48 protein-coding genes (1 of these 48 cut by a window edge) are annotated in these 57671 nt (G+C 65.9%); 40 read left to right on the top strand and 8 right to left on the bottom strand.

What is annotated here, in order from left to right; genetic code table 11:
• Positions 1-83 precede the first annotated feature (83 nt).
• The 10 genes from BM125_RS06930 (at position 84) to BM125_RS06885 (ending at position 12836) form a co-directional block, all read left to right on the top strand.
• Entirely contained in the window at positions 84-2711 is a 2628-nt protein-coding gene (locus tag BM125_RS06930) for a TonB-dependent receptor domain-containing protein (protein ID WP_175497945.1), read from the top strand.
• A 145-nt stretch (positions 2712-2856) separates the two neighbouring features.
• A complete protein-coding gene (locus tag BM125_RS06925; RefSeq protein WP_092406281.1) occupies positions 2857-4608 on the top strand; it encodes a hypothetical protein in 1752 nt (583 codons plus the stop codon).
• 783 nt (positions 4609-5391) lie between these two features.
• Positions 5392-6018, top strand: coding sequence for a cupredoxin domain-containing protein (locus tag BM125_RS06920; RefSeq protein WP_092406279.1), 627 nt, complete (start codon positions 5392-5394; stop codon positions 6016-6018).
• Between the two features lie 27 nt (positions 6019-6045).
• Positions 6046-7173 (top strand): methyl-accepting chemotaxis protein, encoded by a 1128-nt coding sequence (locus BM125_RS06915; RefSeq protein ID WP_092406277.1) that lies wholly within the window; start codon positions 6046-6048, stop codon positions 7171-7173.
• A gap of 126 nt (positions 7174-7299) precedes the next feature.
• A complete protein-coding gene (locus tag BM125_RS06910) occupies positions 7300-8193 on the top strand; it encodes a DUF3034 family protein (protein WP_175497950.1) in 894 nt (297 codons plus the stop codon).
• Positions 8194-8209: 16 nt separating this feature from the next.
• Positions 8210-8680, top strand: a complete 471-nt coding sequence (locus BM125_RS06905) for a group I truncated hemoglobin (RefSeq protein WP_245778830.1) — start codon at positions 8210-8212, stop codon at positions 8678-8680.
• A gap of 127 nt (positions 8681-8807) precedes the next feature.
• Positions 8808-9308 carry a potassium channel family protein gene (locus tag BM125_RS06900; RefSeq protein ID WP_245778829.1) on the top strand — a complete coding sequence of 167 codons (501 nt, stop codon included), beginning with the start codon at positions 8808-8810 and terminating at the stop codon, positions 9306-9308.
• Between the two features lie 18 nt (positions 9309-9326).
• A complete protein-coding gene (locus BM125_RS06895; RefSeq protein ID WP_245778828.1) occupies positions 9327-10712 on the top strand; it encodes an MFS transporter in 1386 nt (461 codons plus the stop codon).
• Between the two features lie 179 nt (positions 10713-10891).
• Positions 10892-12022: a PilT/PilU family type 4a pilus ATPase gene (locus BM125_RS06890; RefSeq protein ID WP_092406275.1), complete on the top strand. Its 1131-nt coding sequence runs from the start codon at positions 10892-10894 to the stop codon at positions 12020-12022.
• A 31-nt stretch (positions 12023-12053) separates the two neighbouring features.
• Positions 12054-12836 carry a class I SAM-dependent methyltransferase gene (locus tag BM125_RS06885; protein ID WP_092406273.1) on the top strand — a complete coding sequence of 261 codons (783 nt, stop codon included), beginning with the start codon at positions 12054-12056 and terminating at the stop codon, positions 12834-12836.
• On the opposite strand, the gene BM125_RS06880 is transcribed toward BM125_RS06885, so the two are convergent.
• The 5 genes from BM125_RS06880 to gshB all read right to left on the bottom strand — a co-directional run bounded on the left by BM125_RS06880 (position 12837) and on the right by gshB (position 16926).
• A complete protein-coding gene (locus BM125_RS06880; protein WP_092406271.1) occupies positions 12837-13784 on the bottom strand; it encodes an aspartate carbamoyltransferase catalytic subunit in 948 nt (315 codons plus the stop codon).
• Entirely contained in the window at positions 13781-14239 is a 459-nt protein-coding gene (gene ruvX, locus BM125_RS06875; protein ID WP_092406269.1) for a Holliday junction resolvase RuvX, read from the bottom strand. Before ruvX ends, BM125_RS06880 begins: the two co-directional genes overlap by 4 nt.
• A gap of 12 nt (positions 14240-14251) precedes the next feature.
• The gene (locus tag BM125_RS06870; RefSeq protein WP_245778827.1) at positions 14252-14851 is read right to left on the bottom strand and encodes a YqgE/AlgH family protein; all 600 of its coding nucleotides are present in this window, start codon (positions 14849-14851) and stop codon (positions 14252-14254) included.
• Between the two features lie 105 nt (positions 14852-14956).
• The gene (locus tag BM125_RS06865; protein ID WP_245778826.1) at positions 14957-15820 is read right to left on the bottom strand and encodes an energy transducer TonB; all 864 of its coding nucleotides are present in this window, start codon (positions 15818-15820) and stop codon (positions 14957-14959) included.
• Positions 15821-15951: 131 nt separating this feature from the next.
• Positions 15952-16926 carry a glutathione synthase gene (gshB, locus tag BM125_RS06860; RefSeq protein WP_092406267.1) on the bottom strand — a complete coding sequence of 325 codons (975 nt, stop codon included), beginning with the start codon at positions 16924-16926 and terminating at the stop codon, positions 15952-15954.
• A 365-nt stretch (positions 16927-17291) separates the two neighbouring features.
• Between gshB and BM125_RS06855 the strand changes: the two genes are divergently transcribed.
• The 7 genes from BM125_RS06855 to BM125_RS06825 all read left to right on the top strand — a co-directional run bounded on the left by BM125_RS06855 (position 17292) and on the right by BM125_RS06825 (position 29925).
• Positions 17292-17648 (top strand): response regulator, encoded by a 357-nt coding sequence (locus BM125_RS06855; protein WP_092406363.1) that lies wholly within the window; start codon positions 17292-17294, stop codon positions 17646-17648.
• Between the two features lie 39 nt (positions 17649-17687).
• The gene (locus BM125_RS06850) at positions 17688-18053 is read left to right on the top strand and encodes a response regulator (RefSeq protein WP_092406265.1); all 366 of its coding nucleotides are present in this window, start codon (positions 17688-17690) and stop codon (positions 18051-18053) included.
• Between the two features lie 10 nt (positions 18054-18063).
• Entirely contained in the window at positions 18064-18618 is a 555-nt protein-coding gene (locus BM125_RS06845; protein WP_092406263.1) for a chemotaxis protein CheW, read from the top strand.
• 63 nt (positions 18619-18681) lie between these two features.
• The gene (locus BM125_RS06840; protein WP_092406261.1) at positions 18682-20736 is read left to right on the top strand and encodes a methyl-accepting chemotaxis protein; all 2055 of its coding nucleotides are present in this window, start codon (positions 18682-18684) and stop codon (positions 20734-20736) included.
• 253 nt (positions 20737-20989) lie between these two features.
• On the top strand, positions 20990-27544 hold the full coding sequence (locus tag BM125_RS06835) for an Hpt domain-containing protein (RefSeq protein WP_175497944.1): 6555 nt from the start codon (positions 20990-20992) through the stop codon (positions 27542-27544).
• 7 nt (positions 27545-27551) lie between these two features.
• The gene (locus BM125_RS06830; RefSeq protein WP_092406257.1) at positions 27552-29450 is read left to right on the top strand and encodes a chemotaxis protein CheB; all 1899 of its coding nucleotides are present in this window, start codon (positions 27552-27554) and stop codon (positions 29448-29450) included.
• Positions 29451-29460: 10 nt separating this feature from the next.
• On the top strand, positions 29461-29925 hold the full coding sequence (locus BM125_RS06825; protein ID WP_092406255.1) for a chemotaxis protein CheW: 465 nt from the start codon (positions 29461-29463) through the stop codon (positions 29923-29925).
• Positions 29926-29973: 48 nt separating this feature from the next.
• Here BM125_RS06825 and BM125_RS06820 read toward each other — a convergent pair whose 3' ends face one another.
• Together BM125_RS06820 and BM125_RS06815 are read right to left on the bottom strand one after the other, a co-directional pair.
• Entirely contained in the window at positions 29974-30708 is a 735-nt protein-coding gene (locus BM125_RS06820; RefSeq protein ID WP_092406253.1) for a 16S rRNA (uracil(1498)-N(3))-methyltransferase, read from the bottom strand.
• Positions 30709-30717: 9 nt separating this feature from the next.
• Positions 30718-32082: an adenosylmethionine--8-amino-7-oxononanoate transaminase gene (locus BM125_RS06815; protein WP_092406251.1), complete on the bottom strand. Its 1365-nt coding sequence runs from the start codon at positions 32080-32082 to the stop codon at positions 30718-30720.
• A gap of 163 nt (positions 32083-32245) precedes the next feature.
• On the opposite strand from BM125_RS06815, the gene gspG reads away from it, so the two are divergent.
• The 21 genes from gspG (at position 32246) to lpxC (ending at position 53332) form a co-directional block, all read left to right on the top strand.
• Positions 32246-32695, top strand: a complete 450-nt coding sequence (gene gspG, locus BM125_RS06810) for a type II secretion system major pseudopilin GspG (protein ID WP_245778835.1) — start codon at positions 32246-32248, stop codon at positions 32693-32695.
• Positions 32696-32965: 270 nt separating this feature from the next.
• Positions 32966-33463, top strand: coding sequence for a type II secretion system minor pseudopilin GspH (gspH, locus tag BM125_RS06805; RefSeq protein ID WP_175497943.1), 498 nt, complete (start codon positions 32966-32968; stop codon positions 33461-33463).
• The gene (gspI, locus tag BM125_RS06800) at positions 33460-33831 is read left to right on the top strand and encodes a type II secretion system minor pseudopilin GspI (RefSeq protein ID WP_092406245.1); all 372 of its coding nucleotides are present in this window, start codon (positions 33460-33462) and stop codon (positions 33829-33831) included. The genes gspH and gspI overlap by 4 nt, the downstream gene beginning before the upstream one ends.
• On the top strand, positions 33828-34547 hold the full coding sequence (gspJ, locus tag BM125_RS06795) for a type II secretion system minor pseudopilin GspJ (protein ID WP_092406243.1): 720 nt from the start codon (positions 33828-33830) through the stop codon (positions 34545-34547). Before gspI ends, gspJ begins: the two co-directional genes overlap by 4 nt.
• On the top strand, positions 34544-35545 hold the full coding sequence (gspK, locus tag BM125_RS06790) for a type II secretion system minor pseudopilin GspK (protein ID WP_092406241.1): 1002 nt from the start codon (positions 34544-34546) through the stop codon (positions 35543-35545). Before gspJ ends, gspK begins: the two co-directional genes overlap by 4 nt.
• Positions 35542-36207: a class I SAM-dependent methyltransferase gene (locus tag BM125_RS06785; RefSeq protein WP_092406239.1), complete on the top strand. Its 666-nt coding sequence runs from the start codon at positions 35542-35544 to the stop codon at positions 36205-36207. Before gspK ends, BM125_RS06785 begins: the two co-directional genes overlap by 4 nt.
• A 198-nt stretch (positions 36208-36405) precedes the next feature.
• Complete coding sequence (gene mraZ, locus BM125_RS06780; protein WP_092406237.1) at positions 36406-36852, top strand: division/cell wall cluster transcriptional repressor MraZ; 447 nt, start codon at positions 36406-36408, stop codon at positions 36850-36852.
• Positions 36853-37028: 176 nt separating this feature from the next.
• The gene (rsmH, locus tag BM125_RS06775) at positions 37029-37952 is read left to right on the top strand and encodes a 16S rRNA (cytosine(1402)-N(4))-methyltransferase RsmH (RefSeq protein ID WP_092406235.1); all 924 of its coding nucleotides are present in this window, start codon (positions 37029-37031) and stop codon (positions 37950-37952) included.
• Positions 37949-38218 carry a cell division protein FtsL gene (gene ftsL, locus BM125_RS06770; RefSeq protein WP_092406233.1) on the top strand — a complete coding sequence of 90 codons (270 nt, stop codon included), beginning with the start codon at positions 37949-37951 and terminating at the stop codon, positions 38216-38218. Before rsmH ends, ftsL begins: the two co-directional genes overlap by 4 nt.
• A 143-nt stretch (positions 38219-38361) precedes the next feature.
• Positions 38362-40140, top strand: coding sequence for a peptidoglycan D,D-transpeptidase FtsI family protein (locus BM125_RS06765; RefSeq protein WP_092406231.1), 1779 nt, complete (start codon positions 38362-38364; stop codon positions 40138-40140).
• Complete coding sequence (locus BM125_RS06760) at positions 40140-41627, top strand: UDP-N-acetylmuramoyl-L-alanyl-D-glutamate--2,6-diaminopimelate ligase (protein ID WP_092406229.1); 1488 nt, start codon at positions 40140-40142, stop codon at positions 41625-41627. The genes BM125_RS06765 and BM125_RS06760 overlap by 1 nt, the downstream gene beginning before the upstream one ends.
• Positions 41621-42991, top strand: a complete 1371-nt coding sequence (locus BM125_RS06755) for a UDP-N-acetylmuramoyl-tripeptide--D-alanyl-D-alanine ligase (protein WP_092406227.1) — start codon at positions 41621-41623, stop codon at positions 42989-42991. Before BM125_RS06760 ends, BM125_RS06755 begins: the two co-directional genes overlap by 7 nt.
• Complete coding sequence (gene mraY, locus BM125_RS06750) at positions 42981-44063, top strand: phospho-N-acetylmuramoyl-pentapeptide-transferase (RefSeq protein ID WP_092406361.1); 1083 nt, start codon at positions 42981-42983, stop codon at positions 44061-44063. The genes BM125_RS06755 and mraY overlap by 11 nt, the downstream gene beginning before the upstream one ends.
• Positions 44063-45265 carry a putative lipid II flippase FtsW gene (gene ftsW / locus BM125_RS06745; RefSeq protein ID WP_092406225.1) on the top strand — a complete coding sequence of 401 codons (1203 nt, stop codon included), beginning with the start codon at positions 44063-44065 and terminating at the stop codon, positions 45263-45265. The genes mraY and ftsW overlap by 1 nt, the downstream gene beginning before the upstream one ends.
• Complete coding sequence (gene murG, locus BM125_RS06740) at positions 45262-46329, top strand: undecaprenyldiphospho-muramoylpentapeptide beta-N-acetylglucosaminyltransferase (RefSeq protein WP_092406223.1); 1068 nt, start codon at positions 45262-45264, stop codon at positions 46327-46329. Before ftsW ends, murG begins: the two co-directional genes overlap by 4 nt.
• Positions 46326-47762, top strand: a complete 1437-nt coding sequence (murC, locus tag BM125_RS06735; protein WP_092406221.1) for a UDP-N-acetylmuramate--L-alanine ligase — start codon at positions 46326-46328, stop codon at positions 47760-47762. The genes murG and murC overlap by 4 nt, the downstream gene beginning before the upstream one ends.
• The gene (locus BM125_RS06730) at positions 47759-48700 is read left to right on the top strand and encodes a D-alanine--D-alanine ligase (protein WP_092406220.1); all 942 of its coding nucleotides are present in this window, start codon (positions 47759-47761) and stop codon (positions 48698-48700) included. Before murC ends, BM125_RS06730 begins: the two co-directional genes overlap by 4 nt.
• Complete coding sequence (locus tag BM125_RS06725) at positions 48697-49452, top strand: cell division protein FtsQ/DivIB (RefSeq protein ID WP_092406218.1); 756 nt, start codon at positions 48697-48699, stop codon at positions 49450-49452. The genes BM125_RS06730 and BM125_RS06725 overlap by 4 nt, the downstream gene beginning before the upstream one ends.
• A gap of 6 nt (positions 49453-49458) precedes the next feature.
• A complete protein-coding gene (gene ftsA, locus BM125_RS06720) occupies positions 49459-50688 on the top strand; it encodes a cell division protein FtsA (protein WP_092406216.1) in 1230 nt (409 codons plus the stop codon).
• Between the two features lie 180 nt (positions 50689-50868).
• Positions 50869-52059 (top strand): cell division protein FtsZ, encoded by a 1191-nt coding sequence (ftsZ, locus tag BM125_RS06715; protein WP_092406214.1) that lies wholly within the window; start codon positions 50869-50871, stop codon positions 52057-52059.
• Between the two features lie 361 nt (positions 52060-52420).
• On the top strand, positions 52421-53332 hold the full coding sequence (gene lpxC / locus BM125_RS06710) for a UDP-3-O-acyl-N-acetylglucosamine deacetylase (protein WP_092406212.1): 912 nt from the start codon (positions 52421-52423) through the stop codon (positions 53330-53332).
• A 64-nt stretch (positions 53333-53396) separates the two neighbouring features.
• Here the strand turns inward: lpxC and BM125_RS06705 are convergent, their stop codons facing one another.
• Positions 53397-53870 carry a DciA family protein gene (locus BM125_RS06705; protein ID WP_092406210.1) on the bottom strand — a complete coding sequence of 158 codons (474 nt, stop codon included), beginning with the start codon at positions 53868-53870 and terminating at the stop codon, positions 53397-53399.
• Positions 53871-53897: 27 nt separating this feature from the next.
• Here BM125_RS06705 and BM125_RS06700 point away from each other — a divergent pair, with 27 nt between their 5' ends.
• Positions 53898-54839 carry a M23 family metallopeptidase gene (locus tag BM125_RS06700; RefSeq protein ID WP_092406208.1) on the top strand — a complete coding sequence of 314 codons (942 nt, stop codon included), beginning with the start codon at positions 53898-53900 and terminating at the stop codon, positions 54837-54839.
• A gap of 155 nt (positions 54840-54994) precedes the next feature.
• Positions 54995-57671, top strand: the 5' portion of a protein-coding gene (gene secA, locus BM125_RS06695) for a preprotein translocase subunit SecA (protein ID WP_092406206.1). Its footprint extends 56 nt past the window's final position; 2677 of the gene's 2733 nt are visible here — the first part of the coding sequence; it begins with the start codon at positions 54995-54997; the stop codon falls past the right edge of the window.

The following is a 57671-nucleotide window of genomic DNA, read 5'->3' as shown; positions in this document are numbered from 1 at the left end:
AACCCTCCCGCAACATCTCCCGGTTACGGTTTCCCGCTTTGGCCATGGCAGTGCTCTGGCCGCGTCACCGAGCGGAAACCGAAATGAAGCAGATCAGCAACCATCGACCGGCGCGTCGCCTTCTCGCCGCCGCCATCTTCCTCCATCTGGCCCATGCCCAGGCACAAACTCCGGTAGAGGTCCCGGATGGCCCGCAGACTCCCGGCCCCGATGCCGCCGACACGGTGCACCTGAAGGGCGTCGAGGTGAAGGGCCGGGCCGAAAGCGGTAACGAAACCCTGTATCTCGACGAGAAACGGCTCGCCCCCGTGGTCACCGAGGCGCTCAGTTCCGAACAGATCTCGCGCACCGGCGACTCCGATGCGGCGACCACGCTCAAGCGCGTGCCGGGCCTGAGCCTGATCAATGGTCGCTACATCTATGTGCGCGGACTCGGCGAGCGCTATTCGAGCGTCCTGCTCAACGGCGCGCAGATTCCGAGCCCGGACTTCACCCGCCGCGTCGTGCCGCTCGACCTGTTCCCGAACGAGCTGCTCGACGGCATCGTCGTGCAGAAATCCTATTCACCGGACATGCCGGGCGAATTCGGCGGCGGTACGGTGCAGTTGCGCACGCGCGAAGTTCCGCGCGGGCCATTCTTCCGCGTCCAGGGCACGCTCGGCTACAACGACGGCACCGCCTTCGAGGATGGCCTGCGCTACGACGGCGGCGGTCGCGACTGGACCGGCTACGACGACGGTGCCCGCGATCTTCCGGGGTCGCTGGCTGCAGCGATCGCCAATGGCAGCTACCTCAGGCCGCAATCGATCAACAATCCGGACGGGGCGACCCCGGCCGAGCTGCAGACCTATGGTCGTGATCTCGCCCGTTCGGGATTCGGCATCAAGCAGGAGAGAATCGGGCCCGACACGGGCTTTTCGCTGGGCCTTGGCAACGGCTATCAGCTCAATGACGACATCCGTCTCGGTGTCATCGGCGCCGTCCGCTACAGCCAGCAATGGGATACCCGTGACGAGGTCCGCAACATCTACAACAGCAGCGACGCCGGACTGACCCCGGTCGGCTCGCTCGCCGTCGACAGCACCGAGCGGGCGATCGACGCGAGCGCCTTCGTCGGCGTGGGGCTCGACATCGGCAAGTACCACCGACTCGGCCTGACCGTGATGCAGCTGCGCCAGACCGACGATCGCACGCGCACCAGCGACGGCATCGTCGACAGCGTCGATTCGCGCTACTACGAACTGAAATGGGTCGAAAACCAGCTCGCCGCGCAGCAGCTGACCGGCAAGCATCTGTTTCCTGCGCTGCACGATCTCGAGTTCGACTGGCAATACACGCGCGCCAAGGCGACCCGCGACGAACCGAACCGGCGCAGCTATCGCTACGACTACTCCGGCGATCTGCTCGAATATTCGCGGCGTTCCGATGCCAACGCCACGGTCTATGGCGATCTTGCGGACAACCAGGATGACTACGGCTTCAAGGCCACGCTTCCGTTCTTCTTCGACGACGGCTCCTCGCTCTCGCTGATGGCCGGCGCCGGCCGCACGACGCGCGATCGCGATTCATCGATCCGGTCCTTTGCCTACCAGCTCACTTCGGGCTCCCCGCTGAACGCCGAGCCCGGCTTCTTCTCGCAGCCGATCGACGCAATTCTCGACGATGCCAACATCAGCCCTGACGGGTTCGTCCTGCGGGAGGTCACCCGGCCGACCGACAACTACATCGCCGAGCAGACCATCACCAGCGCGTTCTTCAATGCCGACCTGAATCTTGGCGCCTGGCGCTTCATCGCCGGTGCGCGCCGTGAGAAGAACGACCAGTCGGTCACCACCTTCGACATCGGCAACTCGAATTTCGACCCGATCGTATCAAGCGACAAGGCCAGCACCTGGCTACCCGCCGCCGGCATCACCTGGGCCTACAGCGACAACGCCCAGTTGCGCGCCGGCTACAGCCGGACCTTGTCACGCCCCGACTTTCGCGAACTCTCGCCGGCACCGTTCACCGATCCCGAGCTCGACATCGACACGATCGGCGATCCCGATCTGAAGACCACGCGCCTGCGCAATCTGGACCTGCGCTGGGAGTACTACTTCGGGGGCGCCGACAGCGTGTCGGTGGCGCTGTTCCAGAAGAAGTTCGAGAATCCGATCGAGAAGCTCCGCCTGCCGGGCTCGACCGTGCTGCTCAAGCTGGCCAACGCGGCCAGCGCGGACAACCGCGGCATCGAGATCGATGCGCAGAAGGGCCTCGGCTTCATCAGCGAACGCTGGCTGCACGGCGTCGACCTGAGTGCCTGGCACGTCGGCTTCAACTACGCGCGCATCAAGTCCTCGATCGAACTCGACCCGGCGACTTCCGGATTCCAGACCAACCAGTCGCGACCGATGCAGGGCCAGTCGCCCTATGTCGTCAACCTGCAGCTCGGCTTCAGCGGCGAGTTCGATGAGGCCAACCTGCTGCTCAATCGCTTCGGTCGGCGCATCTCCGAAGTCGGCGTGCAGGGCCAGCCCGACGTCTACGAGGAGTCCTACGACAGCCTCGATTTCCTATGGCGTCATCGCTTCGGCGAGGACTGGCGGGTGACCCTGCGCCTGCGCAACCTGCTCGACCCGGACGTCCGCTTCACCCAGGGCGGGCTCGACACGCGCGTGTATTCGCGTGGGCGTGAAGCGCTCGTATCGCTGGAATGGCGGCCGTTGAAATAGTTCCGTCACCGAAGTCCACGTCCTGTAGTCGAATGGTCATTCGACTGTCGGCTCCATGTCATCGATATCTGCGCATCCTTCGGGACCGTAGCCAGCTGCGCAGCCCGCGCTGGCAACGCCGATTTCAATCCGATGGAGATCAAGCATGACACGATTCATCAAGAGCGCTGCGCTGGCAGCATGCGTGGCCACCGGCCTCGTCTCGGTTGCCGCCAACGCGGCCGTCACCATTACCAGCGAGTTCGCAGGCAACTGGGCAGACGATGCTCGTCCGAACAAGGGCTGGGATATCGATGTGCTGACCCGTCCAAATGGCGACAAGGTATTGTTCCTGTATTCGGCGACCTACGATGCCGACGGTAACCCGATGTGGATCACCAGCAACTTCGATTTCAAGGAATTCGAGTTCTCGTTCAGCGGTCAGGCATTCGGAAATTTCACGGGCTCAACGTTTTCCGGATCGGAAACGCCGACCCTTCAGTTGCTGGGAACGATGAATGTCAGCGTCGAGAGCTGTGGCGAAATCAACGTCAGCCTGACCCCGAACGTGGCCAGCGGCCTGCAGCCGGTTTCGCAGCGCCTGATTCCTTCGCAGGTACTTGCCTCCGGAGTCGCCCAACGTGGCGACAAGTGCGTTTACAAGACCAAGTTCAGCGGCTGCCCGGCCGGCACCACGCCAGGCGTCCAGCCCCGCAGCTGCATCCTGCGTGGCCAGATCTCGCACGACATGACCCTGACCAACAACACGACCTGGGTGCTTGATGGCCTGGTCAAGGTTGGTGGCGACAACACGGACCAGACGGTCCTGACGATCGAGCCGGGCACCCTGCTCACCGGCAATGGCGCCACGTCCGACTATCTCTACGTACAACCGGGATCGCGCATCATCGCGGATGGCACGGCGTACGCGCCGATCATCTTCACCAGTCCAGACGACGGTGTCAGCAGCGGCCGCGACCCGGCACCGAAGGACTGGGGCGGCGTTGTACTTTCCGGCAATGCGCCGAACAACAAGTGCCCGGCCGCGCCATTCGACTGCCGCAGCGAGTTCGATCCGAACCTACGCTACGGCGGCGACAAGCCGCATGACAGCTCGGGCATCCTGCGCTACGTGCAGGTGCGCTACAGTGGCTATGTGTTCACCGAGGGTCGTGAAGTCAACGCATTCACCATGCAGTCCGTCGGCGACGGCACCGTGCTTGACTACCTGCAGGCCTATCGGGGTGGCGACGACGGCATCGAATTCTTCGGCGGCACCGCCAACCTGCGCCACCTGGTCGTGACCGAAGGTGGCGATGATTCCATCGACTGGGACGAAGGCTGGAGTGGCAAGGCTCAGTTCGCCTACTCGAAGACCGGCACCGGCTTTGGAGAGGACAACGGTTTCGAATCGTCGAACCAGAACGAGAACCAGGATGCGACGCCGCGCGCGATGCCGACGATTTCCAACTTCACGTTCATCGGTGGTCCGACCGCCGGCGATGGAATCCGCCTGAAGGAAGGCACCGGCGGCCATCTGGTCAATGGCGTCGTCAAAGGCTACGACAAGGATGGCAAGGCCTGCCTGTTCATCACGAATGCGCCGACCTACGCTGCCGCCGGCACGCCCACCGCGTTGTCGGGCAGCACGACGATCGATCACGTGTTTCTGAATTGCGCGACCCAGTTCAAGCAGGACGACGGTGCGCCGTGGACGGCCGAAGCGTTCTTTACGGCGCAGCCTGGCAACTCGGTGGCCGACGCCATGCTGAACGGATATCTGCCGATGGCCACGTCGCCGGTGCTGACCGGTGGTCGCCTGATCGAGGACAGCTTCTTCGAGCCGGCGCCCTATGCCGGTGCGTTCAGCAGCGCCGCGAACGACTGGACCAAGGCCTGGACCTACCAGGTCCAGTAAGCAGCGGACATCATCAAGGCGTGGACGGATCCGCGCCGCTGAAACTTGCCGGAGCGCATCCGGCTTGAGCAAACGGGCCTGCGCCATCCGATCGGTGGTGCAGGCTCTTGCATTTGCGGGTGGCCTCCGACGAGGTGCGTGCCGCGAGCTCGTCGACCCGAAAACCGGGCCACGGCCAGAGCGGGCAGAGGCCGCCGCGAAGATTCGCAACGGGCCGTTCCTCTGTCGAATTTGCCCGCCGATACTGCACGCCCTCGGCAATCGAGGACTTGCCCGTTGGCCCGCAACGAGCCGGGTCGGACCATATCCCCTGCATCCGGATCGCTCCGGTCTGCGTAGATGAGGTTCAGGCGGCCGGGTCCATTCCGCCAACGTGCCGAATCCAGGGGGAACCGCATGCGCACAACCAGATTCTCCACCGTGTCGGTGCTGTTGCTGCTCTGCGCCTGTGCGACTGGCCCGCGGCCGCAGGTTCCGGATCGGCGCGAAGTGGCTGCGACATCGCACCCGCAAGCACCGGCTCGCGAGGTCATGCCAACGCCGGAGGCAGCGCCAGAGGTTCCCGGCGCGTCGCCATCGGCAACGGCCGAATTACCGGAACCCTCGATGGCAGCAGTCCGGGCAGCGGAGGAGGCTTCCAGCGAACCATCGGCGAAAGCGCGGCCGATGCCGAACACCGAAGCCACGACAAATCGTTCCACTGCGATCCAACCGGTGCTGACGTCCGCGAGCGTACCCGTTGCTGCGACGCCCGTGGCCCCACCCGCCACCATGCCATCGGCAATGCCGGCGACTGTCCGCGCTCCAGCGACCGCTTTCGAGGTCGGCACCCTGCGCGGCCAGTTGCAACTGGTCGCGGCTGCCGGCCAGGACATCGGGGCAGGCGAAATGCGGCAAGCGGTCGTCTACTACGTGGCCGACCAGGGCGCTGCGCCCGTGCGTCCGGGACGCTACCGCATCTACACCCACAACAAGCAGTTCGAGCCCGAGTCGATGGTCATTCCACTCGGCAGCACGATCAGCTTCCCGAACCAGGACGAGATCCTGCACAACGTGTTTTCGGTGACACCGAAGTCGAGCTTCGACCTCGGCATCTACGGCGAAGGCAAGTCGGCCGAGTACACCTTCAAGCAAACCGGACTGGTCCTGATCAACTGCAACGTGCATCACGCCATGCAGGCGAACGTCCTCGTCATCGACTCGCCTTACTTCTCCAGTCCGGGCGATGACGGCGGATTCGAGTTGAAGAACCTGCCCGCGGGCACCGGCACGTTGATGGTCTGGCATCCGCGGGCCGCCAGCGAGGCAACCGTGCAACGGATACCGGCAGCGGGTCCGGTCGTGCTCAGGCTGTCCCTGACCAAACCGCGCATTTCCGACCACCTGAACAAGGAACGCAAGCCGTACTGAACGGATGCGCAGGGGAACGCAAACCTCATGAAGATTCAGATGCGGGCGTCGCTGACGATGCTTTTGCTCGTGGTGCTGCTGAGTATCGCCGCTGCAGCCACGGCCTGGTGGCAGGGTCGCGGCATCAGCCGGCTGCTCGATGAACACGCGCTCGAGTCGGTACGCTCGATCCAGCAATTCGCCGAGGGCTCGCGTCGTCGCGAGCTCGCCCTGAAATCCGAGATCCTCGCCACCAATCCCGGATTCGTCGGCTATGTCTCGCAGGCGCTCGCCGCGGGGGCGGAACCCGGTGGCACCGTCGATGCGGCATCGATCCGCGACCTGCTCGAGGAGCGCCGCAGCCAGTACGGTTTCGATGTCGCCGCCGTACTTGATCCGAAAGGGGGTGTCGTCGTCATGCTGGGCGAGGCGCTGCGCACGCGCCAGGACTTCTCCGGCTTGCCGCTGATGCTCAAGCTCCGGGCCGGGGCCCCGGCACAGACGGATCTGCTCCTGCACGATGGCAAGCTCGTGCTGGTCACGCTCTCGCCAATGCTGCGCGGCGCCACCATCGAGGCGCTATTGCTGACCGGCGTCGAGATCGGCGACGCCTTCGTCGCCGAAATCGGCCGCGCGGCCCAGGTGGATGCGGCCCTGGTCGCGCCGACGCGGGACGGCTTCGTCGTCCTCGCCTCCACACTCGACGTCGCCGTCCGCCCGCTGCTCGCCGCGGTCGTGGGCGCGGAACGGCCGATAGCAGCCGGCGCCACGCCGGAGGATTCGGTCAGGGAATTCGACCTGGCACTGGTCACCGGGCAGACGCGCGCATCGGCCATGCCGCTGTTCGGCGCACCGGCAACCGCGTTGCTGGTCGGCATCGTTCCGACGACGCAGCACGCAGTCAGCACGACCGCGATCCGCCGGCCGATGCTGATTGCCGGCGCTGTCCTGCTGACTGTCCTTCTGATCGGCGGGCTGCTGATCCAGCGCGCACTGGTGCGGCCACTTACCCACATCGTCGAGATGTCCGACCGCGTCCTGCGCGGCGACATCCAGGTCGCGGTCCGCAATGCCGGCCGGGGTGACCTCGCGCTGATCGCAGCCGCCTTCAACCAGGCCCTGGCCGGACTGCGCGGCTACAAGGAAGCCATCGAGAAGCGCAACCACAAGGGCTGAAGGTCGGGGCGACGAAGCCGAGAGAGCGATCCTTCTGCCGAGATTCGTTCTTGGCGAACAACAGGGGACACCACATCAATGAATTGCAGCCTCCGTTTTTGCGGCAGCGTGACGATGGCCCTGGCGATGGGCGCGGGAGTCTGTGCGGCTGCGCAGGCGGCTGACCCGGAGTCCGGACCGGCATCACCCGCCGAGTTGGCGCGACCGGACGATACACTGGCCGGCAGCGACAAGTTGCTGCTTACTGGCGGCGTCAGCCAGCTCGAGGGAGCCGCCGGCGGCGGCCTGACTCCATGGGCGGTCATCGGCGGCTATGGCACGCGCGACCAGATCGGTGCCAATGCATTCCTGACCCGGGTCGGCGTGCAGGACTACCACCTCGATGGTGCCGGCGCGTTGATCGGATTTCTCGATCGCATCGAGCTCTCGATCGCCCGCCAGCGCTTCGATACCGAGGATGTCGGTGCGGCCCTGGGACTTGGCCGTGGCTATTCGTTCACCCAGACCATCATCGGTCTCAAGGTCAAGCTGGCCGGTGACGCAGTGCTTGAACAGGACCGTTGGTTGCCGCAGGTTTCGGTAGGCGCGCAGTTCAAGCGCAACGATCGCGGCGACCTGCTGCGCGCGATCGGCGCCAAGGACGACCATGGCGTCGATTTCTATGTCAGTGCGACCAAGCTCTACCTGAGCCAGAGCGTGCTGGCCAACCTGACGCTGCGTTTCACCCGGGCCAACCAGATCGGCCTGCTTGGCTTCGGCGGCGATCGCAACGACAGCTACCGGCCGCAACTCGAGGGCTCCGTGGCCTGGCTGTTGAGCCGCAAGCTTGCGATCGGCGCCGAGTACCGCATGAAGCCCGACAACCTCGGCATCGCCGCTGAAGACGACTGGTTCGATGCCTTCATCGCCTGGGCGCCGAGCAAGCATGTCTCGCTGACCCTGGCCTACGCCGATCTCGGCAATATCGTCATCAAGGACCGGCAGCGCGGGCTCTATGCCTCGCTGCAGGTCGGATTCTGACTCGATGGAGCGCACCATGAACCCAATGCAAGAACTCGCCGCCAGGCTCGCTCTCGCGATCCTGACCCTGCTCGCCAGCGCCAGTCCGGCGCTCGCCGATGAAAACCCGGCGCCTTCCGATCCCTCGCTGCTGCCGGTCTTCGAACAATTCGGCGGCAAGCCGGGCATCGATGCGCTGATGGAGGATTTCATGGTCAAGCTGATCGAGGATCCGCGCACGCGCAACTATTTCGCCGAGGCTGACCAGACCCACATCAAGGCCATGCTCGCCGAACAGTTCTGCGTGATCCTGGGCGGACCCTGCACCTATACCGGAAAGGGCATGCGGGAGGCGCACGCGAAGCTCGTCATCAACCAGGGTGGTTTCAATGCGCTGGTCGAGGATCTGCAGCGGGCCATGGACATGCACGACATTCCGTTTCGTGCGCAAAACAGGCTGCTGGCGGTCCTGGCGCCCATGCATCGTGAAGTGATCACCGAGCCCTGACGACGCGAGAGCGACAAGCGCTGGCCCAATGGCTGCGCATTTCCCCGTCTGCAGCGTTGCGCAACAGCGCCACGGCCTATAATCAGTCGATGACCTTGCCCACGCTCGCGCCGATCGCGGGACCGACATGCCGATGACGCCGGACCTGCTGGTCGTGCCGGAAATGTACCGGAACTGGGGCGCCAACCTCACCGTGGTCGCGGCCACGATTGCTGCCGTGGTGGCCACGGTGCTGGTCCACTACGAGGGCCTCGGCCTGCTTTCGGCCCGGCTTGCGCGGCGCCAGCGCCAGCGTCGACGCAAGGTCCTGGTCGGTATCGCCGGGATCCTCGTCCTGCATGTCGTCGAGATCTGGATCTTCGGAATCGCCTGCTGGTCGCTGATGTTCTGGCCAGCCTGCGGGCATATTGCCGGTTACTCGCCCCTGCATCTGCTCGATGCGGTGTATTTCTCGGCCATCACGTTCTCGACCGTGGGATTCGGCGATCTCGCACCGGTCGGACCGCTGCGTTTCCTGATCGGCACGGAATCGCTGGCCGGACTCGTCCTGATCGCCTGGTCGGCCTCGTTCACCTATCTCGAGATGGAACAGTTCTGGCGCAGGGATGGACGAGGCGAGCGATCTTGAGCGGCGTGCGGATGAAACATGTCGCGGCATGCCCGGGTGCGTTACCGCGCCCGGCCGGCCTTCCAGCCGACGGCGCCCGATGACATGCGACGGCCGTCTTCGCCCGTGCCGGACCTGAAGACGCGCGAGCGGCTGCGCTCGATCTTCAGCGGCGCGCTCGGCAACCTGGTCGAATGGTATGACTGGTATGTCTACGCGGCGTTCTCGCTGTATTTCGCCAAGGCCTTCTTCCCGCAGGGCGATCGCACCGCGCAGCTGCTGAATACCGCAGCGGTATTCGCGGTCGGCTTCCTGATGCGTCCGGTCGGTGGCTGGCTCATGGGCCTGTGGGCCGATCGCCATGGCCGCAAGTCGGCGCTGATGGCCTCGGTGACCCTGATGTGCGCCGGCTCGCTGCTGATCGCACTGACCCCGGGCTACGCCTCGATCGGCATCGCCGCGCCGGTGCTGCTGATCGTCGCGCGGCTGCTGCAGGGGCTCAGCGTCGGCGGCGAGTACGGCACCTCGGCGACCTACCTGAGCGAGATGGCCACGCGCGAACACCGCGGCTTCTGGTCGAGTTTCCAGTACGTGACCCTGATCCTTGGCCAGTTGCTCGCCCTGGCCGTGCTGATCGCCCTGCAATGGACCCTCAGTCCCGATCAGCTCGACCGTTGGGGCTGGCGCATCCCGTTCCTGATCGGCGCGCTGTGCGCGGTGACCACGCTCTATCTCAGGCGCAGCATGGTCGAGACCGAAGCATTCGTGCGCTCGCATTCGACGGCGCGCCCGGCGCGTTCCTCGCTGCGCGTCCTGCTCGATCATCCGCGCGCGATCCTGACCGTGATCGGCCTCACCCTTGGCGGCACGGTTGCGTTCTATACCTATACCACCTACATGCTGAAGTTTCTCGTCAATTCGGTCGGCATGAGCCGACCGACGGCGACCCTGGTCTCGGCCTCGACCCTGATCCTGTACATGCTGCTGCAGCCATTGGTCGGTGCCCTGTCCGACCGCATTGGACGCCGGCCGATCCTGATCGCCTTCGGCGTCCTCGGAACCGTCCTGACCGTGCCGATCCTGTCGCAGCTCGGCGCCGTGTCGACACCGCTGCAGGCGTTTGCCCTGATCATGCTGGCCCTGCTCATCGTCTCCGGCTACACGGCGATCAATGCGGTGGTCAAGGCCGAACTGTTCCCGGTCGAGATCCGGGCGCTCGGGGTCGGGCTGCCCTATGCGCTGACCGTTTCGATCTTCGGCGGTACCGCCGAATACGTGGCCCTGTGGTTCAAGAGCGTCGGCCAGGAACAGGGCTTCTACTGGTACGTGACCGGCTGCATCGCGATCTCGCTGCTGGTCTATCTGGCCATGCCCGATACGCGCAAGGCTTCTCTCATCGACCGCGATCGCCAGCGCCCGGACTGAACGACCGGATCGCGGTCGCCGCCATGCGCAGTGGGCGGCCGGCGCCGCGCCTGGCCCTCTGCCCGCGGCACGGCAGGCGGTCGCGGTGGCGCCACGGCGTGCACCCGGTCGCAGCCAAGCACTTTGCGAGCGGTGTAAGATGCCGGCAAATCCGGGTGACCCGGGGCCGGGAGAAGGTCATGAGCAGCGTCGATTTCACCTCTTTCCTCAAGCTGATGGTGCACAAGAAGGCATCCGACCTGTTCATCACGGCCGGTGTCGCGCCCTCGATGAAGGTCCACGGGCGCATTTCGCCGATCACGCAGAACGCGCTGACCCCGCAGCAGGCGCGCGACATGGTGCTCAACGTGATGACGCCGTCGCAGCGCGAAGAGTTCGAGAAGACCCACGAGTGCCAGTTCGCGATCGCGGTGACCGGCGTCGGCCGCTTCCGTGTCTCCTGCTTCTACCAGCGCAACTGCGTCGGCATGGTCCTGCGCCGCATCGAGACGCGCATCCCGACCTGCGACGAGCTGAACCTGCCGCCGATCATCAAGACCCTGGCGATGACCAAGCGCGGCATCATCATCTTCGTCGGCGCCACCGGCACCGGCAAGTCGACCTCGCTGGCGGCCATGCTCGGCTACCGCAACCTCAACTCGACCGGCCACATCATCACGATCGAGGATCCGATCGAGTATGTGCACAAGCACGAGGGCTGCATCATCACCCAGCGCGAACTCGGCATCGATACCGATTCCTGGGAGAACGCGCTGAAGAACACGCTGCGCCAGGCGCCGGACGTGATCATGATCGGCGAGGTGCGTGCCCGCGAGACGATGGAGCACGCGATCAACTTCTCGGAAACCGGCCATCTGTGCCTGTGCACGCTGCATGCGAACAACGCCAACCAGGCGATGGACCGCATCATCCACTTCTTTGCCGAGGACCGTCGCTCGCAGTTGTTCATGGACCTCTCGCTGAACCTCAAGGGCGTGGTCGCGCAGCAGCTCATCCCGACCCCGGACGGCAAGTCGCGCCGGGTCGCGATCGAGGTGCTGCTCGGTACGCCGCTGGTCCAGGACTACATCCGCCAGGGCGACATCCACAAGCTCAAGGACGTCATGAAGGAGTCGACCAACCTCGGCATGAAGACCTTCGACCAGAGCCTGTTCGAGCTGTACCAGGCCGGCGAGATCTCCTACGAAGACGCCTTGCGCCATGCCGACTCGACCAACGAGGTCCGGCTCAAGATCAAGCTCGCCCAGGGCGGCGATGCGCACACGCTGTCGCAGGGCCTGGACGGTGTGGAGCTGATCGAGACGCAATGACGCGCGCGTCCGCGTCGCGGCGCGCCGCCTGATGTCCGGCGAAACCGAACATGCGCAACTCGAGCGGTTGCGCAGGGTCTGGGCCGTGCTCGGCCAGGACGATCCGCTGTGGGCGGTACTCTCGCGTGCCGACAAGCGCGGTGGGCGCTGGGACGTCGAGGAGTTCCTGGTCACCGGGCGGACCGAGATCGACGGCCAGTTGGCCCTGCTTGCCGGCTGGAATCTCCCGCAACAGCGGCGCAGCGCGCTCGATTTCGGCTGTGGTGCCGGCCGCCTGACGCGCGCGCTCGCCGCGCACTTCGGCGAGGCCATCGGCATCGACGTCTCGCCAAGCATGATCGCCAAGGCGCGCAGCCTGAATGCAGACCTCGGCAACCTGCGTTTCATCGAGAACCGGTCGGCGCGGCTCGATGCGGTCGCCGATGCCAGCATAGACCTGGTCTATTCGTGCATCACCCTGCAGCATATTCCGGCGGACCTGGCGTTCGGTTACGTCGCCGAATTCCTGCGCGTGCTCACGCCGGGCGGCGTGGCCGCCTTCCAGTTCGTCGCCGGCACCGACCGCAGTTGGCGCGGACGCCTGTTTGCGTTGATGCCGAACCGCTGGCTCAATCCGCTGCGGCGTCTCGCCTGGCGTCGCCAGGCGGTGTTCGAGATGCATGTGCTGGAGGAGTCGCGCCTGCGCGACCTGCTGGCACGGGATCCCGGCGTGCGCCTGCTCGCCGCGATCGACGATGGTGCCGCCGGAGCGGGCTGGTCCAGCCGGCGCTGGTACCTGACCCGCGAGGACGCGGCGAACATCCGCGCCGACTGATCAATCGACGCCGAGCAGGGTGGTCAGCGCCGCCATGCGCACCGGCACGCCATTGGCGACCTGGGCCAGGACCATCGACTGCGGGCCGTCGGCGACTTCGGAGGCGATCTCGACGCCGCGGTTCATGGGTCCCGGATGCATCACCAGTGCACTATTCCGGGCCCGGGCGAGTCGCTGCGCGGTCAGGCCGAAACGCGCGAAGTAGTCGGCTTCGTCGCCGATCAGGGCCTCGCTCATGCGTTCGCGCTGCAGGCGCAGCATGATCAGCACGTCGCTGCCGGCCACCGCTTCGTCGAAATCCTCGAGGATCCGGCAATCGGAAAATGCACCGGCATCGGGAAGCAGCGCGGCCGGACCACAGAGCCGGATTTCCGCGGCACCGAGCGCGCGCAGCATGTGCAGATCGGAGCGGGCCACGCGCGAATGCCGGATGTCGCCGCAAATGGTCACCGTGAGTGCGCCGAAGTCGGCATGGCGATCGCGGATGGTCAGGGCGTCGAGCAGGCCCTGGGTCGGATGCGCATGGTTGCCGTCTCCGGCGTTGAGGATCGCAGCCCTTTTCGCAAAGCCGGCGAGCCGCTCGGGCATGCCGTTCTCGCGATGGCGCACGATGAAGGCGTCGGCCTGCATGGCCTCGAGCGTGGCCAGGGTGTCCTCCAGCGATTCGCCCTTGCTGGTCGAGGACGAGGCGATGTCGAAATTGAGTACCGTGGCGCCGAGCCGGCGAGCGGCCAGTTCGAAACTCGAGCGGGTGCGTGTCGAGGTCTCGAAGAACAGGTTCACGACGGTGCGACCGGCCAGCAGTTGCGGACCCTGTGCGTCCATGGCGAAGGCATCGCGCAATTCGACGGCGCGGTCGAGCAGGGCGCAGATGCGCTCGCGGCCGAGGCCTTCGAGGGTGATCAGGTGGCGCAGGCGTCCGTTGGCGTCGATCTGCAGGCTGGTCATGGCGCAGTGGCTTCGTTGCGGGGGCTGGAAAACCAGGACTCGAGGATGATCTGCGCGGCCAGCGCATCGATGTCCGCGCCGTGCTTGCGCTTCGCCGAACCCTCGGCGCGCTGCGCGGCAAACCTTCGCGCGGCCTCCTTCGAGGTGAAGCGCTCATCGGATTCGTGCACGGTACGCGCATAGCGCTTGCCCAGTTGCTCGCCAAAGGCACGGGCGTGGGCGGTCATCGCCTGTTCGCTGCCATCCAGGGCCAGCGGCAGGCCGATCACGAACGCGACCGGTTGCCACTCCTTGACCAGGCCGTCGATGCGGTTCCAGTCGACCTTGCCGTGATGGACATTGACCGTGGCCAGGGCACGCGCGGTACCGGTCAGAGGATGGCCGATGGCAACCCCGAGCATGCGCGTGCCGACATCGAATGCCAGCACGTAGCCGGCGGAATCGGGCAGGCTCATCGCGAGCCCGGCTCAGGCATTGCCGGCATACGGAGAAATCTGTTCGAGATTGACGCCGACCAGGGCAGCGGAGGCCCTCCAGCGCTCGTCGAGCGGGGTATGGAACAGGATCGTGCTGTCGACCGGTGCAGTCAGCCAGGCATTCTCGCGCATTTCATGCTCGATCTGGCCCGGGCTCCAGCCCGAATAGCCGAGCGCGACGATGGCATTCTGCGGACCGTTGCCGGCGGCGATCGCGGCGAGGATGTCGCGCGAGGTGGTCACGCTGATCAGGTCGGAGATGCGGAACGAGGAGTCCCAGCCGCCATGCGGCGTATGCAGGACGAAACCACGCTCCGGCTGGACCGGGCCACCGACCAGGACCGGCGAGTCGACTACGTCGGGCAGGTCCGAACGCAGGTTCATCTGGGCCAGCACGTCGCCGAGCCGATAGTCGGACAGGCGATTGATCATGATGCCCATCGCACCGTCCTCGCCGTGCTGGCAGACCAAAGCCACGCCACGTGCGAAGTTCGGGTCGCGCAGGCCGGGCATGGCGATCAGCAACTGGTTGGACAGGGTCGAGGTCTCGTGCATGGCGCCATTGTACGGCGCGCCGGTACCCCAGACCATGAATGCGCCCGGGCGCGCTTTCGCGAGGCCCGATGGCCCCGGATCGTCTCCTCGATCGGGCTTGCACCGGTCAGTCCGGCGAGGTCGTCGCCGAAGCGGTCCTCCCTAGCGGTTGCGCAGGATATTGCCCTCGAGGAACTGCCAGGTGCGCGTGATGTATAGCTCGTCGACGACATCGCCCTTGGTCGGCAGCGGATTGAACGGCGTGGCCAGGTTAACGATGCGAATGGCCGCGTCGTCGAGGATCTTGTGGCCGCTCGGCTGGATGATGTCGATGCTCTTGACGGTACCGTCCTTGTTCAGGCCGACGGTCAGGACCAGTTGACCGTGCAGTTCCTGCCGGCGCGCCTCGTCGGGGTAGTTCAGGTTGCCGATACGCTCGATGCGGGCGACCCAGGCCGCCATGTAGCTGGCATAGGCGTACTCCTTGGTGTTCGCCGAGATGTACTTGCGCTTCGGGCGCTTCGCGTACTGTTCGGTTTCGCGCTGGATTTCCTGGGCCAGCCGCGCCATCTCGAGCTTTCGCTCGACGATCTCGCGTTCGCTGGGCGCCTGCATGTCCGGGGTATCGGGCGTCTCCCTGGCCGTCTCGACGCTGCGATCGGCACGTCGGGTGGTCAGCAGTTCGCGCTGGGTCGGGGCGGTCGGTCGCGGCGCTCCATTTTCGGTCGGGCGCGGCGCAATGCCGGGAATCGGCTTCGGCACCGGGCTCGACAGCGGATCGGTCGGACGCCTGGCCTTCTCGCTGTCGCCACCACCGGTATTGCTGGCCTGGGCGAGGAAGTCGGCCTTGTCCGGGGCCTGGCCGCTGGCCGACTGGACCAGGATGACGTCCAGCGAGGGCAGCGAAGGAGCCGGCTTGGCCACGCTGAAGGTGATGCCGAGGGCGAGCACGGCATGCGCAATCAGGGAAAAGAGCAGGGTCACGCCAAACCGGTCGGCGGCACTGCTGGATGGGCTGTCGCTCACGGTAGCCGCACTAGTCGCGAATTCGCGCGCTGACCGCGCAAGTCATCGGATTCAGGCGGATCTTCATGATCGAGCGGATGGCGAACCGTGTCGAGGAACGAGCGAAAGGCCGGTCGGAGTCAGGGGGCATGTCAGTGCGCGCGTACTTCATGGGCGGTCCTGGCCAGGCGGGATTCGATGACGTCGAAGAGTTGACCGGCAATATTAAGCCCGAACTGGGCATCGAGCTCACGCAGGCAGGTCGGCGAGGTGACATTGACTTCGGTCAGCCAGTCGCCGATCACGTCGAGGCCGACGAACAGCATGCCCCGGCGTTTCAGCTCGGGCCCGACCTCGGCCGCGATCCGGCGGTCGCGTTCGCTCAGCGGCACGCCGACGCCCTTGCCGCCGGCGGCTAGGTTGCCGCGAAATTCGTCGCCCTGCGGCACGCGCGCCAGTGCATACGGCACCGGTTCGCCGTCGATCATCAGAATGCGCTTGTCGCCGCTGCTGATCTCGGGGATGAACTTCTGCGCCATGGCGAAGCAACGGCCATTGGCGGTGAGGGTTTCGAGGATCACATTGAGGTTCGGATCGCCGTGGCCGGACAGGAAGATGCCGCGCCCGCCCATGCCGTCGAGCGGCTTGAGCACGACACGGCCGTGCTCGGCGGCAAAACGCTTCAGTTCGCTGGCCTGGCGCGCGACCAGGGCCGGCGCGCAGCATTGCGGAAAATGCTGGGCGAACAGCTTCTCGTTGGCGTCACGCAGGCCGCGCGGGTCATTGACCACCAGCACCCCCGCATCCTGGGCGACCTGCAGGATCTGGGTGTCGTAGATGAACTGGTCATCCACCGGGGGATCCTTGCGCGCAAGGATCAGGTCGAAATCGCGCAGGTCCTGCCACGCCGCCTCGGCCAGGGAGAACCAGTCGCGCGCATCGTCGCGCACCTGCAATCGGGCCAGCCGGGCGAACGGTGCGCCGTCGCGCAGGGCGAGGTCGCCCTGGGTCAGGTAGGAAATCTCGTAGCCACGCGCCTGCGCTTCGAGGAGCAGGGCGAACGTCGTATCCTTGGCGATCCTGATCTCGGCGATGGCGTCCATCAGGACGGCCAGTTTGCGGGCCATGCGGTGTCTCCGGGGACTGTGCGATGTTGTGCGCGGGGTCGCGACGCAGATGCCGCGCTAGTTTACACTCGTCGTCGACGCGACCGGTCGGCTTCCCGATGGAATGGCGAGCAGGTTCCCAAGATTTTCTGGGACTTACGCGCTAAACTTGACAGATTAGCTAAGAATTGGTTAAGAAGCAGCGACCAGTGTGGGAACTTGCGGAGCGACGCGCGACCTTTGAGGGGCTTGCGCCGGGTTCGTCTCTTTCCTGAAAAGCGTCTCGGCCGGCACGGATCTTGCGTGCCTCATTATTCAGCACAGCGGTTGGGGGTCCTTAACAGGTGGATGAGACCAAGCAGGGCAGCTTCAGCGGCCTGAAAGTCATGGTCATTGACGACTCAAAGACCATCCGCCGGACTGCGGAAACCTTGCTGCGCAAGGAAGGGTGCGACGTCGTCACGGCAACCGACGGGTTCGAGGCATTGGCCAAGATCTCCGATCAGCAGCCGCAGATCATCTTCGTCGACATCATGATGCCGCGTCTGGATGGCTATCAGACGTGTGCGCTGATCAAGAACAACCAGATGTTCAAGGCAACGCCCGTCATCATGTTGTCCTCGAAGGACGGCCTGTTCGACAAGGCGCGCGGCCGAATTGTCGGTTCCGAACAATATTTGACCAAACCTTTCACTCGCGAGGAGTTGCTCGGTGCAATTCGTCGCCACGTGGACTGGAAGTAATTCCGTTGGCTTGGCCATTCGACTCACAGGGGTAAGGCGGTGGCGCACATTTTCATCATCGACGATTCACCGACCGACGTGCGCGTGTTCACCACGCTGCTCGAAAAGGCCGGTCATCGTGTCAGCAGCGCGGCAAGTGCCGAGGAAGGCATCGCCGGAGTCAAGCGCGAACGCCCGGATCTCGTCATCATGGACGTCATCATGCCGGGAATGAACGGTTTCCAGGCGACACGCGACCTCAGCCGCGACGCCGGCACCGGACATATTCCGATTCTCATAGTCACCACCAAGACCATGGAGACCGATCGCGTCTGGGGGCTGCGCCAGGGCGCCAAGGACTTCCTGACCAAGCCCGTGGATGCAAAGTCCCTGCTGCAACGCATCGACAACCTGCTGCCGGGTTGAGGCGACGAGCATGGCAACTTCCCCTGAATTGCAGCCCGCCGGTCCGTTCGAGATTCTCGCCGACTACGAACGGCGCAGTCTTTCGCACGTCGCCGGCCTGCCCGAGCAGATCGACGCGCCGGGTCTCTGGCGCGGCATCGGTTTCCGGGTCGGCCCGCACCATCTGGTCAGCAGCATCTCGGAAGTCAACGAAATCCTGACCATGCCGGCCCTGACCGTCGTGCCGGGAACGCAGGGCTGGATGCTCGGCGTGGCCAACGTGCGCGGCAACCTGGTCGCCGTGATCGACCTTCGCCAATACATCGAAGGTACGCGCACGGTGATGACCGACTCGACCCGCATCCTCGTGGTCCGCCAGCATGGCGGCAGCGTCGGCCTGCTTGTCGACGAGGTGCTTGGGCAGCGCAGCTTTTCCGACGAGCAGCGCGCCCGCGCGCTCGGCGAGGAAGACGAGCGCTACAGCCGCTACGTGGGCGAAAAGGTTCAACTCGGCGACATCTTGTGGGGATTGTTCAGCATGTCCGCGCTGGTCCGCTCGGCGGAATTCCAGCAGGCATCGGCATAACAGCAAACCGGTCGAGGGCATCGATCCGGCCGGCAATGTGTAACTTAGGGGTGAGGTAACACGATGAGCACAACTTCCAGCGCACTCTCGGGCTCCGAGCGGACGGGCAGCCTCAACACCATTTTGATCGTGTTGCTGGTGCTCGCCATCGCCTTCGCGGCGGCGGACTTCATTTATCTGACCATCAAGAGCAACCACGATCGACAGGCGAGCTCGCTGACCACGCAGGTGCAGGTGCTCTCCCAGGCCTTGACCACGTACGCGGCCAACGCCGCCGGCGGCAACGAGCTGGCCTTCGACGAGTTGAAGAAGACGACCGGCGACATCGATGCCTTCCTCGGCTACCTGAACAAGGGCAACGCCAAGGACCCCTCACCGTACGCGGGAATGCCCTCCTACGCGAACGAACCCGGCGTGGAGAAAGAACTGAAGGACCTCAACGCGGCCTGGGCACCGGTCCTGACCAATGCCACCAAGATTCTCGACGGCAAGAGCCTGGTTCTCGATACGGCCACGACCTCGCAGGAGTTCGGTTCGAAGATGCCGGTCCTCAACTCGCGCATGAACGAGGTCGTCAACATCCTCACCGAACGCAACGGCAGCGCCGGCCAGGTCTACATCTCGACCCGCCAGATGCTGCTCGCCGACCGCATGATCCGCCGCGTCCAGGAAATCGGCCAGGGTGGCGAGGACGCGCAATCCGCGGCCGACGGCTTCTCGCGCGACGCCGCGCTCTACCGCTCGGTGCTGGATGGCCTGATCGACGGCGCGCCGGCGCTCAACATCCGCCCGATCGACCAGCCCAACGCCAAGCAGATCCTGGTCGACGTGCAGCAGCAGTGGCAGAGCCTCGACGAGCCGGTCAGCAAGATCATCGATGCCTCGACCGGCCTGCAAGTGGTCAAGCAGGCCGCCGACGCGATCTTCACCGACAGCCAGAGCGTTCTGCTCAAGGCGCGCAACGTCGCCGACCGCCTCGATACGCTCGGCACCAAGCGCACCTTCCCGAACCCGCTATGGGGTGGCATCGCCGCTGCCGCCGCGATCGTCCTCGTCATCCTGCTCGGCATTACCCTGGTCCGCGACCAGCAAAACCGCTACCAGATGTCGGCCGAGCTGAACCAGCGAAACCAGGAAGCCATTCTGCGACTGCTCGACGAGATGGGCTCGCTGGCCGAAGGCGACCTGACCGTGAAGGCGACCGTCACCGAGGACATTACCGGGGCGATCGCGGACTCGATCAACTTCGCGGTCGAGGCGCTGCGATCCCTGGTAACGACCATCAACGAGACCGCCGTGCAGGTCTCAGCGGCCGCGCAGGAAACCCAGGCGACCGCGATGCACCTGGCCGAAGCCGCCGAGCACCAGGCCCAGCAGATCACCTCCGCGTCCGCAGCCATCAACGAGATTGCGGTTTCGATCGACGAGGTGTCGAAGAATTCCACGGAAAGCGCCGAGGTGGCGCAGCGCTCGGTGCAGATCGCCGCCAAGGGCGCGGCCATCGTGCGCCAGACGATCCAGGGCATGGACTCGATCCGCGACCAGATCCAGGAAACCTCGAAGCGCATCAAGCGCCTCGGTGAATCCTCGCAGGAAATCGGATCGATCGTCGAACTGATCAACGACATCGCCGAACAGACCAACATTCTCGCGTTGAACGCGGCCATTCAGGCGGCCTCTGCCGGTGAGGCGGGCCGCGGCTTCGCGGTCGTTGCCGACGAAGTCCAGCGCCTCGCGGAACGCGCATCGAACGCGACCAAGCGAATCGAGACGCTGGTGCAGACGATTCAGTCCGATACCAACGAGGCGGTCAGTTCGATGGAACAGACCACCGCCGAGGTCGTGGCCGGTGCGCGCCTGGCCGAGGATGCGGGTCTCGCCCTGGGCGAAATCGAAAAGGTCTCGCACGATCTCGCCGACCTCATCCAGAGCATCTCGGCCGCCGCCAGCCAGCAGTCGGCCGCGGCGACGAACATTTCGGCCACCATGAACGTGATTCAGGAAATCACCACGCAAACCTCGGTCGGCGCCAGTCAGACCGCCGAATCGATCGGCAACCTCGCGCACCTCGCCGGCGACCTGCGCCGCTCGGTGGCCGACTTCAAGCTGCCAGGCTGAAGTTGCAGTCCGTCACGTAACAGATCAAAGGAGAAGCCGCCTGCCATTCAACGCCTTCGACAATGCCGCAACAGACCCGTCGGACGGTCCGCAACGCCCCAGGCAACCCCGCGTTGCCGGTGCGCTCGCCCGGATCGGATCGCTCGCCGCGCAGAATCGCCGTTGTTGCGATCCTGTGCGCGGAGTGGGGTTTCCGTGCAGCGTCGTGGGTTAGGGTGAGGGTGGCCGGGCTTCGCCAGGGCGAATGAAAATCATGAAACTGCACGACGACTTCACCACGCTGAACTGGGTCAAGGGCGAACTTGACGACACGCTCAAGCAGGCGCGCCAGGCGCTCGAGGCTTACGTCGAGGATCCAGCCGACACCAGCCTCATGCGCTTCTGCGCGACTTACCTGCACCAGGCGCAGGGAACCCTGCGCATGGTCGAGTTGTACGGCGCGGCGATGGTCATCGAGGAAATGGAACGGCTGGCCGAGGCCTTGCTGGCCGATGCCGTGCCGCAGCGCGAGGAAGGCTATTCCGTGCTCATGCGCGGAATGGTCCAGCTACCGGACTATCTCGAGCGCGTGCAGACCGGGCACAAGGACATTCCGATCGTCCTGCTGCCCCTGCTCAACGATTTGCGTGCCTGCCGCGGCGAGAAGCTGCTCTCCGATTCCGCCCTGTTTTCGCCCGATCTGGCCGCGGTACTGCCGGCCGCCGCCAACGGATTGCCGAAACCGCTGGCATTGAAGGAACTGCGTTCGCAGGCCCTGCGCCTGCGCCTGGCCTTCCAGGCGGCCTTGCTCAAGTGGTTCCGCGATTCCTCGCAAACGCAGAATCCGCTGCGCCTGCGCGATGTGCTCGACCGCCTGCGTTCGACCGTCGCCTCGGGCGAGGAGGCGCGCCGCCTGTTCTGGATCGCCGCCGGCGTTGCCGAAGCGATCGGCGAAGGTGCGCTCGAGTCCGGCGCCTCGGTCAAGCTGCTGTTCGGCAGCGTTGACCGCGAGATCCGCCGCTTCGCCGAGATCGGCGAGGAAGGCCTGAATTCCGCGCCGCCGCGCGAACTGGTCAAGGGGCTGCTCTACTACATCGCGCATTCGACCAGCCAGAGTCCGCGTGTCGAGGAAATCCGCCAGACCTATGCGCTCGGTTCGCTGCTGCCGACCGACCAGGAAGTCGCCCACGCCAAGAGCTCGATTTCCGGCCACAACCGCGCCCTGCTCGATACGGTGTCGGTCGCCATCAAGGAAGACCTGCTGCGGGTCAAGGAGGCCCTCGACATCTTCCTGCGCGCCCAGCAGCGCGACCCGGCCGACCTGATGTCCCAGATCGACCTGCTCGATCGCGTGCGCGACACGCTCGGCATGCTCGGTCTCGGTGTACCGCGCCGCGTAGTCACCGAACAGCGCAGCACCATCGAAGACATCGCCCAGGGCCGACGCGAAGCCGACGAGGGCACCCTGCTCGATGTCGCCGGCGCGCTGCTCTATGTCGAGGCATCGCTCGACGACCACATCGAGCGTCTCGGAGCGGTCGGCGAAGAGGGCGACGACGAGGCGATCGAACTGCCCAAGGCCGAAGTGCGCAAGATCCTCGATGCCTTGATGCACGAGGCGGCGGTCAATATCCAGCAGGCCAAGCACGACGTCATCGCCTTCATCGAGTCGCCCTGGGACCATGAGCGTGTCGAGCAGATTCCGCGACTGCTCGAGGAAATCTCCGGTGCGCTGCGCATGCTCGATCTCGGCGATGCGGCCGAGCTGATGGGTGGTATTGTCCGCTTCGTCGAAGTCGAACTGCAGCGCCATCGCCGCGTCCCGACCGCCGAGCAGATGGACAGCCTGGCCGATGCGCTGGCCTCGATCGAATACTTCCTCGAAGCGACGCGCGAACAGCGCGGCGGTCGCCAGAAGATCCTCGACGTGACCCGGGAGAGCCTGGAGACGCTCGGCTACTGGCCGATACCGCCGGCCGAATCGGAGGCCGTCGGCTCGCCCGCTGGCGGGATCGAAGCCGCCACGCCCGGTCCGGAGTCGGCGCCGGGAAAGTCGGTGGTGAGCGACGATGATGCACTGGCTGCCGCTGCTGCGCTGGCCTATGAAAACAGCGATTCGATCGACACCGGAAGTTACACGGCAACCCGGGTGATCGAACCGGTCGACGATGAGCCGACACAGGCCGGTACGGACTTTCCGAGTTGGGGCGAGCATTTGCCGCTCGAGCAAAGCGCAGCCCTGCGTCCCGATGACGCCAGCGACACCGCCGAGATGAATCTCGACGGGCTCGATTTCGTCGAGTCCGAAAGCAGCGCCATTCCGACCGGCACCACGTTTGAAACGGTCGAAGCGCCCGACGAACTCGACAGCGTGATCGAAATTGCCGAGGGCGAGGATCTGGCCGGCCTGATCGTCGGCGAGACTGGCGAAGCACGGCGCGAGGAACACGACGTCGGTGGGCTGCGGCTTGCCGAAACCACCCATGATCGCGATGCCCCCCATGCCGGGGCATCGGATCGGCTGGATGCCGGCAACGTCATCGTCGATGCCGACGGCAGTCGCTGGATCGAGGTCGAGGAAGAAATCGAGGAAGAGGTCGAGGAGGAAGTGCTCTCCGCCGATGCGGCCGATGGCAGTTTCCAGATCACCGCCTCGAGCGAGATCGACGACGAGATCCGCGATGTCTTCATCGAGGAAGTGCAGGAGGAAATCGACAACCTGCGCGCCCAGTTGCCACTCTGGAGAGCAGGCGCCGAGGACCTCGAGCGGGTCAAGCCGATCCGACGCTCGTTTCACACCCTGAAGGGCTCCGGTCGCCTCGTTGGCGCCCTTGCGCTCGGTGAGTTCAGCTGGAAAGTCGAGAACATGCTCAATCGCGTGCTCGATCGCTCGATCGCGCCCAGCGCACAGGTCCTGGCCCTGGTCGACCATGCGGTCGACGCGCTGCCGGGTCAGCTGGAGGCCTTGCGTGGCGAAGGGGTGCCGACCGCGAACATCGCCGGCATCATGGAGACCGCGGATCGCCTGGCCGAAGGCGAGCTGGCCTCGGTTCCGGCAAGACAGCAGGCCGTGCAGACCGTCACCCGCAAGGTCAAGCGCCTGGTCAAGCGGCGCGTGCCCTACGAGGAAGCGGCAGGTGCTACCGAGGCATCCGCCTCGGAATTGCCGGTACCGGTCGAACTGGAGAGTCAGCGCCGATCCGAAATCGTTGCCGGACCGATGCCCGGGCTTGATCCGGTACTGTTCGACATCCTCAAGAGCGAGACGGCGATGCATCTCGGCGTCGTCGACGAATTCCTCGACCAGGCCAGTTACGTCGATCTGCCGGTTTCGGAGCCACTGCTGCGCGCCGCACACACCCTCAGCGGCGCGATTGCCATGGTCGAGATCGAGCCGCTTACGCACCTGTTGTCTCCACTGGAAGGCTACCTCAAGCGGATGCGCGCGAGCGGCACGGCGGTGGACGCCGAAGGTCTCGCCGTCCTGCGCGAAACCGCCGCCGCCGTGCGCGAGGCGATGACCTGCCTGGACCGCGGATCCAGCGACCTGCCGGACACCCACGATCTTGCCGGTCGCGTCACCGCGTTGCGCGACGCATTGCACGAGCCCGAGAGCGCCTTGCAGTTCTATCACCAGGACGACGAGCATCTACAGGGCCCTGGCCCGGTCGATGTATCAATTGCCGCCGGCGCCGATGATGAGCTGGGCAACCTCGAATTCGAGGCCATTGCCGAAGACGATGGAGTGGTCGAGGCGTTGGTTGACGACGAGCCTTCGCTCTCGATCGCCCTCGCAACGGATGTCGGATCCTCTGCTGCCGACGATTCCGCCGCGCAAGCCGGCGACCGGCATCAAACCGCGGCCGATGGCGACGTGGCCGATGCGGATCGAAGCGGTATCGCGCTCGAGTTTCCGGAAGATACCGACATCGACGCGCTGATCGCGGCGTCCAATGCCTTCGCCGATATTCCCGGCCGGAGCGGATCCGAGTTTGCCGATATCACCGCGCAGCCGCTCGCCGATGGCGACGCCGAAGCCGAAGCCGAAGCCGAAGCGGGGTTTGCCATCGAGTTCGACGAGACTGCGCTCGAATCCATTACCCTCGACAACATCGTCGAGCCGGACCTCGAAGACACAACATTGACGTCGATCGCGGCCGGTGCGGACGAAACCGCGGGTGAGGCATCGATTGCGCCGACATCTTTCGACGCGCAGCCATCCGTCGAACCGGAGGTTCCGTCGGAACCTGCCGAAGAGGTCGAACCCGAAATCGAAGCAATAGTCGAAGCCGTCGACACCGACGAACCGCATCGCGCGCCGCCAGCGGAAGCAGTCGCGGAACCCGTGCCGGACGAGGACGCGCAACCCGCGGCCAGGGCCGTCGAAGAATCGTCGCAGCCCGATCTGCAACCCGAAGGCGCTCTCGAGCTGCCCGAAATGGACCAGGACCTGCTCGACATCTTCGTCCAGGAAGGCAACGACATCCTCGATCACTCCGATTCGGTGATGGCACAGCTGCGTGAATCGCCTCAGGATCGTGAACTCATCGTCGCCCTGCAACGTGACCTGCATACCCTCAAGGGTGGCGCACGCATGGCCGGCATCGGCCCGATAGGCGACCTCACCCACGCCATGGAATCGTTGCTCGACGCGACCTATGACGGCCATCGCAGCATGGACCTGTCCGCGGTCGAGGCGCTCGAGCGCAGCTATGACGCCCTGCATGGCCTGGTCCAGCGCATCGCCCGTCGCGAGGCGATCGCCATGCCGGCGCAGATGATTTCGCGCCTGGAAAATCTCGTGGCCGGCGAGAGCCTCGACGAATCCGAACCGATGCCGATGCCTGCTCCCGCGCCGATGCCGGCGGCAGCCGCGGCCGGCGACGACGCAGCGGGCAAGGCGGGAGCCCAGGTGCGACCGGCACCCCGGGCATTGCCGAATCTCGATGCGGAGGACGAGCCGCGCGCGCCGCAGGAAATGATCCGCGTGCGTTCCGAGTTGCTCGACTCCCTGGTCAATTACGCGGGCGAGGTCTCGATCTACCGTTCCCGACTCGAACAGCAGATTTCGAGTTTCCGCTTCAACCTGATCGAATTCGAACAGACCGTCAGCCGCCTGCGCGAACAGCTGCGCAAGCTCGAGATCGAAACCGAAGCGCAGATCATCGCGCGCTATCAGCGCGAGCACCACGATGGTGTCGAGGCCGTGTTCGATCCGCTCGAGCTCGATCGCTTCTCGCAGTTGCAGCAGTACTCGCGCGCACTCGGCGAATCGGTCTCGGACCTGGTCTCGATCCAGGGCCTGCTCGACGACCTGACCCGTCAGTCCGAAACCCTGTTGCTGCAACAGTCGCGTGTCAGCTCCGACCTTCAGGAAGGTCTGATGCGCACGCGCATGGTGCCGTTCGACTCGATGGTGCCGTCACTGCGCCGCACCGTGCGGCAAGCCGCGCAGGAGCTCGGCAAGCGGGCCCAGCTCAAGGTCGAGGGCGCCCAGGGCGAGATGGATCGCAACCTGCTCGAACGCATGAAGGCGCCGTTCGAGCACATGCTGCGCAACGCGCTTGCCCACGGTATCGAGACGCCCCAGCAGCGACTGGCGGCGAACAAGCCGCTCGATGGCACGGTGACGATCCGCGTCTCGCGCGAATCGACCGAAGTCGTCCTGCGCATCAGCGACGATGGCGCCGGCATGGATCGCGATGCGATCCGGCGCAAGGCCATCTCGCTCGGTCTGCTCAATCCGGATGCCAATCTGTCCGACCGCGACCTCTACGGCTTCATCCTCGAAGCGGGCTTCTCCACGGCCGAGCAGGTGACCCAGCTGGCCGGGCGCGGCGTCGGCATGGATGTCGTCCACAGCGAGATCAAGCAGCTCGGTGGTTCGCTGGTCATCGATTCGGTCCGCGGCACCGGAACCACGTTCACGATCCGGCTGCCGTTCACCCTCGCCGTCACCCAGGCGATCCTGGTCAAGCTCGGCGAATCCACCTACGCGGTGCCGATGTCGTCGGTTCAGGGTGTCGTGCGCATTGCCCTCGACGACTACTCCAAGCGTCTCGGCAGCGGTGATCCGACCTACACGTACGCGGGCGAGGACTTCAAGATCTACGAGTTGTCGCAACTGCTCGGAGTACCGCAAGGTCGCGTCATCGACGAGACCCAGCTGCCGCTTCTGATGACGCGGACCGGCGACCAGCGCGCGGCCGTGCGCATCGACGCCGTTGTCGGCTCGCGCGAAATCGTCGTCAAGTCGGTCGGTCCGCAGATCAGCTCGGTGCCGGGCATCTTCGGTGCGACGATCATGGGCGACGGTTCGGTGATCATGATTCTCGACCTGGCTCCGCTGGTCCGCCGCGTCGCCTCGCTGCGCGCAAGCGTGGCCGCCGGCGAGATTCCGGAAGTCGCGGAAGTCGTGCCGGCGCCGGAACTGCCGGAAGTGCGCCGCAAGACCATGATCATGGTGGTCGACGACTCGATCACCATGCGCAAGGTCACCACGCGCGTGCTCGAACGCGCGGAGATGGACGTGGTCACCGCGAAGGATGGACTCGATGCCGTCGAGAAGCTGCAGGACAGCGTCCCCGACCTGATGCTGCTCGACATCGAAATGCCGCGCATGGACGGCTACGAACTGGCCACCTACATGCGCAACGACGCACGCCTGAAGAACGTGCCGATCATCATGGTCACGTCGCGCACCGGTGAAAAGCATCGTCAGCGCGCACTCGAAATCGGTGTCGAGCGCTATCTCGGCAAGCCTTACCAGGAAGCCGACCTGCTGCGGCAGGTCCAGGAAACCCTGAGGACGACCCGTGCCGACGCCTGATCCGAACATGTCGATCGCGCTGTTGTCCCAGGCCGGCGAATCGGGCCGGCACCTGCGCGAGGCGCTGCTCGGGTCCGGCGCACCGATCGTCTACGAAGCACAGGCCGCGGAACTCGATCGCGATGCCCTCGAGCGCTCCGGTGCGCGCGTCGTCGTGGTCAACCTCGACACCGAGGTCGAGGCCCACCTCGACGAGGTCTACTCCCTGCTTGGTGATGACCGCTACAACGTGATCTTCAACGAGGCCCAGGTTTCCAGCCAGTTGTCCGGATGGGAGCAGGCGCGTTGGGCCCGGCATCTGGCAGCCAAGATCCTCGGTACCGAAAACGCCGATCCGCCGCGCCCGGAAGGCGCGGAAGCGGTGCCCCAGCCCGCCCCCAGGGCGCCGCTCGAGGCCAAGGCCGAAGGTCCGGTGGCTCCGGCAGACTCGGCCGAGCCCGCGGCCCATGCCGACGTCGGCGCGGCCGGCTCCGAAGTGACGCAGGAAACGGCGGAGTTGGTGCAAGAGGACTACTCGGATATAGCCAGTCTGCTTGCCGAGGGCGATCGGGTGTTGCCCCAGGCGGACGATTCTGGCCCCGCCGCATCCGCGCGCGCTGACGTGGATTCGAGGGAAACCGTGCCGATGCCCGTCCTCGATCTGTCCGAGTTCGACGACCTGGACGTCGCCGCATCGACCGGATCCGCTGCCGATCTCGATTTCGATCCGGAATCGACCCGGGAAATGCCGACGGTCGAGTTCTCCGGGATCGTGGTGGCCGAGGACACCGAATCCGAAACGCTGGGGTTCGCCGATCTCGATGATTTCGCCGACGGCGACGAGGTTTCGGACTTCGAATTTGCCGACGACAGCGTGGCAGCCGCGTCGGCATCGGTCGATGAGGATCTCGCCGAAGCCGTCGAAGCCGGCGAAGCAGCGGCTGCCGGCGCGGGAATATCCGGGCTGCAAATGCTCGATCTCGACTGGGCCGACGCTCCGGAGGTCGACAGCAAGGCCGCCGCCGGGGAATCCGCTCCGCCGACACCCCCATCCGCGATCGGGTCGGCATTCGCCTGGAGCCTGGAGGACATCGACGAAGGCGGGCCGGCGGATGCCACGAAGTCCGAGAGCGAGCCGCCCAAGCCCACCGAATTCGGCATCGAAACGATCAGCGCTTCCGAATATCTCGCTCCGGATGCCGAGCCAGCCAGCGACGAGCCGTTCGATGCAGGACTTTCGCTCGAACTCATTCCACTCGACGAGGCGGTCGCGCCGCAGCCGGCAGGACAGACCGCCACGGCCCACGCCGGTAGCGAATCCTGGCTCGACACCAGCACCAAGGTCGCGGTCAGCCGGGTCTGGGTGCTTGGCGCCTCGATCGGCGGTCCCGAGGCGGTGCGCGAGTTCCTTTCGCACATGCCGAAGAATTGCCCGGCGCTGTTCCTGCTTGCCCAGCACATGGGTGCCGAGTTCATGGACATCATGGCCCAGCAACTGGTGCGTTCCACGGTGCTGACCGTGCGCACGCCCTCGCATGGCGAGCGCGTCGGCCATGGCGACATCGTGGTCGTGCCGACGACGCATCGACTGCGCGTCGATCGCGAAGGCGTCATCACCCTGGAAACCCTGAATGCGGGCGACCTGCCCAATTCACCCTCGATCGACCAGGTCGTCGAGGACGTCGCGGATCGCTTTGGTGCGCGCGCCGGCGTCATCGTCTTTTCCGGCATGGCCGAAGATGCGGCGCAAGGAAGTCGTCATCTGGCCGCCAAGGGCGGCAAGGTCTACGCACAGGATCCGGATACCTGCGTGATCAGCTCGATGGTTGATGGCGTGATCGAGACCGGTGTCGTCGACTTCACCGGTTCACCCAGGGCACTCGCCGAGAGGGTCCTCGACGATTTCAAGTCGGCAGCAAGGAAATGAGGAATCCGTGATGATTGAACTTCCCCGCGAAATTCGTGGCGTCATGATTCCGGTAACCGGGGGTCGCGTGCTGCTGCCCAATGCAACGGTGGCCGAGGTGATCACCTACACCAGGCCGGAGGCCATCGAAGGCGCACCGCAATGGCTGCTCGGTCGGCTCGGTTGGCGCGGCTGGCGACTGCCACTGTTTTCGCTGCCGATGCTGGCCGGCCACGCCACCGAGGAAGACACGCGCAACGCGCGCGTCACCGTGCTCAAGGGCCTCAGCGGAAACGCCAAGATCCCGTTCCTGGCCATGCTCGCCCAGGGCTTCCCGCGCCTGACCACGATCACCTCCGAATTGCTCATCACCACGGGTGACAACACCGAAGTCGGGCCGGGTGTGCACTCCGAGGTACTGGTCCGCGACGACCACGCCGTGATTCCCGATCTCGGCCGGATCGAGGAAATGATTTCCCAGGCCCTGGCGGCCTGATTCCTTTCGTCTGGCGCCGCGGTTCGGCCCAGCCGGTCCAAGCGGCCATCAGAAATCGCCGTTGATCACCTGCAGGGCGGTGATGGCGGCGAGACCGGCAGTCTCCGTGCGCAAGATGCGCGGTCCCAGGCGGAGGCCGCGGAAATCGGCCTGGTCGAGCACGTTGAGATCCTGCTCCGACAAGCCGCCCTCGGGTCCCACCACCAGGGTCGCCGTGGCAAACGCCGGCAGGCTTCCCGGCACCATCTCGCCGGCCGGATCCAGAGCCAGTCGCAAGCCGCTCGAGGCATCCAGCGTCGAAGCCCATTGGGCCAGCCTGACCGGCTCCTCGAGGGTCGGCAGGGTGCTGCGGCCAGATTGTTCGCAGGCGCCGGCAATGACCGCATTCCAGTGGGCCAGGCGCCGCGCGGTGCGTTCGGCATCGAGCTTGACTTCGGTGCGACCGGTAATCAGCGGCACGATGTGGACGACGCCGAGTTCGGTCGCCTTCTGCAGGACGAAATCCATTTTTTCGCCGCGCGCGACACCTTGAGCAAGGATCAGCCGAAGCGGGCTTTCGCGATCTACGGCCTGGCCGTCGTCGAGCACGCGAGCGCTGACAGCGCGCTTGGCCAGCTGGCTGATTTCCGCGCGATAGTCCCGACCGTTGCCGTTGAACAGGATGATCGGATGACCGCGTTCCAGCCTGAGCACCCGCGCCAGATGCTCGCCGGCCTGAGTCGGCAGGAGGATTTCGGCGCCGTTCGACAGTGCCTCGAAAACGCAGATACGTGGAATGCGCATACGTCGATTCTAAGCCACGGCGTGGTCGATTCCAGCGATCGCCGCATCAACCATCAGGTCGATGTCATCCGTGTCCACGCAATAGGGCGGCATGAAATAGACGACATTGCCGAGCGGGCGCAGGATGACGCCGCGCGAGAGTCCGTGCAGATAGACGCGCAGGCCACGGCGCTCGTCGGCAGGGAACGGCGCCCGGCTTTCGCGGTCGCGGACCAGTTCGATCGCCGCGATCATGCCGGTCTGGCGGATGTCGGCCACGTTCGGGTGGTCCTCGAGGGCGCGCAGTCGCGTTCGCAGATGCTCGGCAAGCACCTTGTTGCGTGCGAGGACCGGCTCGTCATCGAAGATCGCCAGCGTCTCCAGCGCCGCCCGACAGGCCAGCGCGTTGCCGGTATAGCTGTGCGAATGCAGGAACGCCTTGCCGGTGCTGTAGCTCGCATAGAACGCCGCATGCACGGCTTCGGTCGTGAGCACGGCGGAGAGCGGCAGGGTGCCGCCGGTCAGGCCCTTCGACAGGCACAGGAAGTCGGGCGAGATCGCGGCCTGCTCGCAGGCGAATAGCGTACCGGTGCGGCCGAACCCGACCGCGATCTCGTCGGCGATCAGGTGCACACCGAATTCGTCGCAAAGCCGGCGCAGCCCGGCCACGTAGTCCGCATGGTGCATGCGCATTCCGCCGGCACACTGGACCAGCGGTTCGAGCACGACGGCGCACACCCGCGCGGCGCACTCCTCGAGCGTGCGGCGCATGTCCGCGAGGCAGCTTGCCGCATGCTGTTGCGGCGTCGACCCGGCCGGGCGCTGGTAGGCATCCGGCGACGTCGCGAGGATCGGCTCGAAAAGCAGGGGCGCATAGGTCGCACGGTACAGCGGCACATCGGTGACCGACAGCGCGCCGAGGGTCTCGCCATGGTAGCCACCGCGCAGGGCGATGAAGCGGTTGCGCTCAGGCCATCCCTGGTTCCGCCAGTAGTGAAAACTCATCTTCAAGGCGACTTCGATGGCGCTCGAGCCGTTGTCGGCATAGAACACCCGCGTCAATCCGGAAGGCGCGCGATCGACCAGCTTTTCGGCGAGGGCCACGGCCGGTTCATGGGTCATGCCGGCAAGCATGATGTGGTCGAGGCGATCGAGCTGGTCCTTGAGTCCGGCGACGATGCGCGGATGGCGATGGCCGAACACATTGGTCCACCAGGAGCTGACCGCATCGAGGTAGCGGCGGCCATCCGCGGCATATAGCCAGGCGCCTTCGGCGCGCTCGATGGCCAGCATCGGAATGGTTTCGTGATCGTGCATCTGGGTGCACGGGTGCCAGACCACGGCGAGATCGCGCGCGGCCAGCGAGGGTACGGAGAGGGCAGGGGAGTCGGACATGGCTTTGCTATGATCGACGCCCAGTCCCTCCCCGCACAAGCCGCCAGCCATGCAAGAGCCGCATCAAATTTCCAATCTCGCCGTTTCCGCCTGGCTCCGAATTGGGGGCGGTGATTTGCCGCTGGCCCCAAGTGCTGCGCAGCCGTTGGGGTCAGCGCCGCTTCTGTCCACTCCCCATTCTCCATTCCCCATTCCCGGCCGCACCCGCGGTTTCACCCTGATCGAAATCCTTGTCGTTGTCGTCATCCTCGGCATCCTTGCCGCGATCGTGGTGCCGCGCGTGATGGAGCGTCCCGGCGAGGCCCGTGTCACCCGGGTCAAGCAGGACCTGCAGGGCATCGTCACCGCTCTGAATCTATACAAACTGGACAATTTCCGATATCCGAGCAACGAACAGGGCCTGCAGGCCCTGGTTGCCAAGCCCTCCGGGTCGCCCGAAGCGCCGAACTGGAAGGGGCCCTATCTGGACCGCCTGCCCATGGATCCCTGGTCCAAGCCTTATCAGTTCCAGCAGCCCGGCCAGCATGGCGAGGTCGACATCTACAGCTATGGCTCGGACGGACGCCCGGGTGGCGATGGCGATGCGGCCGATATCGGCAACTGGGATAACTGACCCCGTGGCCGCTGCGAGCGGCAGGGCATCGGGATGAAGCGGATTCGAGCAGGCATGGCTTCGCAGGCGCGTTCGCCCGGGCAGGTCGCCATGGCGGCGGAGCCGGGCATCGAATGGGGGGCGCCCCGTGGCGTGTTGGCAAAAGAGCAAGGGGCCGACCGTGTTGTACCGCGGTTTTGCCGAGGCGTTTCGCCGGATGGCGTGTTGGCAAAAGAGCCAGGAGCCGATCGTGTTGTACCTCGGTTTCGCCGAGGCCTTGCGCCGGATACCGTGGTTGTTGGATTCACCCTGATCGAAATCCTCGTCGTAGTCGTTATCGTCGGCGTGCTGGCCCTGGCGGTCACGATTTCGATCGCCACCGCGGGTGGCGAGCGACAGCTCGCGCTTGAGTCCGAACGTCTGCAGGGTCTGATCGGTTTCGCCTGCCACCAGGCCGAGCTGACCGGGCGCGAGGTCGGCCTGCGCCTGGACGGGCAGGGTTACGCCTTCACCCGTCTCGGCTTCGACGGCTGGAGCAGCGACACGCTCGAGAACGAACTGCGGGCGCGCAGCTGGGTTCCCGGCATGGGTGTCGAACTGTTGCGCGACGGTCGCGACCTGCGCCTGGCTGAAAGCGATTCCGATCCGCCGCAGATCGTCTGCTTTTCCTCGGGCGAATTGTCGCCGTTCCTGCTGCGCCTGCGTCTGGGCGACGTCGCCAATCGCTACGAACTGCGTGGCGAAGCCGATGGTGAGGTTGTTCTCGACCGCATCGCGATCAGTCCATGAACCGCCGGCGCGGATTCACCCTGCTCGAAGTCCTCATCGCCCTGGTCGTGGTGGCCCTGGCCCTGCTCGCGCTGACCCGTACGGCCGGTGGCCAGGTGCGCAGTTTCGATGCCCTGCGCGAGCGCACCCTGGCCGGATGGGTGGCAGCCAACGTGCTCAGCGAGACCCGGATCGCCACACCGCTGCCGGCGATCGGCAAGCGCGATGGACACGTCCGCCTGGGCAATCGCGACTGGCGCTGGGAGCTTGAAGTGAAGGCGACCGATGATCCGGACATGCGCCGTCTCGACGTACGGGTCTTTGCCGCCGATTCGGACCAGCCGAGCGCGAGCCTGACCGGCTTCGGCAGCGAGCAACCCTCGCCATGAAACCTGCCTCGAGCCCAGGGGGCGCATTGGCCCGCGGCTTTACCCTGATCGAGATCCTGGTCGCCCTGGTTGTGTTCGCGGCGATGGCGGCGATCACCTGGAGCGCGCTCGGCCAGATCGCGCGCGCTCGCGCGGCACTGGCGATCGAGCAGGAGCGCTTCGCTGCGGTCGTGCGCAGCATGAGCGATCTCGAACGTGACCTGCGCCAGGCCATCTCGCGTCCCCTGCGCGGCAACTACGGCGAGCTGCAGCCGGCCCTGCTCGGCAACGGAGATCGCATCGAGCTGAGTCGGCTCGGCTACGCCAATCCGCTCGCCGAGCCGCGCAGCAACATCGAACGCGTGCTCTATGCGATCGACGACAAGCGCCTGCGTCGCGGCCGCTATGCGGTGCTCGACCGCGCCGCGGGCAGCGCCGCGCAATGGCGCGCACTGGTCGATCGGATCAGCGCCCTGCGCTTTCGCTACCTCGATGCCGACGGCAACTGGAGCGACCAGTGGCCGCCGCGCGAGGCCGCCGTCGAGGCCCTGCCGCGTGCTGTCGAGTTCCGTCTCGTTCTCGAGGACCTCGGCGAATTGCGTCGCCTCGTAGCGCTGCCCTCGACGCTGCCGCCGAAGGGAGTCGGCGCCAACGGCACGCTCGCACCGAACGCGCCCGGCATCGTTCCGCAGGCCGTGCCGGGTGCGGCCACCGTGCCGCCTGGGGCGATCCCATGAACGGTCCGCATCGACAGCGCGGGGTCGCCCTGTTGATCGCGCTGCTGGCCGTGGCCCTGGCCCTGGTCCTGATCGGTTCGCTACTGGATCGTGGCGAGCTGGCGGTGGCGCGCACGCGCAATGTCTTGCGAGGAGAGCAGGCGATTGCCTACTCGGAGGGGCTCGAAGCGTTCGCCGCCCAGGTCCTTATGCGCGATCTCGACGAGAATTCGAACCTCGACACCTTCAGCGACAGCTGGGCAATGCCGTTGCCGCCACAGGAGGTGCCGGGCGGAACGCTCAGTGCACGCATGACCGATCTCAACGGTTGCTTCAATCTCAACAATCTCGTGTCGCCTTCATCCGCCGAAGCCGCGCTGTGGCGCCGGCGTCTCGACAACCTGCTGGTCGCGCTCGAACTCGATCCTTCGCTGGTCGGTGCGATCGTCGACTGGCTCGACGCCGATGGCAGCATCGACAATGAAGGCGGCGCCGAGGACAGTGCCTACCTGGCCCAGTCGGTGCCGTACCGGACCGCCAACCGCGTGTTTGCCCACGTCTCCGAGCTGCGCCTCGTGCGCGGCATCAGCAACGAGGTCTATGCGCGCCTCGCCCCCGAAGTCTGCGCGTTGCCGCCCGGTACCACGGTCAATATCAATACGGCTTCGACGGCCGTACTGATGAGCCTCGATTCGCGCATGACCGAGGCCCTGGCCCTGCGCATCCGGCAAAACGGGCAGGCGCGCTGGACCTCGGTCGAGAATGCCCTCAACGAAGCCGGGAACCAGGGCGTCATCATTCCGCCCGAAAATCAGTCTGGTCTTGGCGTCACCAGCAGTTATTTCCTCGCCCGCGGCGAGATCACGCTCGACGGCATCCCGTTTTCCTTCTCCAGTTTGCTAGAAAGAGTCACTGGGACTGCGCGCGGGGGCGTGCACGTGCTCGAGCGCAGTCGCGGCGTCGAGGACGCGCCGAATCCGGCCCTGGCAGGCAGCCTGAATCCGCGGGCAAACCGGTGACCGACGCAGAAATCATCGAGCGCTGGCAGTCCAACAGCGAGCCGTGGACGCGCGCGGTACGCGAGGGCCGCATCGGCAGCCGGCTGCTGGCGACCGACGCTGCGATCGTCGATGCAGTGCTCGCGCGCAAGCCAACGACCGTGCTCGACATCGGCTGTGGCGAGGGTTGGCTGGCACGCGCGCTCGCCACCCGCGGCATCGACGTGCTCGGCGTCGACGCGGTCGCAGACCTGGTCGCGCAGGCACGCCGCGCCGGCGGCGGTCGTTTCGAGGTGCTCAGCCACGAAGCGCTTGCCGACGGCGTGCTCGACACCCGCTTCGATGTCTGCGTTTGCAATTTTTCACTGCTCGGCGAAGCTTCGGTCGAACGCCTTCTGGCAAGGATGCCGGATCTGCTCGTCGCCGGTGGTGCGCTCATCGTGCAGACCCTGCATCCGCCGACAGTGGATCCCGCGCAGCCCTATCGCGATGGCTGGCGCGAAGGATCCTGGTGCGGCATCGACGTCGAATTCCAGGCGCCGGCGCCCTGGTACTTCCGCACCCTCGAATCCTGGGTGCGCCTGTTCGCCGATTCGGGACTGCGCATCGAATCACTGCGCGAACCGCTGCATCCGCGCACGGCCATGCCGCTCTCGCTGGTCCTGGTCGGCGAACGCGCCTGACCGCCTGATCAGGGCAGCGCCATTCCGGCACGAGCCTATTCGCCAGACAGTGGGCTGTCCCCCGACGCGTGTTCCTGCGTCGATTCGGACGCGATCGGGCTGCCAAAAGCGGCGAATTGAGCCTGCGGAATCTCCTTGACAGCCCATGGGCGGCGGCATAAGGTGGGTTTCGGTGGGTTTTCGTGGTGTTTAGTGGTCATGTTCCAGGGCGAAACGGCAGTCACGCTGGACGACAAGGGTCGGGTATCCATCCCCGCGACCCATCGGGAAGCCGTGTCCAAGCTCAGTGGAAACCGCCTCGTCGCCACCTACAACCCGTTCGAACATGGCTGTCTGTGGCTGTTCCCGGAAAAGGAGTGGGAACAGTTGCGCGACGAGGTGAATGCGCTGAGCAAGGCCAAGACCGTACACCGCAACCTGCAGATGAAGCTGGTCGGCGCGGCCACCCCGCTCGAGCCGGACGGCAACGGACGTGTCCTGTTGCCGGCCAGCCAGCGCAGCGCGGCCGGCATCGAGAAGAAGGCGGTCCTGCTCGGCATGGGCAACAAGCTCGAGCTCTGGAGCGAGCAGGCGCACCTGGCCAAGATCCGCGAAACGATCAACGAGGAGCAAATCACCGAGGACATGCTCGATCTCAAGTTCTAACCCGGACCATCGATGAACCACGCACGCGTTCGCCTGTTCCTTGAATCCACGCGGCCTTCCGCTCATTCGGCGATAGTGCACGCTATCGTCTCAATCGCGAAAAGCCGTGTGAATCCAAGGCCCTGCGCGACTATCGCGCGTATTCACGAATAGTCCGGGCCAGTCGAGAAGGAACCATGGCGGAAGCGGAGTTCACGCATGCGCCGGTCATGCTGGCGGAGGTGATCGAAGCCATGCAGGTCCGGCCCGAAGGGGTCTATCTCGATGGCACGTTCGGCCGCGGCGGGCATGCGCGGCGGTTGCTGGCACGCCTGGGTGCGAATGGAAGGTTGTTGCTGATGGATCGCGACCCGAGCGCCATCGCGCAGGCGGCCAGGGAGTTCGGCAACGACGCACGTGTGCGTATCCGGCAGGGCAATTTCGCCGCGCTGGGCGAGTGGGACGAGACGAGGCAGGGCATGGATGGCGTATTTCTGGATCTCGGCGTGTCGTCGCCGCAACTGGACGATGCCAGCCGCGGGTTCAGTTTCCAGGCGGATGGTCCGTTGGACATGCGCATGGATCCGGGCTCCGGCCGCAGCGCCGCCGAATGGCTGGCTGCAGCGACCGAGGCCGAGATTGCGGACGTGTTGTGGCGCTACGGAGAGGAACGTCTGAGCCGACGGATTGCCAGGGCGATTGTCGAGCGGCGCGAACAGCAGCCGTTGCAGTCGACGGCGCAATTGGCCGAGCTGGTGGTTCGGACGATCGGGCACCGCGAGCGCAACAAGCATCCGGCGACGCGGACGTTCCAGGCGCTGCGCATCCAGGTCAATGACGAACTGGGCGCGCTGGAAGCGGGCCTGGAAGCGGCGCTGGAGGGCCTGAAGCCGGGCGGGCGACTGGTCGTGATCAGTTTCCATTCGCTCGAGGACCGCGTGGTCAAGCACTTCATGCGCGAACAGGCAGCGCAGCCGGGCAACCGGCGCAACTTGCCGCCGCGTGAAGCGCCGCCATCGAGGATGCGGGCGCTCGGCAAGCATTTCGCCAGCGCTGCCGAACTGGCGGCGAATCCAAGATCGCGCAGCGCCGTGCTGCGAGTTGCGGAGAAGCTGCCATGAAGCTGCGCGTGTTCGCGATGCTGCTGCTGATCGTCGCCGTCATCGCCAGTGCGGTCGGCGTGGTCTATGCGCGGCACGAGAGCCGGCGGCATTTCGTCGAGCTGAACCGGCTGACGAACGAACGCGACAACCTGAATTTTGAATTCGGGCGCCTGCAACTGGAGCAGGCGACCTGGGCTGAAAACAATCGAATAGAACAGATCGCACGCGGTCGTCTCGGCATGGTATCGCCGGGCGCCGCGGAGATGATCGTCACAACACGGTGATCCGGCAGTGAGGGGGAACTCACAGTCATGAACGGTCGCGAGTCCGCAAGGATGGCAACCGGCGGCCCGGCCTCGGCCAGGCCTGCACGCAGCTGCGCAATGGCGCAGACGGGCGCGCATGCCTGCGCGCAGCGGGTGCGGCCATGACGCCGAGAGCGAAGCCGGCCAACCTGCGGGCGCGCCTGTATACGGTGCTGATGGTGCTCGCGCTGGCTTCGACCGCCCTGGTCGTGCGCGCGGTCGACCTGCAGGTCGTGCGCAAGGACTTCTACCAGGGCGAGGGCGACGCCCGCTACCTGCGCGACATTCCCGTGCCCGTCTCGCGCGGCACGATCTTCGACCGCAACGGCGAGCCGCTCGCGGTATCGACCCCGGTCGAATCGATCTGGGGCAATCCGCAGGAACTGCTGGCCAATCCGGACCAGCTGCCGGTGCTGGCCAATGCGCTCGGGGTGACCACGGCCGATCTGACCGAGCGCCTGGTCCAGCGCAAGGACAAGGAATTCCTCTACCTCAAGCGCCCGGTCGATCCCGATGCCGCGCGCGACATCCTGGCCCTGAAGATCCCCGGCGTCGCCAGCGAGCGCGCCTTCCGGCGCTACTATCCGAGCGGCGAGATCCTCGCCCATGCCCTCGGCATCACCAACATCGACGATCGCGGCCAGGAGGGCCTCGAACTGGCCTTCGACGACTGGCTGGCCGGCAAGCCGGGCCTCAAGCGCGTCATCCGCGATCGCCTCGGCCACGTCGTCGAAAACGTCGAGCTCCTGCAGGAAGCCCAGCCGGGCCGCGACCTGATCCTGTCGATCGACCGCCGCATCCAGTATCTCGCCTACCGTGAGCTGAAGGCGGCGATCATCGACCACCACGCATCGTCCGGCTCGATGGTGATCCTCGACGTCAGCAACGGTGAAGTGCTGGCCATGGTCAACCAGCCCTCGTTCAACCCGAATTCTCGCACGGCGATCGATCCGGCCTTCCGCCGCAATCGCGCCGTCACCGACGTGGTCGAGCCGGGTTCGACGATGAAGCCGTTCACGATCGCCGCCGCCCTCGAAAGCGGGCGCTGGAAGTCCGACAGCCCGATCGACACGACACCCGGCACGTTGATGCTGCCCGGCGGTTACACGATCAGCGACCATCGCAACTACGGCCTGATCAACGTGACCCGGGTGATCACCAAGTCGAGCAACGTCGGCGCGGCCAAGATCGCTTCCTCGCTGAGCAGCGAGCACATGTACGACGTGTTCCATCGCTTCGGATTCGGCGAGGTCAGCGGTTGCGGCTTCCCGGGCGAGTCGCCCGGTTTCCTGCCGATCTCGAAGAGCTGGGGACCGGTCGAGAAGGCCACCATTTCCTATGGCTACGGTCTCAGCGTGACGCCGATGCAGATCGCCCAGGCCTATGCCGCGCTGGCCAATGGCGGCCGCCTGCGCCAGCCCGGATTCGTCAAGGGTGCGGTCAACCCCGACAGCGCGGTGATCGATCCGCAGATCGCCGCCAACGTGCGCAGCATGCTCGAGACCGTGATCTCCCCGGAAGGCTCGGGTCTGGCCGCGGCCGTGCCGAACTACCGCGTCGCCGGCAAGACCGGAACCTCGCGCCGGGCGATCGCCGGCGGTTACGAGAAGCGCTATGTCTCGCTGTTTGCCGGCATGGTGCCGGCGAGCAATCCTCGCCTGGTCGGCGTGGTTGTCATCAACGATCCGGGCCAGGGCCAGGGGGCCTATTTCGGCGGTCTGGTCTCGGCGCCGGTGTTCAGCAAGGTCATGGCCAACGCACTGCGCCTGCTCGATGTGGCGCCCGACAACGTGCAGCGCTGGTATGCCGGTTCGCCCGACGTCGGTCATCCGATCGGCCCGGCCAGCGAGCCACCCGCCTATCCGGCCGACCAGCCCAATTACGAAGAGGCGGTGCCGTGATGAGCGAAGCGATGCGCCTCGGCGATCTGCTGGACGGTTGCGCCGAGGCCGGCGCGCTGGCCGATCTGCGCGTGCGCGGCCTGAGCCTCGACTCGCGCGCGATCGTGGCTGGCGATCTCTATATCGCCCTGCGCGGTAGCCGCGAGCACGGCATCATCTACGCGGCAAGCGCCCTGGCGTCCGGTGCGGTGGCGGTCATCGCCGAAGCCGGGCCCGAATTGGCGCGGCTCGACGCGGATTGCGCAGATCGGGTGATCCAGGTCGACGACCTGCGCGCGAAACTGGGCGGCATCGCCGCGCGCTTCCACGGCGACGCCTCGCGGCGCCTGCGCGTCAGTGGCGTCACCGGCACCAATGGCAAGACCTCGACCGTGCAGCTGCTCGGCCAGGCGCTCGATCGACTGGGCCGGCGTACGGCGACGATCGGCACGCTCGGCGCGGGCTTCGCCGGTTCCCTCGACGCCGGCGAGCGGACCACGCCGGACGTGATCAGCGTGCAGCGGCTGCTGGCCCGTTTCCTCGCCAAAGGCGCTTCCGATGTGGCCATGGAGGTTTCCTCGCATGCGCTCGCACAGGGTCGGGTCGACCATGTCCGGTTCCGTCTGGCCGTGTTCACCAACCTGACCCGGGACCACCTCGACTACCACGGCAGCATGGAGGCTTACGCGGCGGCCAAGCAGCGCCTGTTCGAATGGCCGGGCCTGGCCGCGGCCGTGATCAACATCGATGACGCCTTCGGGCGGCGCCTGGCCACGTCCCTGCCTGACGCGGTCGCCCGCCTCGCCTTCGCCATCGACAATCCGCACGCCGATGTGCGCGCCACGGATATCCAGGCGCATGCGCTGGGTCTGCGCTTCGATCTGCATACACCCTGGGGCGAGGCTCGCATCGAGTCGCCCCTGCTTGGGCGCTTCAACGTATCCAACCTGCTCGCGGTGGCCGCCAGTCTTGGCGCGCTCGGTCACGACTTCGCCGAAATCCGCTCTGTACTCGGCACGCTCGAGCCGGTCAGCGGACGCATGAGTCGTCTCGGCGGGGATGCCGGGCGGCCGCTCGTCGTCGTCGACTATGCGCACACGCCGGATGCCCTCGAACAGGCCCTGGCCAGCGTTCGCGCGCACTGCGCCGGGGTCCTCGTCTGCGTGTTCGGTTGCGGCGGCGAGCGCGACGTCGGCAAGCGGCCGCAGATGGCCGCGATCGCCGAGCGTCTGGCCGACCGGGTCATCGTCACCGATGACAATCCGCGTGCGGAGGATGGCGACGCGATCGTCGCCGACATCATGCAGGGCTTCAGCGAGCCGGCCGCCATCGTGGTCGAACGCGACCGTCATCGGGCCATCCATCGCGCCATCGCCGAGGCACGCGCCGATGACATCGTCCTGGTCGCCGGCAAGGGCCACGAGCCGTACCAGGAAATCGCCGGAAAGCGGCTGCCGTTCGATGATCGCCAGGTCGCCCGGCAGGCGCTGGAGGCGCGCCCATGCTGAATCTCGATCTGGCCACGGTCGCACGCTGCACGGGCGGAACACTGCAAGGCGCGGATGTGCGCGTCAGCTCGGTTTCGACCGACACGCGCAAGCTGGCCGACGGTGCGCTGTTCGTCGCTTTGCGCGGCGACCGTCACGATGGTCACGGCTTTCTCGATGCGGCCGCGCAGGCCGGTGCGGTCGCCGCCCTGGTCGAGCACGCCGTGGGTTGCGATTTGCCCCAGGTGATCGTTGCCGACAGCCTGCGCGCGCTCGGCGACATCGCCGCCGAGGTGCGTCGCCAACGCTCGCTCTGCGTGATCGGCATCACCGGCTCGAATGGCAAGACCACGGTCAAGAGCCTGCTCGCCGGAATCCTTTCCCGCCATGCGCCGACCCATTTCAGCGCGGGCAGCTACAACAACGAGATCGGCCTGCCGCTGACCCTGCTGGCGACTCCCGAGGACAGCCGATTCGTCGTCCTCGAGATGGGCGCGGGCAAGCCCGGCGACATCGATTATCTGGTCCGCATCGCGCAGCCGCAGATCGGACTGGTCAACAACATCGCGCCCGCGCATCTCGAACGCATGGGTTCGATCGAGGGCATCGCCGAAACCAAGGGTGCCCTGTATTCCGGACTGCCGGCCGACGGCATCGCCGTGATCAATGCCGACGATGCGTTCGCCTCGTATTTCTCGTCCCTGGTCGGCGATCGCCGCGTGATCCGCTTCGGTCTCGACCCGCGCGCCGATGTCAGTGCGCGTTTCAGCGGCAACACGGTGGAGTCCTGCTTCACCCTGGTGACGCCGATGGGCGAAGCGCGCATCGACCTGCCGCTGCAGGGACGGCACAACGTGATCAACGCCCTGGCCGCAGCGAGCCTCGCGCTGGCGGCCGGCGTACCGCTGGCGACGATCCGCAGCGGCCTCGAAGTCGCGGTAGCCGTCGCCGGCCGCACCTCGCGGCGCGACCATCCCAGCGGGGCGCTCATCATCGACGATACCTACAACGCCAATCCGGCCTCGTTCGCGGCGGCGATCGACACCCTAGCCGAAAGTGATGGGGTCCGGATCCTGGTCATCGGCGACATGCGCGAGCTTGGCCGCGAGGCATGGCGCCTGCACGCCGACATCGGTGCGCTGGCCCGCAGCCAGGGCATCGATCGCCTGTATGCGGTCGGTGAGCTGAGCCGAGCCGCGGCGCATGCGTTCGGTGACCGCGCCCGCCATTTCTCCGATCAGGCCGAACTGATCGTCGCGTTGCGCGGCGAGTTGGTTGCCGGTGCGACCCTGCTGGTCAAGGGCTCGCGCGGTTCGGCCATGGACAAGGTCGTCACGGCCCTGTTCGCCGACAGCAATGGAAACGGAGGGCGCCATGCTGCTTGAGCTCGCCGACCTGTTGCGCGGCTGGTACAGCGGATTCCATCTATTCCAGTATCTGACCTTCCGCGCCATCATGAGTACCTTGACCGCGCTCGCGGTGTCGCTGCTGATCGGCCCTGCCGTGATCCGCAAGCTGGCCCACGTCAAGGCCGGCCAGGTGATCCGATCGGACGGCCCGCAGTCGCACCTCGTCAAGGCCGGCACGCCAACCATGGGCGGCCTGCTGATCCTGCTCGCCGTGGCCATCGCCACCCTGCTCTGGATGGACCTGCGCAACGGGTATGTCTGGCTGGTGCTCGGCGTCACCCTGGCCTTCGGTGGCATCGGCTTCTACGACGACTACAAGAAGCTCGTGCTGCGCGACAGCCGCGGCCTGGCTTCGCGCTGGAAATACTTCTGGCAGTCGGTGTTCGGCCTCGCCGTGGCTGTGATCCTCTACCACAGTGCCGACCTGCCGGCGCACACCGCGCTTTATCTCCCGGTATTCAAGACGGTCGCCATTCCGCTCGGCCTGATGTTCATCCCGCTGGCCTACTTCATGATCGTCGGCTTCTCCAATGCGGTGAACCTGACCGACGGCCTCGACGGCCTCGCGATCATGCCGAGCGTGCTGGTGGTCACCGCGCTCGGCGCCTTCGCCTATCTGGCCGGCAATGCCGTGTTCTCGAACTACCTGCAGATCCCCTCGATTCCGGGTGCCGGCGAGCTGGTCATCTTCTGCGGTGCCCTGGCCGGGGCCGGACTCGGCTTCCTCTGGTTCAACACCTATCCAGCCCAGGTCTTCATGGGCGATATCGGCGCCCTCGCGGTTGGCGCCGCGCTCGGCACGATCGCGGTGATCGTGCGCCAGGAAATCGTGCTGCTGATCATGGGCGGCATCTTCGTCCTCGAGACGGCGTCGGTGATGCTGCAGGTGGCCAGCTTCAAGCTGACCGGCCGGCGCATCTTCCGCATGGCCCCGATCCACCATCACTTCGAACTCAAGGGCTGGCCGGAGCCGCGCGTCATCGTCCGCTTCTGGATCATCAGCGTGGTCCTTGTCCTCGTCGGCCTCGCTACGCTGAAGGTGCGCTGATGCTCGGCACGTCGACCAGCACCCAGGCTACCCGCCGCAGCGCGCCGCAAGGGCGCTACGACACCGGCGTGCTGTGCTCGGCGATCGGGCTGGCCAGCCTCGGTCTGATCATGGTGGCCTCGAGCTCGATCTCGATCGCCGACAACCAGCAGATCGGCGCGTTCCACTATCTGACCCGGCACATCCTGTTCCTGGCCCTCGGCATCGGCCTGGCCGTGGCGATCGCCCGCACCGAACTGGCTGTGGTCGAGAAACACGCTTTCCTGCTCCTGCTGGTCGCCTTCATCCTGCTCCTGCTCGTCTTCGTGCCGGGCATCGGCATGCGCGTCAACGGGGCGCGGCGCTGGATCAACCTCGGCGTGTCGGGTTTCCAGTCGGTCGAACTCGTCAAGCTGATCCTGATCGTCTACCTGGCCAGTTACCTGGTGCGTCATCGCGATGCCGTGCATGCGCGCATGCTCGGCGTGTGCAAGCCGCTCGGAGTCGCCGTGCTGCTGGTCGGCCTGCTCCTGGCCCAGCCCGATTTCGGCAGTGCCACCCTGTTGCTCGCAGTCACCCTCGGCATGATCTGGCTCGGCGGCGCGCGCCTGCGCAATCTCGGCCTGCTCGGGGCGATGGCCATGCCGGCCCTGGCCTGGGCCGCACTGTTCGAGGACTACCGGCTGAAGCGCCTGAAATCGTTTCTCGACCCCTGGGCCGATCCGTTCAACGAGGGCTTCCAGCTGACCCAGGCGTTGATCGCGATCGGCCGCGGCGAATGGTTCGGCGTCGGTCTCGGGGCCAGTGTGCAGAAGCTGTTCTACCTTCCCGAAGCGCATACCGACTTCATCCTTGCCGTGATCGCCGAGGAACTCGGCTTCGCCGGTATCCTGCTCGTGCTCGGCCTGTTTGCCTGGCTGGTCGGCAGCGGCTTCCGCATCGGCCTGCGCGCGATGGAGCGTGGTCAGCGCTTTGCCGGCTACTGCGCGTTCGGCATCTCGCTGATGTTGGCGTTCCAGGCCCTCGTTTCGATCGGCGTCAATCTCGGCGTGCTGCCGACCAAGGGCCTGACCCTGCCGCTGATCAGTTCGGGTGGATCGAGTGTGATGATGACCTGCGTGGCGATCGGCCTTCTGGCTCGGGTCAGCTACGAGTTGACGCGTGCCGAAAATGCTGCCGCCCAGGCCGTGGTCACCCCGATCGAAGAGGAGGAGCCGGCATGAGCGGTCCGGTCCTGATCATGGCCGGGGGCACCGGCGGCCATATCTTCCCGGGCATTGCCGTGGCCGCCGAATTGCGCAGGCGCGACATCCCGGTGGCCTGGCTCGGCGGCAACGTCGGTCTCGAGACGCGGCTCGTGCCCGAAGCCGGCATCGCGCTCGAGTCGATTGCTTTTTCCGGCGTGCGCGGCAAGGGCACCCTGACCTTGCTGGCCGCTCCGCTGCGCCTGCTGCGGGCCGTGTTGGCCGCGCGCAGGATCCTGCGCCGGTTGCGTCCGCGCTGTGTGCTGTCGATGGGCGGCTATGCCGCAGCACCGGGCGGCATTGCGGCCTGGCTGAGTCGCGTGCCGCTGATCGTGCACGAACAGAATCGGGTGCCGGGGTTCACCAACCGGCTGTTGCGCCGATTCGCCCGGCGCGCGCTCGAGGGCTTCTCCGGCAGCCTCGACGGCGCGCTCTGGGTCGGCAACCCGGTCCGTGAGGAGATCGCAAGGCTGCCCGCCCCGCAGCAGCGTCTGGCTGGTCGCGAAGGGCCGGTACGGGTCCTTGTTCTTGGCGGCAGCCAGGGCGCACAGAGCCTCAACGTGATCCTGCCTGAGATGATCCGTCGTCGTGGCGACCGGGTCAGCCTGCAGGTTCGCCACCAGTGCGGCGAACGCCACCTCGAAAGGACCCGGGCGCTCTATTCGGCGGCCGACATAGAGGCCGAGATCGTGCCGTTCATCAAGGATATGGCTGCGGCCTATGCCTGGGCCGACCTCGTCATCTGTCGCGCCGGCGCGCTGACCCTGGCCGAATTGTGTGCGGCCGGCTGCGCGTCGATCCTCGTGCCGTTTCCGGCTGCAGTGGACGATCACCAGACGCGCAATGCCGAAGTCCTGGCCGATGCTGGCGCGGCACTTCTTGTCGCCGAGGGCGACGCTTTCGTCCAGCGCCTCGGCACCCGTCTGGACGGACTCGATCGCGACCGCCCGCAGCTGCTCAAGATGGCCGCGCGCGCGCGCGCGCTGGCGCGGCCGGACGCGGCTGCGCGGATCGCCGACATCTGCCTTGAGGTGGCCGCATGACTCCGCAACGGCTGCGCCGCCACGACGACATCATGCAGGACTTCCGCCGTGTCCATTTCGTCGGAATCGGCGGCGTCGGCATGAGCGGCATCGCCGAGGTCCTGCACAATCTCGGCTATACGGTGACCGGCTCGGACCGCGTGGATTCGTCGACCACGCGTCGGCTGACCTCGCTGGGCATGGTCGTGCACCGGCAGCATGTGGCGGAAAATGTGGCCGATGTCGACGTGCTGGTCCGCTCCAGCGCGATCCGCGACGACAACCCCGAAGTGGTCGCCGCGCGCGCGTCCAGGATCCCGGTGGTGCCGCGCGCGGAAATGCTCGGTGAACTGATGCGCTTCCGGCGCGGCATCGCGGTCGCCGGTACCCATGGAAAGACCACGACCACGAGCCTGACCGCGAGCGTGCTCGCCGAGGCCGGTCTCGATCCGACCTTCGTCATCGGCGGCCAGCTCACTGCCGCTGGCGCCAACGCGCGGCTCGGCACCGGCGAATACCTGGTCGCCGAGGCGGATGAATCGGATGGTTCGTTCCTGATGTTGTCGCCGGTGCTGGCCGTGATCACCAACATCGACGTCGACCACCTCGAGAACTACGGCGGCGATTTCGAGCAGGTCAAGGCGGCCTTCGACCAGTTCCTGCACCGCCTGCCATTCTACGGCGTCGCCGTTCTATGCGTGGACGATGCCGAAGTCGCCGCCCTGGCCGCGCAGACGACGCGCCGGACCCTGACCTACGCGATCGACCGCGAGGCCGACGTGCGCGCCAGCAACGTGCGCCAGTCCGGCGCGCAGATGCAGTTCGACCTGCATCTTCCCGATATTGCCGAAGCGCTCGCGGTAACCCTGAATATCCCGGGCCGGCACAACGTGCTGAATGCGCTGGCCGCCTGCGCGATCGGCTGGCAGCTTGGCGTCGCGCCGGCGGCGATGCAGTCGGCGCTGGCCCACTTCCAGGGCGTGGGCCGGCGCTTCTCGATGCGCGGCGAACTGCTGCTCGACCGGGGCAGGGCACAACTGGTCGACGACTACGGCCACCATCCGAGCGAACTCGCCGCCGTATTCGCGGCGGCCCGTGGCGGCTGGCCGGGGCGTCGCCTCGTGGTCGCCTTCCAGCCGCACCGCTATTCACGCACACGCGACCTGCTCGATGATTTCTCGCGGGTCCTGGCCGACGTCGACGTACTGATCCTGACCGAGGTCTATCCGGCCGGCGAAGCGCCGATTGCGAATGCCGATGCGCGCGCCCTGGCGCGCGCGGTCCGCGCCCGCGGCAAGGTCGATCCGGTGCTGGTCGAGCATCCGCGCAACCTGCGTGCGGCCCTGCCGAGCCTGCTCGAGGACGGCGACCTGCTGATGCTGCTCGGCGCCGGCGACATTGGCGCCGCAGCGACCGACCTGGCCAATGATCCCGACCTGAGGATGCGCCGATGAAGCGCCTGCAGACGACCGACCCGCGTCGATTCGGTCGCGTCGCCGTGGCCTGCGGCGGGACCTCGGCCGAACGCGAGGTTTCGCTCGACTCTGGCCGCAACGTGCTCGAGGCCTTGCGCGCGCGCGGTGTCGATGCGCACCCGGTCGACGGCATCCCGGCCCTGCTCGATGCCTTGCGCGCCGGCCACTACGCCCGCGTGTTCAACATCCTGCATGGGCGTGGCGGCGAGGACGGCATGTTGCAGGGGGCGCTCGACGCCCTGCGCGTGCCGTATACCGGCAGCGGCATCCTCGGCTCGGCCCTGGCCATGGACAAGGTCCGCACCAAGCAGGTCTGGCAGGCGATCGGGCTGCCGACGCCGCGCTTCGCGTCGTACCGCCCGGGCGAGGATCTTGGCGCCGCGATCGCGGCGATCGGCTACCCGGCCATCGTCAAGCCGTCGCACGAAGGCTCGAGCGTCGGCATCACCCGCGTGCTTACGCCCGCGGATCTCGAGGCCGCGATCGAACTGGCCACGCGTTACGACGGCGAACTCCTGATCGAGGAACTGATCGAAGGCGCCGAGCTGACGGTCGGCATCCTTGGCCGCGAAGCCCTGCCGTCGATCCGCATCGTGCCGAAGGGCGCGTACTACGACTACCACGCCAAATACATCGCCGAAGACACCCAGTACCTGTGCCCGGGTCTCGATGGCGAGGCCGAGGCGTCGATCCGCGCGCTGGCCCTGGCCGCGTTCGATGCGGCGGGCTGTTCGGGTTGGGGCCGCGTCGATGTGATGCGCAACGCGAGTGGCGGAAATTTCCTGCTCGAGGTCAACACGACCCCCGGCATGACCAGCCATTCGCTGGTACCGAAGGCGGCGCGCGCGGTCGGCATCGACTTCGAAAGCCTGTGCTGGAAGATTCTCGAGACTTCACTCGGGAGGGACGCCACGTGAGGGGCCCGTTGCCGCTGAAGTGGCTGGCCTGGGGTATCGCCCTGAGTCTGGTTGCGCTGCCGATCGTCGGCGTATTGAACGGCTGGTTCGCCTCGCAGCGCTGGCCGGTGCGCAAGATCGAACTGCGTGCGGAGTATGCGCATGTCAGTGCCGAGCAGATCCGGGCCACGGTCGAGACGCACCTGGCCAAGGGCTTCTTCGCCGTGCAACTGGCCGATGTGCAAAAGGCGGTCGCCGAATTGCCCTGGGTCGAGCGCGTCGAAGCGCGCAAGCAATGGCCCGACACGCTGCGCCTGACCGTCTACGAGCGCCAACCCTTTGCGCATTGGGGCGAGAAGCGCCTGATCGACCGCAGCGGCGAGATCTTCGAGGTGCCGGGTGCGGAAACCATGCAAGGCCTGCCACAGTTGTCCGGGCCCGACGAGCGCCTGGCCGAAGTGATCGCCTTCCATGCCGAATGCATGCGCGAATTCGCCGGCAGTGGCCTGTCGGTGCGCGCGGTCGATCTGAGTGCGCGCGGCAGCTGGCGCCTGACCCTGGCCAGTGGCGCCCTGATCGAGATCGGGCGTGTTGATGCGCGTCATCGCCTGCAGCGCTTTCTCGATGTGTGGCCGAAGCTGGCCGCGGCAAGCAACGGTCCACCTGTCTATGTCGATCTTCGCTACGAAAACGGATTCGCGATGCGCTGGGCCCTGCCCGAAGCGCCGGTTTCCTCCCCGTCACCCGGTCCCGCACCGGCCGGCCGAGCCTGAGCAACGATGAACCGAAAGTCCGAAAAAAACCTGATCGTCGGTCTCGATATCGGCACCTCGAAGATCGTCGCGATCGTCGGTGAGCACGAGCCCGGCCAGCCGGTCGAGATCATGGGCATCGGCTCCCACCCCTCGCACGGACTCAAGCGTGGTGTGGTCGTCGACATTGAGTCGACCGTGCAATCGATCCAGCGCGCGATCGAGGAGGCCGAGCTGATGGCGGGCTGCGAGATCCGCTCGGTCTATGCCGGCATCGCCGGCAGCCATATCCGCTGCCTGAACTCGCACGGCATCGTGCCGATCCGCGACAGGGAGGTGACCGAGGCCGATCGCGAACATGTCATCGAGGCGGCCCGCGCAGTGGCAATCCCGGCCGACCAGGAACGGCTCTACCTCGAGCCGCAGGACTATGTCATCGATGGCCAGGAAGGCATCCGCCATCCGATCGGCATGTGCGGCGTGCGCCTCGAGGCGCGCGTGCACCTGGTCACCGGGGCCATGAGTGCCGCGGCCAACATCCGCAAGTGCGTCTCGCGCTGCGGCTTGCGCGTCGACGACCTGGTCCCGCAGCAGGTCGCCTCGAGCTTCGCCGTGCTGACCCAGGATGAGCGCGAACTCGGCGTCTGCCTGGTCGACATCGGCGCTGGCACCACCGACATCGCGATCTTCACCCAGGGCGCAATCCGGCACACTGCCTCGTTGCCGATCGCCGGCGACCAGGTCACCAATGACATTGCCGTGGCCCTGCGCACGCCGACCGCACATGCCGAGGAGATCAAGGTCAAGTACGCCTGCGCGCTGGCCCAGCTCGCGCATGCCGAGGAGACCATCCAGGTGCCCAGCGTCGGCGATCGCCCGCCACGCCGGCTGGCCCGGCAGACCCTGGCCGAAGTGGTGCAGCCGCGTTACGAGGAACTGTTCTCGCTGGCCCAGGCCGAGTTGCGCCGCTCCGGCTACGAGAACCTCGTCGCGGCCGGCATCGTGCTGACCGGCGGCGCCTCGAAGATGGAAGGCGTGGTCGATCTCGCCGAAGAGGTCTTCCACATGCCGGTGCGCCTCGGTACCCCGCAGCACGTGACCGGCCTGGCCGACGTCGTTTCAAACCAGATCCATGCCACCGGCGTGGGGCTGTTGTTGTATGGCAGCAGGCAAAGCGCGCACGGGCCGCGGCGCGGTGTTGAAGCCGTCGGTGGGGTTTGGGATCGCGTATCAAATTGGTTCAAGGGAAATTTCTAGGCGCCGGCGGCAGCCGCCGCGCCATCGGCAACATCCGCCGCGCAGGACGCGTGGCGGCGCAACCGAAACGGTTGCACGGCCCGGAACGCGCCAGTTCCGGGCAAGACGCAGGCAGGGCAGGGTTGCCCGGCCGGCGGGTTGGTCAAATCAATACGGCTTAAGCCGACGGAGGATGGGAACATGTTCGAGATGGTCGATAGGATGGAGCCGAACGCGGTGATCAAGGTCATCGGTGTCGGTGGTGGCGGCGGCAATGCGGTCAGCCACATGGTGCATGCCCAGATCGAGGGCGTGGATTTCGTCTGTGCGAATACCGACGCCCAGGCGCTCAAGAACAGCGGGGCCAAGCACACCCTGCAGCTCGGTGCGAACGTCACCAAGGGACTTGGCGCCGGGGCCAATCCCGAGGTCGGCCGCCAGGCCGCGCTGGAGGATCGCGAGCGCATCTGCGAATTGCTGCAGGGAGCCGACATGGCCTTCATCACCTGCGGCATGGGCGGTGGTACCGGCACCGGTGCGGCGCCCGTGGTCGCCCAGCTGGCCAAGGAAATGGGCATCCTGACCGTGGCCGTGGTCACCAAGCCGTTTCCGTTCGAGGGCCGCCGGCGCATGCAGGTCGCGCTGAAGGGCATCGAGGACCTGACCCAGCATGTCGATTCGCTGATCACCGTGCCGAACGAGAAGCTGCTGACCGTGCTCGGGCGAGACGTGACCCTGCTCAGCGCCTTCAAGCAGGCCAACGACGTGCTGCTCGGCGCGGTCCAGGGCATCGCCGACCTGATCACCCGTCCGGGCCTGATCAATGTCGATTTCGCCGATGTGCGTACCGTGATGTCGGAAATGGGCATGGCCATGATGGGCAGCGGCAGCGCGCGCGGCGACGATCGCGCGGTGGCCGCGGCCGAAGCGGCGATCAACAACCCGCTGCTCGAGGACATCAACCTGGCCGGCGCCTGCGGCATCCTGGTCAACGTGACGGCGGGCCACAACCTGACCATGCGCGAATTCGACGACATCGGCCAGGTCATCCACGAGTTCGCCAGCGAGGACGCCACCGTGGTCATCGGGACCGCGCTCGATCCCGAACTGCAGGACGAGATCCGGGTCACCGTGGTCGCCACCGGCCTCAACCGCAATGCGGTGCGTGCCCCGGTGCGCAGCGAACGCGAGCGCGAGGCGATCATCGCCCCGAGGCCACCGATGCGCGTCGTGCGCAATGCGACCACCGGCGAGGTCGACTATGCCGGCGTTCCGGGCCGGGTCGCGGCGAGCAGCCACAGCCAGCTTCCGGCCGAGCAATCCGGCGTGGCCACCGACAACCAGGTCGACTATCTCGACATTCCGGCCTTCCTGCGCCGCCAGGCCGACTGAGGAGAATCGTCCGCACACGCTGCCCGAACGACACATCCATCCGCCATCCCCGGCCATCACGACATGGCCGGATGATCTGCCCACCGCTGTCGGGAGACACGGCCGGGCCGGATCCGGGGCCGCTGCGTGGCGCCGCAGCGGCTTCGTCGTCGCCGTTTGCAGGGCACAACGGGAGCCCGGCTCGGCGTTCGGGCGACCGCCGTCGACGGGCGGGAGGGCCACTCCCCGGGGCGTTCCGGAGCTGTTGTTAAAGCACAACACATGTCTGATTTTGACGTCGGCTTAACTATCGCTGACTGATTTGCTGTGCTACTCTCCCCGGCGTTTTGATGCTCCTGCCCCAGGGGTCAGACCAAAGAAAATGATCAAACAACGCACGCTCAAAAATGTAATAAGGGCGACAGGCGTAGGTCTCCACACGGGTGACAAGGTCTACATGACCTTGCGTCCTGCTGCGGTGGATACAGGGATTGTATTTCGGCGCGTGGATCTTGCCGAGCCGGTGGAAATTCGTTCCTGTTGCGAAAACGTAGGCGATACGCGTCTGTCGACGACCCTGGTCAAGGGCGATGTGCGCATTGCCACGATCGAGCACCTGCTTTCGGCCATCGCCGGTCTCGGCATCGACAATGCCTATGTCGACCTGTCCGCCCCGGAAGTGCCGATCATGGACGGCAGCGCCGGTCCCTTCGTGTTCCTGCTGCAGTCGGCCGGCATCGAGGAGCAGGCCAAGGCCAAGCGCTTTGTCCGCATCAAGAAATCGGTGACGGTACGCGACGACGACAAGTGGGCGCGCTTCGAGCCGTTCGACGGCTTCAAGGTCGGCTTTTCGATCGATTTCGACCATCCGATGTTCGCCAAGCGCACGTCGACCAGCGAAATCGACTTTTCGACCACCTCATTCGTCAAGGAAGTCAGCCGCGCGCGCACCTTCGGCTTCATGCGCGACATCGAGATGCTGCGCGAGCGCAACCTGGCGCTTGGCGGCTCGATGGACAACTCGATCGTGCTCGACGACTACCGGGTGCTGAACGAGGACGGTTTGCGCTACGAGGACGAGTTCGTCAAACACAAGATTCTCGACGCAATTGGTGACCTGTATCTCCTTGGCCACAGCCTGATTGGTGCATTCTACGGCTACAAGTCCGGCCACGCGCTCAACAATACGCTATTGCGCGCCCTGCTGGCGGACAAGACGGCTTGGGAGGAGGTCAGCTTCGACGACGAGTCCAAGGCACCGATCTCCTACGCCCATCCGGCGCAGGCTTTGTAGCGGCAAGACACGTTGCGGCGAAGACTCCGCCCCGGGGTCTTGCGCCACAGGGGAAAGGAAGCTGTCAGGCTTCCGGCGGGGAATCACTAGAGGCGAGGGACGCCAGTTGCAGGTACAGGGCCTGAAGTTCAGGGTCCGACATGGTTTTTGCTGCCGAGCGCAGATGGCTTGCGGCGGTGGCGGAGAGAGGTTTTGACCTGGCCGGTTCCGGGGGAACAGGCGGCAGGGCGGCCACTTTCACAACGAAGAGTCTGACGGCGTCGCCACAGGTGGCGCGGGCCTCGGCGAGCAGGGTTGCCTGGTGCAGCCTCAGACGCGTGGCCCAGGTCGGGCTCGTCGCAAGAAAAACGAGCCGTCCGTTGCGCAAGTCCGCGAGACGACATTCGCGGGCGAGGGCGTCGGGCAAGTGGTGGCGAAGTTTTCCATCAAGCAGGTTGAGCGCGCGAGCGCGATCGGCGAGTGCGTCGAGGGAGACGCATTCGGCCGCCGGCACGAGGGTGCTGGCAGATGACCTGCGTGATGGACGACGTTGCTGCATGGCAAAACCCCATTCGGCGAAAAGTCAATGAACATCATCTTAGTCGCGAAATCCCATTCGACCCCGCGCTGTATCGATCTTGGCAGCAATCGAGGCCGCATGCTGGCCGGATCGCTGATCGGCGCGACCTTCCTGCTTTTTGCCGGCATCGGCTTCGTCGTCGCCTTGTTGACGGTGAACCCGCGCGACGCGGCAATGCGCGAGCTCAGCGCCCTGCGCAGCCAGATCGGCATCCAGAAGACGGAACTCGGCAGTCTCGAGAGCGATTCGCGCCGGAACCTCGATGCGCTGGCGATGCAGATCGGCCAATTGCGCGCCCAGGCAACGCGCCTGAACGCCCTCGGTGACCGCCTGACCCAGGTCGGCAAGCTCGAAGACGGCGAGTTCGACTTCGCCTCCGAGCCCGCCCTGGGTGGTCCGGAGGAAACGCTCGCCGTGAGCGACTCTCCGCTGCCGCTTGGAAACGACATCGACAGCCTGCGCGCCGAATTCGAGCGTCAGGAAGCGCAACTCGGCGTACTCGAGAACCTGCTCTTCGACCGCAAGATCGACAACGCGCTGCTGCCGACCGGCATGCCTGTCGCGCATGGCTACGTGGCTTCCGGCTACGGAACGCGCACCGATCCGATCACCGGGCGCCAGGCCGTCCACCTCGGCGTCGACTTCGACGTTCCAATGGGCAGCGACGTGCTCGCCGTGGCCGAGGGCGTGGTCACCTACTCCGCGGTCCGCAACGGTTACGGCAACGTGGTCGAAATCGACCACGGCAATGGCTACATGACCCGCTATGCGCACAATTCGCGCAACGTGGTCGAAGTCGGTACCCGAGTCCATGTCGGACAGGTCATCGCCAAGGTCGGCTCGAGCGGCCGCTCGACCGGCCCGCATTGCCACTTCGAGGTCTGGTTGAACGGTCGTCCGGTCAATCCGATGGCCTATGTCCGCTCGACGCGGGCGACCCGCATTTGAGCCGGCATTCGGGAACCTGCGGGCCTTGAATCGGTCCATCTGAACGCCATCTCGCTTGGTGATATGCCGAGGCCGCCGTATCATCGGCGGCCTTCGCTTTTCTGCCCTGCCCGCCCTGCGCGGGTTTCCGGGCCCTATCCGGACAAACAAGACCGATGTTGCAACGTTTCCTGACCAGTATTTTTGGCAGCCGCAATGAGCGCATCCTGCGCACGCTGAACAAGACCGTGGCACGCATCAACGCCCTCGAGCCCCGCTTCGAGGCGATGGACGATGCGGCCCTGCGCGGCATGACGGATGAGTTGCGCAAGCGCGTCAGCGACGGCGAATCGCTCGACTCGGTCCTGCCGGAGGCATTTGCCGTCGTGCGCGAGGCGGCCCGGCGGGTCATCGGCCTGCGTCATTACGACGAACAGCTGATCGGCGGCATGGTCCTGCACATGGGCAAGATCGCCGAAATGCGGACCGGCGAGGGCAAGACCCTGGTCGGTACCCTGCCGGTCTATCTGAATGCCCTGGCCGGAAAGGGTGTGCACGTTGTCACCGTGAACGATTACCTGGCCCGGCGCGACTCGGCCTGGATGGGACGCATCTACAATTTCCTCGGCATGAGTGTCGGTGTCGTCTATCCGGGCATGGACCACGGCGACAAGCGCGGCGCCTACGCCGCCGACATCACCTACGGCACCAACAACGAATTCGGCTTCGACTACCTGCGCGACAACATGGCGCAGTCGAAGGAACAGCGCTACCAGCGCGCCCTGCAGTTCGCCATCGTCGACGAGGTCGACTCGATCCTGATCGACGAGGCGCGCACGCCGCTGATCATTTCGGGGCCGACCGACGAATCGCCGCAGCTCTACGTCAAGGTCAACCGCCTCGTTCCCAATCTCGTGCGCCAGGAGAAGGAAGACAGCGAAGGCGATTACTGGGTCGACGAAAAACAGCGCCAGGTGCACCTGTCGGAAGCAGGCATGGAGCACGCCGAAGCGCTGCTGCGTCGCGACGGCATCATCGGCGAAGAGGAAAGCCTGTACGACTCCAAGCACCTCGCCGTCGTCCATCACCTGAATGCCGGCTTGCGCGCACACGCGCTGTACCAGCGCGACGTCGACTACATCGTTCGCGATGGCGAAGTCATCATCGTCGACGAGTTCACCGGCCGTACCCTGGCCGGGCGGCGCTGGTCCGACGGCCTGCACCAGGCGGTCGAGGCCAAGGAAGGCGTGCCGATCCAGCGCGAGAACCAGACCCTCGGCTCGATCACCTTCCAGAACTACTTCCGCCTGTACAAGAAGCTCGCCGGCATGACCGGCACGGCCGATACCGAGGCCTTCGAGTTCCAGTCGATCTATGGCCTCGAAGTGGTCGTCATTCCGACCCATCGGCCGATGGTGCGCAAGGACGAACCCGACGTGGTCTTCCTCAAGGCCAAGAACAAGTACGATGCGATCATCGAGGACATCAAGGACTGCTTCGAGCGCGGCCAGCCGGTACTGGTCGGCACGACCTCCATCGAGACTTCGGAATATCTTTCCGGGCTGCTCAACAAGGCCGCCGTGCCGCACGAGGTCCTCAACGCCAAGCAACATGAGCGCGAGGCCATCATCGTGGCCCAGGCCGGACGTCCCGGCGCGGTGACCATCGCCACCAACATGGCGGGCCGCGGCACCGACATCGTGCTCGGCGGAAACCTCGAAGCGGAGCTCGGCACCTTGCCCGAGGACGCGCCGAAATCCGATCGCGAGCGCATCGAGGCCGAATGGAAGGCGCGTCATGCCAAGGTCATCGAGGCCGGTGGCCTGCGCATCATCGGCACCGAGCGCCACGAGTCGCGACGCATCGACAACCAGTTGCGCGGCCGCTCCGGGCGCCAGGGCGATCCGGGCTCGAGTCGCTTCTACCTGTCGCTGGAAGACAACCTGCTGCGCATCTTCATGGGCGAGCGTGTCGCCGGCCTCATGCGCATGTTCGGCATGAAGGAAGACGACGCCATCCAGGACCGCATGGTCACCAAGCAGATCATGAATGCGCAGCGCAAGGTCGAGGCGCAGAACTTCGACTTCCGCAAGAACGTGCTCGAGTTCGACGATGTCGCCAACGACCAGCGCAAGGTCATCTACGAGCAGCGCAACGAACTGCTCGAAAGCGACGGCGTCGGCGAAACGGTCGCCAGCATTCGTGAGGACGTGTTTGCCGAACTCGTACGCCGCTTCGTCCCGGCCAATTCGATCGATGACCAGTGGAACATCTCCGGTCTCGAAAAGGAGCTCGAATCGGAGTTTGGGCTCAAGCTCGACCTGAAGGGCTGGCTCGAGGATGAGGAAGAAGCCGATGCCGATTCGGTGCTGGCCCGCGTCGAGGATGCCGCCGCGCGCCTGTTCCGCGAGAAGGAAGCGCTGCTCGGCGAGGAAACCATGCGCTCGCTCGAGAAGCACGTCATGCTCTCGGTGGTCGACAATTGCTGGAAGGAACACCTGACCAGCATGGACTACCTGCGCCAGGGCATCTACCTGCGTGGCTATGCCCAGAAGCAGCCGAAGCAGGAATTCAAGCGCGAATCGTTCCTGCTGTTCCAGCAGATGCTGGAGCGCATCAAGCACGAACTGGTGCAACTGCTCGCCCGTGTGCGCATCCGCAGCGAGGAGGAAGTTCAGGCTCTCGAAGCCCAGCAGCGCGCCCAGGCCGAGGCCCAGGCACGCACGATGCAGTTCCAGCATGCGCAACCGGCCGGTTTTGGCGGTGATGCCGAGTCATCGGGGGAGGCGGCACCGGCCGCCGCTCCGGCCATGCCGATCCACCGCGATGCGCCCAAAGTGGGGCGCAACGATC

The organism is Dokdonella immobilis (genome assembly GCF_900115085.1).
Lineage (GTDB): Bacteria > Pseudomonadota > Gammaproteobacteria > Xanthomonadales > Rhodanobacteraceae > Dokdonella > Dokdonella immobilis.
The sequence above is the reverse complement of the archived record's forward strand: the minus strand, read 5'-3'. Positions and strand labels throughout refer to the sequence as shown.

Bases quoted from the DNA above. Each gene is read 5' to 3' on its own strand.
- BM125_RS06930 (WP_175497945.1), top strand. From the start codon at position 84: ATGAAGCAGATCAGCAACCATCGACCGGCGCGTCGCCTTCTCGCCGCC.
- BM125_RS06925 (WP_092406281.1), top strand. From the start codon at position 2,857: ATGACACGATTCATCAAGAGCGCTGCGCTGGCAGCATGCGTGGCCACC.
- BM125_RS06920 (WP_092406279.1), top strand. From the start codon at position 5,392: ATGCCGGCGACTGTCCGCGCTCCAGCGACCGCTTTCGAGGTCGGCACC.
- BM125_RS06915 (WP_092406277.1), top strand. From the start codon at position 6,046: ATGAAGATTCAGATGCGGGCGTCGCTGACGATGCTTTTGCTCGTGGTG.
- BM125_RS06910 (WP_175497950.1), top strand. From the start codon at position 7,300: ATGGGCGCGGGAGTCTGTGCGGCTGCGCAGGCGGCTGACCCGGAGTCC.
- BM125_RS06905 (WP_245778830.1), top strand. From the start codon at position 8,210: ATGAACCCAATGCAAGAACTCGCCGCCAGGCTCGCTCTCGCGATCCTG.
- BM125_RS06900 (WP_245778829.1), top strand. From the start codon at position 8,808: ATGCCGATGACGCCGGACCTGCTGGTCGTGCCGGAAATGTACCGGAAC.
- BM125_RS06895 (WP_245778828.1), top strand. From the start codon at position 9,327: ATGTCGCGGCATGCCCGGGTGCGTTACCGCGCCCGGCCGGCCTTCCAG.
- BM125_RS06890 (WP_092406275.1), top strand. From the start codon at position 10,892: ATGAGCAGCGTCGATTTCACCTCTTTCCTCAAGCTGATGGTGCACAAG.
- BM125_RS06885 (WP_092406273.1), top strand. From the start codon at position 12,054: ATGTCCGGCGAAACCGAACATGCGCAACTCGAGCGGTTGCGCAGGGTC.
- BM125_RS06880 (WP_092406271.1), bottom strand. From the start codon at position 13,784: ATGACCAGCCTGCAGATCGACGCCAACGGACGCCTGCGCCACCTGATC.
- ruvX (WP_092406269.1), bottom strand. From the start codon at position 14,239: ATGAGCCTGCCCGATTCCGCCGGCTACGTGCTGGCATTCGATGTCGGC.
- BM125_RS06870 (WP_245778827.1), bottom strand. From the start codon at position 14,851: ATGGTCTGGGGTACCGGCGCGCCGTACAATGGCGCCATGCACGAGACC.
- gshB (WP_092406267.1), bottom strand. From the start codon at position 16,926: ATGGCCCGCAAACTGGCCGTCCTGATGGACGCCATCGCCGAGATCAGG.
- BM125_RS06855 (WP_092406363.1), top strand. From the start codon at position 17,292: ATGGTCATTGACGACTCAAAGACCATCCGCCGGACTGCGGAAACCTTG.
- BM125_RS06845 (WP_092406263.1), top strand. From the start codon at position 18,064: ATGGCAACTTCCCCTGAATTGCAGCCCGCCGGTCCGTTCGAGATTCTC.
- BM125_RS06840 (WP_092406261.1), top strand. From the start codon at position 18,682: ATGAGCACAACTTCCAGCGCACTCTCGGGCTCCGAGCGGACGGGCAGC.
- BM125_RS06835 (WP_175497944.1), top strand. From the start codon at position 20,990: ATGAAACTGCACGACGACTTCACCACGCTGAACTGGGTCAAGGGCGAA.
- BM125_RS06830 (WP_092406257.1), top strand. From the start codon at position 27,552: ATGTCGATCGCGCTGTTGTCCCAGGCCGGCGAATCGGGCCGGCACCTG.
- BM125_RS06825 (WP_092406255.1), top strand. From the start codon at position 29,461: ATGATTGAACTTCCCCGCGAAATTCGTGGCGTCATGATTCCGGTAACC.
- BM125_RS06820 (WP_092406253.1), bottom strand. From the start codon at position 30,708: ATGCGCATTCCACGTATCTGCGTTTTCGAGGCACTGTCGAACGGCGCC.
- BM125_RS06815 (WP_092406251.1), bottom strand. From the start codon at position 32,082: ATGTCCGACTCCCCTGCCCTCTCCGTACCCTCGCTGGCCGCGCGCGAT.
- gspI (WP_092406245.1), top strand. From the start codon at position 33,460: ATGAACCGCCGGCGCGGATTCACCCTGCTCGAAGTCCTCATCGCCCTG.
- gspJ (WP_092406243.1), top strand. From the start codon at position 33,828: ATGAAACCTGCCTCGAGCCCAGGGGGCGCATTGGCCCGCGGCTTTACC.
- gspK (WP_092406241.1), top strand. From the start codon at position 34,544: ATGAACGGTCCGCATCGACAGCGCGGGGTCGCCCTGTTGATCGCGCTG.
- mraZ (WP_092406237.1), top strand. From the start codon at position 36,406: ATGTTCCAGGGCGAAACGGCAGTCACGCTGGACGACAAGGGTCGGGTA.
- rsmH (WP_092406235.1), top strand. From the start codon at position 37,029: ATGGCGGAAGCGGAGTTCACGCATGCGCCGGTCATGCTGGCGGAGGTG.
- ftsL (WP_092406233.1), top strand. From the start codon at position 37,949: ATGAAGCTGCGCGTGTTCGCGATGCTGCTGCTGATCGTCGCCGTCATC.
- BM125_RS06765 (WP_092406231.1), top strand. From the start codon at position 38,362: ATGACGCCGAGAGCGAAGCCGGCCAACCTGCGGGCGCGCCTGTATACG.
- BM125_RS06760 (WP_092406229.1), top strand. From the start codon at position 40,140: ATGAGCGAAGCGATGCGCCTCGGCGATCTGCTGGACGGTTGCGCCGAG.
- BM125_RS06755 (WP_092406227.1), top strand. From the start codon at position 41,621: ATGCTGAATCTCGATCTGGCCACGGTCGCACGCTGCACGGGCGGAACA.
- mraY (WP_092406361.1), top strand. From the start codon at position 42,981: ATGCTGCTTGAGCTCGCCGACCTGTTGCGCGGCTGGTACAGCGGATTC.
- ftsW (WP_092406225.1), top strand. From the start codon at position 44,063: ATGCTCGGCACGTCGACCAGCACCCAGGCTACCCGCCGCAGCGCGCCG.
- murG (WP_092406223.1), top strand. From the start codon at position 45,262: ATGAGCGGTCCGGTCCTGATCATGGCCGGGGGCACCGGCGGCCATATC.
- murC (WP_092406221.1), top strand. From the start codon at position 46,326: ATGACTCCGCAACGGCTGCGCCGCCACGACGACATCATGCAGGACTTC.
- BM125_RS06730 (WP_092406220.1), top strand. From the start codon at position 47,759: ATGAAGCGCCTGCAGACGACCGACCCGCGTCGATTCGGTCGCGTCGCC.
- ftsA (WP_092406216.1), top strand. From the start codon at position 49,459: ATGAACCGAAAGTCCGAAAAAAACCTGATCGTCGGTCTCGATATCGGC.
- ftsZ (WP_092406214.1), top strand. From the start codon at position 50,869: ATGTTCGAGATGGTCGATAGGATGGAGCCGAACGCGGTGATCAAGGTC.
- lpxC (WP_092406212.1), top strand. From the start codon at position 52,421: ATGATCAAACAACGCACGCTCAAAAATGTAATAAGGGCGACAGGCGTA.
- BM125_RS06705 (WP_092406210.1), bottom strand. From the start codon at position 53,870: ATGCAGCAACGTCGTCCATCACGCAGGTCATCTGCCAGCACCCTCGTG.
- BM125_RS06700 (WP_092406208.1), top strand. From the start codon at position 53,898: ATGAACATCATCTTAGTCGCGAAATCCCATTCGACCCCGCGCTGTATC.